Source organism: Stenotrophomonas testudinis, assembly GCF_024499815.1.
GTDB lineage: Bacteria > Pseudomonadota > Gammaproteobacteria > Xanthomonadales > Xanthomonadaceae > Stenotrophomonas.
In genome coordinates this window covers 1-55,426 of the sequence record NZ_JAMOKY010000019.1, presented here as the reverse complement: position 1 = coordinate 55,426, position 55,426 = coordinate 1, and the positions used below count along the sequence as shown (strand labels likewise).

Genomic DNA, 55,426 nt, shown 5'->3' with positions numbered 1-55,426 from the left:
CCGAAGCGCCACGCCAGCCGATGCCCGATGCTGTGCTGTGCGTGGCCCGCGCCCCGTGCCAGGGCCAGCCCCGGCGCCTGCGGATCCGGCGCCGGATTGCGAACTGTGATCTGCAGCTCATTGTCCTTGCAGGCCAGCAGCAGCTCGATGGTGCCGCCCTCGGGCAGGCGCGAAATGCCATGCAGCACCGCGTTTTCCACCAGCGGCTGCAGTACGAGGCGCGGCAGTGGCAGGTCCCATGGCAGGGGTTCCTCGCGCTGCCAGTGCACCTGCAGGCGTTCGCCCAGGCGCAGCGATTCAATCGACAGGTAACGCTCGGCCAGCTCGCACTCGGCCTGCAGGGTGGAATCGCCTTCGCCGGCACCCAGCGCGGCGCGGAACAGATCGGACAGGTCCAGCACCGCGCGTTCGGCCACGGCCGGGTCGCGGTGCAGCAGGCTGGCAATCAGGTTCATGCTGTTGAACAGGAAATGCGGGCGGATGCGCGCCTGCAATGCGTCGGCCTGGGCACGCGCGTTGGCCTGCACCTGCGCGGCCCAGCGGTCACTCACATAGAAGTAGCGCAGCGCCAGCGCGGTGATCAGCGCCGTGGTCGCGGCACTGCCGAGCGTGAAGCGCCAGAAGCTGATGCCGCGGGTGAAGTTGTCACCCAGCACCGCGTAGAGGGCGTGAACGACACCGGCGCACGCCACGGCGATCAGCGCCGACAAGGCGATGGCCAGCAGCGCGCCCAGCGCCTCGGGCAGGGTCGACAGTGCCCGCCGCAGCAGGCACAGGCAGGCGCTGACCGCCAGTGAAAGCCACAACGCGAAACCACTGGCGGAGGCCAGCTCGCCCAGCGTCCAGTGGCGGCTGCCATCCGGTGCCAGGGCCAGCACCACCACCACCAGTTCGGCCAGGCCCAGCATCGCCAGCACGCGCGGCAGGCGGCACAGTTCCGGCATCCACGGCGGGCTGGCGCTGGCTGCCATGGCTCAGGCCACGCCCAGCCGTTCCTGCAGCCAGTCGCCCAGTGCCTGGATCTCTTCGGCACAGACCTGGTGCGCCATCGGGTAACGCTGCCACTGCAGCGACAGGCCCAGCGTGCGCAGCACCTGCGCGCTGTGCTCGGCCACCGCCAGCGGAATCACCGGGTCGCCACTGCCGTGGGCCATGAACACCGGCACGTCCACAGCGCCGTCGACGCGGCGGGCCGCTTCGGCATCGGGCAGGTAGGTCGACAGTGCGATCAGGCCGGCCAGCGGCGCGGTGCGTTCCAGTGCGGCACTGAGGATGACCGCGCCGCCCTGCGAGAAACCGGCCAGGAAGATGTGGTCGGCGGCGACGCCGCGCTCGATCTCGCGCGCGATCAGCGCGTCCAGCTGGGCCACCGATTCACGCACCCCGGCCATGTCGGCACGCGAGCGGAAATCCATGCCGACGATGTCGTACCAGCCGCGCATCGGCACGCCGTTGTTGATCGTGATCGGCCGCACCGGTGCATGCGGGAACACGAAGCGCAGCGCCGGCCAGTGCGGGCGCACCAGCTCGGGCACGATCGGCGCGAAATCATGGCCATCGGCCCCCAGGCCATGCAGCCAGATCACCGACCACTGCGGCGAGGCGCCGGTTTCCTGTTCCACCGTTTGCAGCATGATGCGGCTCCTTCAAGTTCGAGCCGCATTATGCCGCCGCCATGGGCCGATCAGTACAGCGGCGGCTGCTCGGCGGCTTCGCGGCGCAGCTCGGCGGCACGCACAAGCACGGGCGGCGGCGTGTTTTCCTCGGGGATGTCCAGCAGGCCCCAGCGGTGCAGGAAGCCACCGGGCCCACGCGAGGAGGTCAGCGCGACCACCGGAATGGCCAGCACCATGCCGATCACTACCGGTGCCATCCACGCCGCCAACGAGGGCGATACCGCCCAGGCCAGCATGCCCATGAAGGCACCAAACAGACCCAGCCCACCATAGCTCCGGATCAGCGCCATCCAGGAAATGCCGCCGTCGTCGCGCTGCTGTGCGTCCCAGCCCGAATCGCGGCCGGACAGCACTTCGGCCACGCCGCGCGACTGCACGTACATCACCACAGGCGCCATCAGCGCCGCCAGCACGGTTTCCACCAGCATCGACACGAACGCGCGGAAGGCGCCACCGCAGCCACGGCGGTCCACCGGGTCCAGCAGCATGGCCAGGTAGCCCAGCACCTTGGGCAGCAGCAGCACGGCCATGGTCGCGCCGAACAGGCGCACCACCTGCTCCTCGTCCTGCGCACGCCAGTAGAGGCTGGGCGACAGGTGCAGCAGTGCGTTGAAATCGATGCCTTCCTGGAACAGCGGGATGGCGATGCCGATCAGCATCAACATACCCCACATCGGCGCGGTGAAGTAATGGCCGATGCCGATCAGCATGTGCACGCGGCTGATCCAGTGCAGGCCGCGGCTGCCCACCACCTTGCCGTGCTGCAGGTTGCCCTGGCACCAGCGGCGATCGCGCACCAGCATGTCGGTCAGGGTCGGCGGGCCTTCCTCGTAGCTGCCGCCCAGGTAAGGCACCATGTGCGCGGCCCAGCCGCCCCGGCGCATCAGCGCGGCTTCGACGAAATCGTGGCTGAGCACGTGGCCGCCGAACGGCTTGCGGCCGGGCAGTGCCGGCAGGCCGGCCTGGTCGGCGAAGGCGCGGGTACGGATGATCGCGTTGTGGCCCCAATAGTTGCTCTCGGCGCCGTGCCACCAGGCCACGCCGCGGGCGATCACCGGCCCGTACACGCGGCCACCGAACTGCTGCATGCGGGCAAACAGGGTGCGCCCGCCGATCACCGACGGCAGGGTCTGGATCAGGCCGACGTCGGCATTGTGTTCCATGCCGGCGACCAGGCGCACGATGCTGTCACCGGTCATCAGGCTGTCGGCGTCCAGGATCAGCATCTGCGGGTAGGCGCCGCCGAAACGGCGCACCCAGTCGGCGATGTTGCCGGCCTTGCGCGCACCGTTGTCGCTGCGGCGGCGGTAGAACAGGCGCACTCGGCCATCGGGCACGAGGTCGCGCAGCTCGTTGAAGACAAGCTCCTCGGCGCGGGCGATGTCTTCGCGGCGGGTGTCGCTGAGCACGAAGAAATCGAAGCGTTCCAGCTGCCCGGTGGCGGCCACCGATTCGTAGATCGCGCGCAGGCCGGCCAGCAGCCGTCGCGGGTCCTCGTTGTAGGTGGGCATCAGCAGTGCGGTGCGGCTGTGCACGATCGGCAACGGCTTGTCCGGGTCGATGCCCAGGCGGTAGCCGCGGTCGAACACGGCGGTGAGGAAACCGGCCACGGCACTGGCGAAGGACAGCGCGATCCAGGCGAACAGGCCGACGAACAGCACCAGCAGGCAGGCCTCGAGCACGCTGATGCCGTTGGTGGACAGCACCCGCCACATCATCCGCGTGGCCACGGCGGTCATCGCCGCAGTACCACCGAAGAGGTACAGGCGGCGCAGCTTGATCATGCGCGGCGAGGTGCGGTGACGAGGGACCTTGAGCTTGCCTTCGCGCAGGGTCTGCTCGGGCATCTGCAGGGGCGCTTCGGGCGGCAACAGCGCCCAGCCGGCATCCAGCTCGGGGTTGCCCGGGCCAGCGTGGGAGGTGGTTTGAGCTTCCATCGCGTCTACTCCGCCCAGGCAGCGTGGCTGGCCATCCTGGCCAGGCGGCGTGCACCAGGGTTCCCCGCGCGCATTCCCGGCGCCCGCACTTGTCCTGCCTGCGACGGCGTCACGCCGCGCAGTAGATGTCTGTCACTACCGGAACCCACACGATCTCCAACGCGGCGGAATCGAAAATGCGGCCCAGCATAAGAGGGAAAACGTAAGCCGGACGCGAAGGGTCAGCGCGCGCATTCTCCCCATTCAGCAAACTGCAGGGGATGGCCGGCTCAGGCATGCCGCCCTCCCGCACGGGTGGCTGAAACTGGATCGTACAAAATGAGAATTAATCTCAAATACGGGATCCTGCGTTCCGTCAGTCGCCCGCGCAAAAGCGTGCCAACCAAGGTCGGCACCTGTCACCTCAAGATCGCCCGTCAGGTCAGGGGCTCAGGCGCTGCGGCATCGCGGTTCGCCGCCGCGCGCGCGCGGTCGATCGCCAGCGCCAGTTGCTGGCGGGCGAGCAGTTGTTGCGCCTGCACCACTTCGGGTGTCGGCAGAAGCACCGGTCCGGGTGCGTTTTCCGGTGTAACGGGTGTGGTCATGCAACCTCCGAGGACATCCCGCCAACGCGCCAGGCAAAGGCCCAGCGGCAGCGGACTGCGCACCCTATCCTAAAAACAAGGCGGATGGGTGACGGTGCCGGGCCGGGATGCAAGCGTCCAACTGGTTCACCGTCACATTTTTGAGGGACCAAGCTGGTTGGCTGAATGCGCCCCTTTTATCATGAAAACGTTTTCTCACAGGGACGTCTCCCATTCATGAACGCAGTCGACCTTTCGCAGTACAGCCCCAAGTGGCAGTTCCGCTTCAACTTCTTCCAGCAGCACGGCGCGCCCAAGGAGCCGGGCTTCAAGCAGGCCTGGAAGGCGCTCTCCTTCGGTGACCGGCTGAAGATCAACATCAATTTCTTCGCCTTCTTCTTCAACTGGATCTATCTGCTGATCCTGGGCATGTGGCGCAAGGCGCTGGTCGTGGTGGGCATCTACATCGTGCTGATCGCGCTGGCCTTCGTGCTGCCGGACATCGTGGTCCGCGCCCTGTGGTTCGCCACCAGTTTCCTGGTCGCCTCCAGCGCCAATTACAGCTACTTCCAGGAAAAAGTGAAGGGCAGCACCAGCTGGAACCCCTTCGAAGGCATGTTCTAAGCCGCGGCCAACGCCGGGCCCCCGCCCGGCAGGCCGCACTGACGACGCCCGGCTCCGGCCGGGCGTCGTCGTTTGCGACATCAGGCCGCGCGCAGCTTCGCTGCCGCCGGGGCGTCGGCCTGCAGGCGGAAGCGCGATACCGCCACCGCCAGTTGCTCCGCCTGGTCTTCCATCGCCCGTGCGGCCGCCGTGGCTTCTTCCACCAGTGCCGCGTTCTGCTGGGTGGTCTCGTCCATCTGCACCACGGTCTGGTTGACCTGCTCGATGCCCGCCGACTGTTCGCGTGAGGCGGCCGAGATCTCGGCCATGATGTCGTTCACCCGGCCAACCTGGCCGACGATCTCCTGCATCGTGCGGCCGGCACCGTGCACCAGCTGCGCACCGGCGCCGACCTGGGCCACCGAGGCGTCGATCAGGCCCTTGATCTCCTTGGCCGCCCCCGCCGAGCGCTGTGCCAGCGCGCGCACTTCGCTGGCCACCACGGCGAAACCACGCCCCTGCTCGCCGGCACGCGCGGCTTCCACCGCAGCGTTCAGCGCCAGGATATTGGTCTGGAACGCGATGCCATCGATCACCGAGATGATCTCGGCGATGCGCTGCGAGGAGTTCTCGATCTGCTCCATGGTCTGCACCACCTGGCCGACCACCTGCCCGCCTTCGCTGGCCACACCGGCCGCCGATGCCGCCAGGCTGTTGGCCTGCTGCGCATGCTCGGCGTTCTGGCGCACGGTGGAGGTCAGTTCCTCCATCGATGCCGCCGTCTCTTCCAGGTTGGCCGCCTGCTGTTCGGTGCGGCGCGACAGGTCGCTGTTGCCCGAGGCGATCTCGCCGGCCGCCAGGCGGATGCTTGCCGCCGACTGCTGGATCTGACCGACGATCTGGGTCAGCTGCTGCACCGTGCTGTTGGCATCGTCGCGCATCACCGCGAACACGCCGTGGAAATCACCGTGCATGCGTGTGCTGAGGTCACCTGCGGCAATCGCGCGCAGCAGCGTGGAGAGCGCGGCGAGGTTGTGGTCGCTCACCTGCATCATGGTGTTGAGCGTTTCGACCATGCGGCGGAAGTCATGCTCGAAGCGCTCCGCATCGCCGCGCACCGCGAAGTCACCCGCTGCCGCCGCGGCGGCCAGCTGCTGGATCTGTTCGTTGATGGCCCCCAGGTTGGCCTTGGTGGTGGCCATGGCCGCGGTGAAGACGGCCTTCTCGCCCGGCAGGGCCTCCATGTCCACGCTGAGGTCGCCCACTGCGTAGCGCTGCATCACCTCCACCAGGCGCTGGGTGACCGCGTTGCTCGACGCCACCAGCTGGTTGCTGTCGGCCACCATGCGGCCGTACTCGCCCGGGAAGGCACTGGCATCCATGCGGTAGCTGATCTGGCCTTCGTCATGGCGCTGCGCCATGTCCGCCTGCGCCGCCATCACTGCCTGCAGCGTGCCGCGCATGCCCTGCATCGCCTCCAGCAGGCGACCCACTTCATCGTTGCCGCGCGGCGGCAGTGCGGTGTCCAGCTTGCCGGCCGCCACGTCGCTGGCGATGCGCACGGCCTGCGCCAGCGGACGGATGGCCAGGCCACGCAACAGCACGTAGACGCCGGCGCTGAGGGTGAGCGCGGCAATCACGCCGACCAGCAGCGTCAGCCACAGCAGCTGCCGGGCTTCGGCGACGATCACCGCGTGCGGCACGACCACGCCCAGCGCGAAGTGCTGCGGTGCATCGCCGACCTGCATCGGCACGTACAGGCGCACGTTGCCTTCGGCATCGGGCTCGAACGCCTCGAAGGTCCTACCCTCGGCGATCTGCGCCAGCATCTTCTGGGTGGCCGCATCGGTACGCCGCTTGCCGATCTCGGCAGCATTGGCCGCCGCCAGCACTACGCCCTTGGGCGAAAGCAGTTCGACCCGGCCGGCTCCCATCGGGGTCAGCGTGGCCAGGTGCTTCTGCAGTGCCGCCAGCGAGAAATCGACGGTGAACACACCGAGGAAGGTGCCGTTCTCCACGATCGGTGTGCTCAGCGTGCTCATCAGCACCTGCTGGCCGCCGATGGCATAGGAATAGGGCTCGCTGACCTTGGGCAGCTTGTCGCGGCTGGGCCCCATGTACCAGTCACCCGAGCCGTCGGGAAGATCGGTGTAGGCAGTCATCGGCGACTGCTGCGGCTTGCCGTCCTGCCAGGCCCAGTAACTCATGTAGCGGCCGGTGGCATCGTGCGCTTCGCTGTCCACGAAGTCCGCATCCTTGCCGTCGAAGGCATTGGCCTCCCACATGGTGCTCTTGCCCACCCACTCCGGGTGCGCCTGCAGCTGCTCGCCGATGACCGCGGCCAGCGCGGCACGGTCCGGGGCATCGCCGCGGGCACGCTGTGCCAGCACGGTTTCCACCATCGCATCGTTGCTGGCGAAGGCCGTGCCCAGATCGGCAGACACCTTGCGCGCTTCGGCGACGGCTTCACTGCCCATGGTCAGGCGCGAGGCGTTGACCAGGCTGGCACTGGCCTGGCGGTAGATGAGGAAGGCGGTGATGCCGAAGCAGAGCAGCGCGATCGAAGCAGTGCCCAGCATCAGCTTGTGGGCGATGCTGCCCGGGCGACGGGCAGCGGCAGAGCGGGAAGAAGGCATGGACAGGTCCGCAGGCAGTTCAGGACAACCGGCACCACGACGGCACCGCGCAGGTGCGCGATCCCTCGCGCGGCCGCCTGCCAGCTGCGGATCGAAACCCACGGTGGCGAGGCACGCATCGGGTTAGCGGCAGCAGGTGGGCCGGATTGAGGAAAACCACCTGCTCGAACCTGAACGCGCTCAGCCATGGCGTCGGACGAAGAGCAGTCAAGCATGGCTCGACTCTACAGAGGCGGCGCAGTCGAGCATGGCTCGACTCTACAAAAGCGGCAGCATGCGCGGCAGTACCTCGATGCTGCCCACGGCGTACTGCTGCAGCACGCCTTCCGGGCCGAAGCGCGGTTGCCAGCCCAGCGCCTGGCGCAGCCGGCTGCTGTCGTACACGCGGTCGATGCTGAGCGGCAGCGGCCAGCCGCGGCGGTCGAACTCGACCAGCAGCTGCGGTACCCGGCGGGCCAGCACCTGCCGCGGGTTGGCGGCCAGCTCCAGGCAGTCGCTGCGCTGGAATGGACTGGCCGCGCAGGCGATGTAGCGCTGGAACGGCCCGCCCTCATCCACCAGCAGCACCGCGTGGGCACTGGCCACGTCGCGCGCATCGATGCCACGGTGCAGGCGGAACATGGCCATGCGCTCGGGCGACTCGGGGAAGCAGCGCGCCATGCGCAGCACGCGCACCTCGAAGCCTTGCCCCGCCGCCTGCTCGGCCAATGCTTCGGCCTGCAGCTTGGTGCGATGGTAGATGGTGCGTGGCAGCGGTTCGGTCGTTTCGTCGATCCAGCGGCAGCCACCGGCCACCACCGCGTGGCCATACAGCGCCGTGGTGCTTGTCAGCACGAAGCGGCGCGCACCGGCCTGACGGGCCAGCTGCAGCAGCTGCGCGGTCGCGTCCACGTTGATCTGCTCGAACACCGCATCAGGCACCAGGCCGACGTGCGGCGCGTGCAGGGCCGCAGTGTGGATCACCGCATCCACACCCCGCACGGCACGCTCCAGCGCATGGCGGTCGGTGACATCGGCAATGATGCGGGTGGTGTTGAAGGGCATGCGGTCCAACCCCACCACGTCGTGCTCTGCGGCCAGCGCACCGAAGATCGCGCGCCCGATCCGCCCGGAACTTCCGGTCAACAGGATCTTCATTGAATCCATTCGCTCGACAGCGCCCGGGAGCTACCGGGATCCCTCGATTCTAGGCTCGTGCACGGGCGCGGGAAAAGCCTGTTCACCTGCGTGACGCGATAGCGAAGCGTCAAGCGCGTGCATGGCCAGCGTGAAAGCGGCGCCGCGAACATGCACCTGCCATTACCGTGGGCTGTGCAGCATGGGACCGGTCGTCGAAGCTGGCGGCGTCCCTTCCGCACAGGAGACACAGCATGGCCAACGCACCCCACGGCACACAGAATCGCGGCTTCGCCTCGATGGATGAAGAAAAGCAGCGCGCCATCGCCGCCAAGGGCGGCCGCGCGGCCCACGCATCGGGCAACGCGCATGAATTCAATTCCGCCGAAGCACGCGTCGCCGGCCGCAAGGGCGGCGAAGCGATCAGCCGCAACCGCCAGCACATGGCGGCGATCGGCCGCGAGGGCGGGCATGCGCGGCATGCCAATGCGCAGCGCCAGCAGCAGCAACAGATGCAGGACGAACCGCAGGCACCTGCCGCACCGGCGTCGCCCTACCCGCAACAGGGCTGACCCCTCGTCTGGGCCAGTCCATCCGGGCCAATAACGACAAGGCCCCGCCAATGGCGGGGCCTTGCACTGCAGCGATCACTCAGCCGAAGCTGGCATCAGGCCGCCTTCATCGCATGCTTGCGGTCGCGCATCACGCGGTGGCAGTCCTGCACTTCCGGCAGCCACGCGGTCACTTCCTGGCGCACGGCCGGCGGCAGCTCGTTGTCGTTGAGCACGTCCTTGAACGCGGCCAGCAGGCGGTCTTCGGATTCTTCCAGCTCGGCCACGTAGCCGTAGTTGGTATCGCCGAAGGCGGCGCGCACCTTGCCGTAGAACTGCTGCATAGAGCCGACCATGGTGCCGTGCTCAGCCGGCTTGCCGCCGGTGGCCACGACGGCGCTGCTCAGCGAAGACACGATGCGCGCCTTGACGCCGGCGATGCGCACGAACAGCGCGGACAGCTCGGTGTCCTTCACCTTGGTGGCGGCTTCTTCGTAGAACGACTTGCCGTCGCGGGCGATCTCGATCAGGTCGTTGAGGCGATGTTCGATGGTGGACTGGGTGCTCATGGTGGTTCTCCTTGATCGGGTCTGCGGGATGAGGGCAGCGGTGTGTCCGTTGGGTGTGTCCGTTGCCTGCAGGACCAGAATGGAGAAGTGCATGTGCGGCGCGGGTGAGCACTGTTTTATGCAGGAATCACTGTCTCGAACGGCAACTGACTGTTCACGCCCTCTTGCATGTGATTCACGCGGAGAGAACGTTTCCGCACGTGCTCATCAGTCCGGCAGTGCGCCATGCGCTGATGCGAATTTCGACAGCGAAGATGACTCGACGGGCAGATCGTTTGCCAGGCACCATTCCACAATATCGCCCCCCCCACTGTCGCCCGGACAACGCCGACGCCACCCACTCTGGCGAGCCACACGTGGCGCTCAATATCCTTATCCCACTCGGCAAACGTATCGTGCCAGTCACGCTCAGGCAGGAGCGCCTTGAAGTCGGCGTACTCTTCCTCCCGGAACCATGCAAACGCAAGATACGGTGCGTCATCCTCGCGGGGAGGAGGAAGTGGCACGAGGGCAGGACGACGGTGTTTGATGGTTCCATGACCTCAGTGGAGCGTTTCTGCAGCATCCGATAGCAGCACCGGTTCCGGTCAAGCGTCAGACAATGGAAGGGAGCTGTCGATTCCCGCCCCCGTCATTCGTCGGAACAGGAAAGGCAGGCCCGTCGCCTGCAGGAGCACCACCATGCACCCGATCCTCACCGCCTTCGCCACCTCCCCTGACCGCGGCCAGGGCCTGGCCCGTGACATGCGCGTGCGCTGGGCGCTGGAAGAACTGGGCATCGCCTACGAGGTGCAGCTGCTGACGTTCGCCGAGATGAAGGAACCCGAGCACCGTGCGCGGCATCCGTTCGGGCAGATTCCCACCTATGAGGGAGGCGATCTGGTGTTGTTCGAGTCAGGCGCGATCATCCTGCACCTGGCCGAACAGCATCCGGGCCTGCTGCCTGCGGAGAGGGACGGCCGCATGCGCGCGATCATGTGGATGTTCGCGGCTTTGAGCACGGTGGAGCCACCGATCGTCGAGCGTTCGATGGCCTGGGTGCTGGAGAGCGAACAGCCCTGGTACGCGCAGCGGCTGGTGATGCTGGACGAGCGCGTGCGGCGGCGGCTGCAGGAACTGTCGACGCGGCTGGGCGACGGCCCGTGGCTGGACGGCGCGTTCAGCGCCGGCGACCTGCTGATGGTGTCGGTGCTGCTGCGCTTGAAGAGCAGCGGCATCGTCGATGAGTTCCCCGGGTTGGCTGACTACGTGGCGCGCGCGACGGCACGCCCGGCCTACCAGCGCGCGTTTTCCGCGCAGCTGGCGGTGTTCCAGAACGCCTGATTCCCTGCCGATCCGCCCGGCTCAGCGCAGCGGATCGGCTGCCACGCCCTCATGGGTGATCTTCACCGGCAGGATGTGGCCCTGCGCATCGAATTCCATGCGCTCGATGGCGGTCTCGCGGTGGTCGCGGGCGGTGTCACCGTGCGGGCGACGGTGGTAGACGATGTACCAGCGGTCGGTACCCGGCACCTGGATGACCGAGTTGTGGCCGGCACTGGTCGCGATGGCCTCATCCTGCTGCAGCACCGTGCCGACGCGCTTGAATGGGCCGGTGGGGGCATCGGCAATGGCGTAGGCCACCGTGTAATCCGGGCCGCCCCAGCCGCCTTCGGACCACATGAAGTAATAGCGGCCACCGCGCTTGAACATCAGCGGGCCCTCCACATACTCCGGCGCCGGCGTGATTTCCTTGAACAGCGAACCATCGGCCAGCGGCAGCACGCCGGTGAAATCATCTTTCAGGCGCACGATGTTCGCGTGCTTCCAGCCGCCGTAGATCATGTACCAGGCGCCGTCGTCGTCCTTGAACACGAACTGGTCGATGGGCTGCGCGCCATTGTGGAAAGCGCCGACCAGCGGCTTGCCGAGCAGATCCTTGTACGGCCCTTCCGGACGGTCGGCCACGGCCACGCCGATGCCACCCAGCTCGCTATCGGTCTTGATGTCGTTGGCGGCGAAGAAGAAGTAGTACTTGCCCTTGTTTTCCACCACGGACGGCGCCCACATCGCGCGCTTGGCCCACGGCACGTTGCTGGCGTTCAGAACGTCGGCATGCTTGGTCCAGTGCACCAGATCGGACGACGAGAACGCGTCGAAAGTGATCTGCGCATCGTAATCCGCTGATGTCGTCGGAAATATCCAGTAGCGGTTGGCGAATACCGCGGCTTCCGGGTCGGCATACCAACCCTTCAGGATCGGATTGCCCGAGGTGATCGGCGGCGCGGCCTGCGCGCCCGTTGCCAATGCCGCTGCCATGCAGGCGGCCATCATCCACTTGCCCAACGCCATGCCGTGCGCTCCCGTGCTGGATAGATGGGAGCATATTAGATCGATTCATATGCGGAATGCGAAGGCAGCCCCAGCCCATGCGCGGGAGTGGGACGCAGGCCTCAGGCTTTCTTGATGAGGGTGCGCTTGCCGATGCTGCTGGTCTTGCCCGCGGTCGGCTTGGCCAGGCCTGGAATCAGGAAATCGGTGACCTTGTGGCCCATGGACACCTTGTGTGCCAGCCAACGCGGCATGCGGCCACGGCCGGTCCAGGTCAGGCGCTTGTATTCCGGATCGCGGTATTTGGCGGCGACCTTGCCGGTTTTACGGCGGGCGTGTTTACGCGCGGGTGCGGCTGCTTCTGCGGCTTCATCGCCGAAGAGTTCTTCGATGGTGTAACCGGCTTCGGCGGCAGCGCCCTTCAGCAGGCGGCGCACGGCGGCGGCCGGGCGGCGGGTGGTGATCAGGGCTTTGCGCTGTTCGGCCGCAGCCACCAGTGCGCCCAACTCCCGAAGGCTGAGCGATTCGATATCGATAGTCATGCCGGGAAAGGTCTACTGCGGCGGGCTGGGTGTCAAGTTTTCTTTACTGGTGCAGAGTATTTGCAACGAAGCTCCACGCTCTGTAGCCACTCCGGCTCGGGCCCTTCGGGGCGACCTGCAAGGGACAATGCTCCAACCCTTTTTTTAAAAATTTTCATTTTCGGTATTTCAACGGAATGGCACAATTTGCACGAACGTTTCGTTTCAGTGCGTTATCACAGGTGAAGTCTGATGATCTCCGGAATACTTACTCAAGAGCAGCATCTCCACGCACTTCGCCTGCATCGGCGGAAGGCAGTAAAGGTGCTGGTAGGCGTGCTGCTGGGGTGCGCCGTTGTCGGCGTTGCCGCGCTCGCCATGGGCCATCACTTCCCTGGCCTGGTCCTGGTTGGCGGCAGCCTCTGCGGAGTAGTTGGCGTATTCGTCCAGTCCAGGCTGGCGCTTCCACGACAGATCGCCAAGATCCACCGTCAGCAGGCGAGCCTGCACGCGCACTATACCTATAGTTGGGACGACGAATGGCTCAGCGTTGCATCTGAGCATGTGCAGGCTAAACGGCGGTGGTCGGATTACACCAAGATGCGAGAAAGTGATGAACTACTGCTTCTCTACCATTCGGACATCATGTTTGAGGTTTTCCCGAAAGCATGGTTCAACGAACAGACCCAGCTGGATGAATTCCGGCTACTGGCCTCGCGCGCGGCAGGCTGATCATTGCGAAGACTGCAATGGGCGGAGTGTGGTTCAGAGTGCTGTTGCAGCTACTATGGTGACAACAGGACTGCCGAAGTAGACCAGCATGCGCTTGATCTTACTCCCACTTGTTCTTTCCATTCTGACCTTCCAAGTCACCGCTCAAACAGTTGCCCGCCCACCCTCCCCTCCAGTACCGCCAGCGGAGGCTTATCAGTGGATACATATGACGGGGACGGTGGAGTACGCGCTCAATCGTGGACTGACAAGAACGCTTTGGGAGGCAACTTCAAAGGAGGGAGAGTCGCAGGACCAGTTCGTATCACGCATCGGCCGCTATGCTGTCATGGTTCTGGAGTCGAGTCGGGCCACGATCTGTGGTCAATTGGAATACTCCGCCGACAATCATAAGAAGATTCAGCTGAAGACTACTTCTTCGGCAGCCGACTGTGCAGCCACTGGCTCAAAACTGCCCTACGTTTTTGTCAAAGGCTCTGAGCCTGACGCTGAGAAAGTAGAGCCATTTCTAAGCGAACTCACGGGTCCAACTTATGCTGTGACCCGCTCTGGAGTGGAATTCAAGAATGGCAAATCGAGCAGACATGTCATTAGTTATGGCGAGAAATTGATCGATGCTTCGTCGCGGTGAATGCAATCACGTGCTCCTCTGCATTCTTTGTTGCCAACGTTAATACTCCTGTCGCCTGATCGGACGGCAATGATGCCTACAACCTATTGGCTGCAACATCTCCATCCACAGGACCTGCGACCGCCTTCTGGCGGCTGATCGGCGCCAGCGAGGACTCGCACTCAAATCAAAGCGATGCTCGGCGATGGATTGATACTCGGAGCACGACCCCGCGGTCGGTAGCCGACTGTGATGGCAACGATCGTAAACGGTCACCAAGCGGTCACCAGATGATGCTGACTCGACGACGAGGGCTGCGCGGTTGATCCCAAGTGCCTGATTGGATGGTGGGCCCACCAGGATTCGAACCTGGAACCAAGGGATTATGAGTCCCCTGCTCTAACCGTTGAGCTATAGGCCCTGCGCACCGCCACAGTGTAGTGGAGCGCGCCCCCGCCCGGCTACTCAGGCATCACTGCCAGTGCCTTGGCCACCTGCTCCAGGCGCACCTCAGGAATCTCCGCAAAGTGCTGCATCTGCCGCAGGTGCGCCTGGAACAGAGCCACCGTCCGCCGGGCCGATTCAAGCCCTGGCTGATTGCCACCATCAAAGCCTTCAACCAGCGCCGAGCCAGAGAGCGGATGTGCGTGACCTGCCGCGCGTCTGCATCGATGCCGGTGATGTCCGGCCCCGCCTACGTGATGTGTTGAGCATCTGCACGACCAGACTGCGGCCGCGCCAGGAAGAATTCAAACGGCAGATGCGACACAGCGCGAAATCACCCGAACCGCGCCCCCATCGCCCTCACCCGCTCGGCATTCGCCGCCGCCAACTCCCGCAGCCCAACCGAACCCACCCGCGCATCCCGCGCAACGCGCTCCCAGAACTCACTCGCCAGCGGCGCGGCCCAGCGCAGATGTTCCAGCTCGCCGCTCTCACGCGGCGCAACCGCGTCCAACGGCACATCCTGCCGCAGCACACCCAGCCGCGACGGTGCCAACGACATCGGCAACATGTCGTATGCCGGCGCCAGCGGCAGCGCGCCGCGATCGACGAAGTGGAAACCGATGTTGCCCTGGTGCATGTCGGTGTTGCCGATCAAGCGGCCAAACGCATGCAGCCGCGCAATCGCCTGCACGGTTTCGGCAGATAGCCAGCCCAGCGCCTGCAGCAGCGCACCCGCACGCGGCCACTCCGCAGTCGCCTCACCCGCAAACGCGGCCGACAGCGACAGCAGCGAAACAAAGCCCCGGCGCCCCAGCACATCGGCGCTGCGGTCGAAGCGTGTCACTTCCAGGAAGGTATGCGTGGGCGTCTGCAGCAGCTCACTGCTGGCGGCATCCACGCCAGCGGCGCGCAGGGTTTCCAGCGCCAGGTGTTCGCAGACCAGCAGATCGGCCCAGCGCTGCGCGGCCTCACCACCATCGGGCTGGGCGAACTTCACGATCACCGCGCGGCGACCGCCGTCGCCTTCCACGGTGGCGGTGAACTTGGGCTGCTCGCCGCCGGGCGAGGAACCCACGTCTTCGCCGGCCAATGCGGCACGCGCGCGTTGCGGGTACTGCTGCGGCCGGTCACGTGCATCCACGCGGTCAGGTGGGGCATCCAGCGCGGCCAGCGCCGCCTGTACGGCCTCACCGCCCAGCAGCAGATCGCCGGTCTGGGTTCCGCCGCCGTGAACCAGCGCCACCAGCACGTCGTCGCGCTGCCAGCGCGACAGATCCGTAGGCAGGCCCAGTCCGCGCGCGCGCCCATGCGCAAAGCTGCGGCCGAGGAAGCCCTGCGGGCGAAGATCATCGAGGTACCACGGCAGGCCCGGGAAGAAGGCGGCAATGTCGCCGTCCGGTGCGCGCAGCAGGTTGGGCCGCGCGCGGCTGGCATCCACGTGGAAGGTGTCGCCACTGAGCGCGATCAGCCGGCCCAGCTCTTCCAGCGTGGCGTCTTCGCGCAGGCGGTACAGCGGCCATTCGCTGCCTACACGCGAGGGCTGGCGCAGGGCATAGGCGGTGGCGCGGGTCTGTCCCAACCGTACGACCTGATCGCCACTGGCCGCGACCAGGCGGCTGAGGGTCATGCGGTTCACGCCCAGACGCTCGGCCAGCGCCGATGCGGGCTGTGGCTGGCCAGGGGGAAGCTGGGCGATCAGATCCTGGGGCTGCAGGAGCGCGCGGCGGGCCATGGAGGGGCCTTGGAGACGAATAGTGTTACGTATTTATCGCAAAATCTCGCTGCCCGCAAGCTGGCGACGGGGCCAAAGATGCTGTTTTGCAAAGGTTTTCAAGAAGACAGCAGCGGCTCAGAGCAAATATAGTGTTACGTAAAAATTACGAATACATCAGGCAGTCCGTCGGGCATGGCCCGGCGCTACCAAAGAAAAACCCCGCCGAAGCGGGGTTTCTCTCAACACATCAGCCGCAACCAGATATCAGTCGATATCGAGGAAGCTGCGCAGCTGCTCCGAGCGGCTCGGGTGACGCAGCTTGCGCAGGGCCTTCGCTTCGATCTGGCGGATGCGCTCGCGGGTCACGTCGAACTGCTTGCCAACCTCTTCCAGCGTGTGGTCGGTGTTCATGTCGATGCCGAAGCGCATGCGCAGGACCTTGGCTTCCCTCGGGGTGAGGCCGGCCAGCACGTCGCGCACGGTTTCAGACAAGTTGATGTTGGTGGTGTTCTCGATCGGGGACTCCACGTTGGTGTCCTCGATGAAGTCGCCCAGATGGGAATCCTCGTCGTCGCCGATCGGGGTTTCCATCGAGATCGGCTCCTTGGCGATCTTCATCACCTTGCGGATCTTGTCTTCCGGCATGTCCATTTCCTTGGCCAGCTCCTCCGGCGTAGCCTCGCGGCCGTACTGCTGGAGCATCTGGCGGGAAATGCGGTTCAACTTGTTGATCGTCTCGATCATGTGCACCGGGATACGGATGGTGCGTGCCTGGTCGGCGATCGAACGGGTGATCGCCTGGCGGATCCACCAGGTGGCGTAGGTCGAGAACTTGTAACCGCGGCGGTATTCGAACTTGTCGACGGCCTTCATCAGGCCGATGTTGCCTTCCTGGATCAGGTCGAGGAACTGCAGGCCGCGGTTGGTGTACTTCTTGGCGATGGAGATCACCAGGCGCAGGTTGGCCTCGACCATTTCCTTCTTGGCCTTGCGGGCCTTGGCTTCGCCGTAGGCCATGGCGCGGCTGATTTCCTTCAGCTCGTCCAGGTCCAGCAGGGTCAGCTTTTCGATATCGATGGTGGCCTGCTGCTCGGACACGATCTGGTCCTTCACCTCACGCAGCGCCGACGACCACTTCTGCTTGCGCTTCAGTGCGTCTTCCACCCATTCCAGGTTGGTCTGGTTGCCTTCCCAGGAACGGATGAAGTCCTTGCGCGGCATGCGGGCGGTGACGGTGGCCAGGTTCAGCACGCGGCGCTCATGCGACTTGATGTCGGCCATGGTGTCGCGCAGCTGCTTGGTCAGCACGTCGGTCAGCGGCAGCGGCAGCTTCAGGGTGACGAACACCGCCGACATCTCCTCGCGGAGCTTCGGCAGGTTCTTCTTGTCGCCCTTGGCGGCAGCCTTCTTGAAGGCATTGAACGCGTCGGTCAGCGCCTGCATGCGCGCGGCGACTTCCTCCGGGTCCGGACCGGTCGGTGCGGCTTCTTCATCGCCGCCGTCGACATCATCGTCCTCGTCCTCGTCGGCGTCGTCATCGCTGTCGTCGCTGTCATCGGACGCAGCAGCGGCCGGAGCCGGCACTTCGTCGGAGAGGTCGTTGAAGCCGACGATCACTTCGGCAAGGCGCTTCTTGCCTTCCTTGTGGGCGTCGTAGTCGGACAGCAGCGATTCGACCGAGACCGGGAACTGGCCCAGGGCGGCCTGCACCTGCGAAAGGCCTTCCTCGATGCGCTTGGCGATGGCGATTTCGCCTTCGCGGGTCAGCAGCTCGACGGTGCCCATTTCGCGCATGTACATGCGCACCGGGTCGGTGGTGCGGCCACCTTCGGTGTCCAGCGCGCTCAGCGCTGCGGCGGCTTCTTCGGCCGCGGTGTCGTCGACCTCACGGTTGCCCGTGTTGCCGTCGTTGAGAAGCAGGGTTTCCACATCCGGCGCAACTTCATGGACATCAATGCCCATGCCGTTGATCATGCCGATGATGTCTTCGATCTGTTCCGGGTCGACCATGTCGTCCGGCAGATGGTCATTGACTTCGGCGTAGGTCAGGTAGCCCTGTTCCAGGCCCTTGCTGATCAGTTGCTTGATTTCGGATTGGGCAGGACGTTCGTTGGCCATGTAGTGCTCGCGCCACCGGCTAGGGAGAAATAGGGAACGTAGCATTATACCAGCCCGGGGCCCGGCCTGCCGGGCGGTGGTCCCGGGGGCCTAGGGCCTGAGGAGGAAGGTCACGGGACCATCGTTGACCAGGCTGACGACCATATGGGCACCAAACCGGCCCGTTTCCACCCCCGGGGCGTGATTTTCACGGCAGATCTCGACAAATCGGTTGAAGCCGCGTTCAGCCTCGTCCGGCGGGGCGGCGCTGGTGAAGCTGGGGCGCATGCCCGACCGGGTATCGGCGGCCAGGGTGAACTGGCTGACCAGCAGCAGCCCGCCCCCGGTATCACGCAGCGAACGGTTCATTTTCCCCGCCTCATCTGCGAATACACGGTAGCCAAGCAGCCGTTCGGCCATCCGCTTCAGCTGCGCCTCGGTATCGCCCGGCTCCATGCCCACCAGGGCCAGCAGGCCGGCGCCGATCTGCCCGACCGCCTCGCCCTCCACATGCACGGCGGCCTGGGTGACACGCTGGATCAGGACGAGCATTGAAGGGCTCCAGATAACGGGGCCGGCCACGATAGCAGCGCCCTTGGCTAAACTGGGGCCAATGAATCCGCAACGCAAAGCCCGGCTGGTCTATCGCGCCACCACCCTGTTCGCCCGCCTGCCCTGGCCGCTGCTGCGGGGGGTCGCGCACGCCCTGGCCTGGGCCTGGATCCGCCTGAACGCCCGCGAGAGCCGGGTGACCCGGCGCAACCTGGAACTGGCCTACCCGGAAATCACCGGCACCGCGCGCGACCGCCTGCACCGCGAGCTGCTGCGCTCGACCGCGCTGCAGGCCATCGAAACCCTGCGCCTGTGGAGCCAGAAGCCGGCCGACAACCTGCGCCTGCACCTGAAGGAACAGCACGGCGCGGCCCTGTATGACGCAGCCTTGGCCAGCGGCAAGGGCGTGATCGTGGCCGCGCCGCACTTCGGCAACTGGGAGCTGTTGAACCAGTGGCTGGCCTCGCGCGGACAGATCGCCATCGTCTACAAGCCGCCGGAGGACGAGGCCGGCGACGCCTTCCTGCAGCTGGTGCGGGGCGGCCAGAACGTGCAGCAGGTGCGCGCCGAAGGCCCAGCCGTGCGCCAGCTGTTCAAGGTACTCAAGGACGGCGGGGCCACCGGCATCCTGCCCGACCAGCAGCCCAAGGCCGGCGACGGCGTGTTCGTGCCGTTCTTCGGCGTGCAGGCGCTGACCATGACCCTGGTCAACCGCCTGGCCGAGCGCACCGGCGCCACCGTGTTGTATGGCTGGTGCGAGCGCATCGGGCCGGACATGGAATTCGCCCTGCACATCGAGCCGACCGACCCGGCCGTGGCCGACCCGGACCCGCAGGTAGCCGCCACCGCGCTCAATGCCGGCATCGAGCGCATCGCCCGCCGCGACCCCACTCAGTACCAGTGGACCTACAAGCGCTACACGCTGCGCCCGCCGGGCAGCGGCGAAGATGACCCGTACGCCACCGAAGAGCATCCGCACTGAGGACGGCGGAAGCCGGCCTGCGAGCGGCTGCCGCAGTACGTTGAATACGACGCTGGCGCCCCCATAGAGACTGCGATGTCCGCCTCCCCCGGTCCTGCCATGCCTGCTTCTTCCCTGTTCGGCGATCCCGCCGCGATCCGCTGCGAACGCGCGGTGGCCGAGCTGCGTGCCGGTCGCCCGGTCCTGCTGCACGACGGCCAGGGCCAACGCCTGGCGGTGATCGCGCTGGACAGCGCCACGTCCAGCAGCTTCGCTGCCTTCGCCAGCGCCGCGCGCGAGCGCCACTACCTGTTCCTGACCGCCACCCGCGCCCGCGTGCTCGGCGTGGAGGCGGCCGACGGCGCGCGCCTGCCGCTGGCTGGCGTGGCCTTCGATGCGCTCCCCTCGCTGGGCTACCTGCGCGGGCCGGGCCCGATGCCGGACGGCTGGAGCGCCGGTGACGCCTTCGATGCCGGCGCGGTGGAACTGGCCCGCCTGGGCCTGCTGCTGCCGGCGATGGTGGCCGTGCGCCTAGACGCCGATGACCACACCTTCGACGGTGCGGCCGAGGTGGCCCTGTGCGACCTGGCCGAAGGCGCGGCCCATGCTGCCCATGATTACGAACTGGTGGCGCGTTCGCCGGTGCCGCTGCGCGACGTCGGCATGACCACCTTCGCGGTGTTCCGCGGCGGCGTGGCCCAGCGCGACCAGGTGGCGATCATCGTTGGTGAGCCGGACCTGTCGGCCGTGGTGCCGGTGCGCGTGCATTCCTCCTGCCTGACCGGTGATCTGTTCGGTTCGCTCAAGTGCGACTGCGGCGACCAGCTGCGGCGCGGCCTGCGCAAGCTGAAGGAACTGGGCGGCGGCGTGCTGCTGTACCTGGACCAGGAAGGGCGCGGCACCGGCATCGCCGCCAAGATGCGCGCCTACGGCTACCAGCACGACGGCCTGGACACCATCGACGCCGATGCACAGCTCGGCTTCGGTGCCGACGAGCGCCGCTATGGCAGCGCGGTGGCGATGCTGCGCGGCCTGGGTATTTCGCGCGTGGCCCTGCTCAGCAACAACCCGACCAAGGCACAGCGCCTGCGCAACGCCGGCATCGAAGTGCTGGACTGCATTCCGGTCACCGGCGAGATCACCGCCGAGAACGAGCACTACCTGCGCACCAAGGCCGACCGCGCTGGCCACATGCTCGATGTCGACGCGCTGATCCAGGCCGCCCAGTAACGCGGCCGACCTGCTACCGTCTGCGCGGGGCGGCTGCGGCCGCCACCGCCCTGCCCTGCTGCCCGACGGACGCCCGCGTGACCGAACTGCCTTCGCCTGCATCGCCGCACCTGTACCACCTGGACCACTGGCAACCGCTGCCCCGCCGTGCCGCGCGCATGGCCGCGCTGGAAGGCGCGTTCGGCGGCCTGTTCGTCCCCGGCGCGCCACTGGCCGCGGCCTGGTGGTTCTTCGACCTGCCCGGCGGCCTGTGGGGCGCAGCGGTGGGTCTGCTGGTCGGCCTGGTGCTCGGCGCCTGGCTCGGCCATCGGCGCCTGACCCGCACCCGCTGGCGGCTGGACGCACAGGGGCTCGGCCTGCGTCGCGACCTGATGTGGCAGCTGGAAACCCGCATTCCCATTTCCCGCGTGCAGCACCTGGACCTGCGCCGCGGCCCGCTGGAACGCCGCGCGGGCCTGGCCACGCTGATCGTGCACACCGCCGGCACGCGCCTGAGCGCGGTCACCGTCAGTGGCCTGGATGAGGCCGACGCGGAGCGCCTGCGCGACACCCTGGCGCATCAGCTCGACCAGGACGCGGACGCCCTGTGAGTCTGCCGCCGCCCCTTCCGCCGTCGCCGCCCGGCGATGGCCAAGAGAATCGCCTGCACCCCTGGTCGTGGCTGTTCGTGCTGCTGATGCAGCTGCGCCACTACCTGCTGCCGTTGGTGGCGCTGCTGGTGTTCGGCCAGCGCGGCGACCGCGACCCGATGTGGGCGCAGCTGATTCCGCTGTCGGCCATCGCCGCGCTGGTACTGTTGTCGGTGCTGCAGTATCTGAGCTACCGCTACCGCATCGGCAGCGACGCGATCACCGTGCGCAGCGGCCTGCTGTCGCGCAACCGCCGCGAGATTCCCTTCGCCCGCATCCACAACGTGGAAGTGCGGCAGAACCCACTGCACCGCCTGTTCGGCGTGGCCGAGCTGCGCCTGGAATCGGCCGGTGGCGTGCGCCCGGAAGCGGAGATGCGCGTACTGAAACTGGACCAGGCGCTGGCGCTGGAACGGCTGGTGCGCCAGCGCGGACAAGCACCTCAGGCGGTTGCCGGTGATGCGCCGCAGGACATCGCCAGCGTCGACGACGAGCAGGTGCTGCTGCGGCTGTCAGCGTGGGACGTGATGCGCATGGGCCTGCTGTCCAACCGCGGCTGGGCACTGGCCGTGGCCGCCTTCGGCGTGCTGTTCCAGACCGTGCCGCGGCCGGTGATGGACGATGCCATCCAGCGCGGGGGCCGCCAGGCCTTCGGTTACGTCAGCCACCTGCACCCCGGCCTGACCGGCACCCTGCTGCTGGTGGCGGCCACCCTGCTGCTGGGCTGGCTGGGCCTGCGCGTGCTGTCGGTAGTGCTGACGGTGCTTCGCTATCACGGTTTCACCCTGAGCGAGCGCGAACGCCGGCTGACGGTGTCCACCGGCCTGCTCAGCCGCACCCGCAGCAGCGTCGCACGCCGCCGCATCCAGGCCTGGACGTTGCGCGAAGGCACGCTGCAGCGCTGGTTCGGGCTGCGCCAGCTGCGCATCGACAGCGCGGCGGGTGGCCCCTCTCGTGACGATGACCGTGCCCTGCGCGAACTGGCGCCGCTGGCCCCGGCCGCCACCTGCGAAGGGCTGGTCAAGCACCTGCTGCCGCAGCTGCAGTGGCCGCCGTCACAGTGGCATGCGCTGCCGCAACGCGGCTGGTGGCGGCTGAGCCTGGGCAGCCTGGTGCTGGTGCCGCTGCTGGCAGCGGGCGCCTACTGGCGCTGGGGCCCGTGGGGCCTGCTGGTGCTGGGCTGGCTGCCGGTGGCGCTGCTGGTGGCACACCGGCAGATGGCGCGCATGGGCTGGCACCTGGATGGCCAGTTCGTGGCCGTGCGGGGTGGCTGGTGGAAGCGCTGGTGGCGCTGGGCCGAACTGGACAAGGTGCAGGGTCTGCGCCTGCAGCGTTCACCACTGGACAAGCTGCTGGGCACCGCCAGCCTGCAGCTGGATACCGCAGGTGCGCACGGCGACGTGGCGCTGGCGCTGAACTACCTGCCGCAGGCGCAGGCGCAACAGGTGATGGAGCAGCTGGCGGTGGCATTGGCGCGGCGCAAGCTGCGCTGGTGACACGGGGTCGGATTCCTTTCCACGGGAAAGGGCTCTGACTCCTGCCATGCATCCACGCATGGCGTGGATCTACACGACGCCGATCACCGCTGCGACGGACCCCAATACCCCAGGTCCTTGCGGATCTGCAGGTCCCGCACCCAGCTGCCGAACGGCTTGCGGCGCAGCGCGCCCATTTCACCGGACAGGAAATCCTCGGTCGTGGCGATCACCCGCTCGCTGGAGCGGCCATCGCGGAACGGGTGGATGGCATCGGCATAGCGCACGATCTCCGCCTGCAGCGCGGGCTCCGGGTGCAGCGCGCGCTGCAGCATTGCCGGCAGCTGCGTGGCCTCGTCGAAGTCGATCATGTGCGCCTTCGGCACGCGGTTGCGGAAGGTCACCACCGGCTTGTGCTGGACGATGAACTCCGAAACGATCGACGAGGTGTCCGACACCAGCACATCGGCCGCACGCTGCGCGGCCATCACCTGCTCCGGCTCGATGAAGCGCGCGTTGGCACCGGCCAGTGCGCGGTAACGCTCGAACAGTTCCGGCGGGCACTTCGGGTGCAGGGTCAGCAGCCAGTAGCGCTCACCGGCAGCGATGTCAGCGGTGATCGGCTCCAGCAGGTGCGGGGCCGCGCTCAGGCGCTCGGTGAACGTCGAGCCGAACAGAATGACCGGACGCCCGGCGGCCGGTGCACGCAGCGCGGCACTCTCGCCGCCATCGTCGCGGAACAGCGGGTCCAGCTTCGGCCAGCCAGTCTCGGCCACGGCGAAGTGGCCCTGCTGCTCGGCGATCTGCCGGAACGGTGCCGTGGTAGCCGGCCCCTGCGTGCAGTACAGATCGAACATGCCGCGCACCCTGAAGTGGCCGCGGGCGCTGTCGCGCTTCTCCACGTTGAAGCCATGGAACAGCTGCACCTTGGCCCCGGACAGGAAGGTCGGCACCCAGTTGGCGGCGCTGAACACCGCCCGCGGGCGCATCGCCAGGGCCTGCTTCAGGCCGATGTTGGGTACTCCCGGCAGGCTGCTGCCGGCCGCACCGCCCTCGAACCAGGCGGCCACCTCCTGCCCGGACGCGTGCAAGGCCTGCGCCAACGGGGCGAGAATAGGCAGCGCATAGCGCTCCGTCGCAAACAACAGGTACCCGGCCATCATGTCCTCCACGACCGCTCCCATCGAACGGCCTCGCATCTCGGCGTGCATTATCGCGTTCAACGAGGCCGGGCGCATCGGCGACTGCCTGGCCTCGCTGGCCTTCTGCGATGAGATCGTGGTGGTGGACTCGCAGTCCACCGATGCCACGGTGGCCATCGCCGAGGCCGCCGGTGCCCGCGTGCTGCAGCGCCCGTTCAATGGCTTCCGCAGCCAGAAGGCGTTCTGCGTCGAGCACGCCAGCCACGACTGGGTGCTGTGCCTGGACGCCGACGAACGCATCAGCCCCGAGCTGCGCACGGCCATCGAGCAGGCCCGCGACGGCGGCTTCAGCGACCACGCCGGCTACCGTTTCGCCCGCCTCTCGGAGTATTTCGGCAAATTCCTGCGCCACGGCAACGCCTACCCGGACCGGGTGATGCGGCTGTTCGACCGCCGCCAGGGCGGCTGGCGCGGCAAGCGCGAGATCCACGAAGCGGCCAGCGTCGATGGCAGCGTCGGCACCCTGCGCGGCGACCTCATCCACTACCCCTACCGCTCCCTGCAGCAGCAGCTGGCCAAGACCGAGAAGTACGCGCGGATGATGGCCGAGCACGAGTTCGCATGCGGCAAGCGGGCCACCCTGGGCAAGCTGGTGCTGGCGCCGGCCTGGAGGTTCTGGCGCGGCTTCGTGTTCCGCGGCGGGTTCCGCGATGGCTGGCACGGCCTGGTGTATGCCTACGTGCGTGCCAACTACGTGCGGCAGAAGACCATCATGCTGTGGATGCTGGGCAACGGCCAGGCCGTGGCCGACCCGCGCAGCGATTGATCCGGCATCCGTGCCGACCAACGGTCGGCACCCACCGGTATATCCACGCACCCACCGGTAGCGCCGGGCCATGCCCGGCGGCCAGGTGTCAGGCCTTCGCCCGATGGCGGGCGCCTTCCAGCAGTGACAGGCCGGTCAGCAGCCCGACGATGGTCACGTAGAAGCTGGCCGTCATCTGGTGGGCGAACATCGACTGGGTCAAGCCGCACAGCACGTAGGCGATGGCGATCATCACCCCCGCCGCCGCCGGCCCGCGGAAGGTGACGCGGCCGCTGCGCCGGTGCAGGTAGACGAACACCCACAGCGGCACGCCGTACACGGCGATCAGCATCAACACGCCCGGCAGGCCCTGGGTGGCGGCCCATTCGGCCACGTCGTTGTGCGCATGGCCGAGGTGGCAGCGCACTTCGGCAGGATCGTCGCGGCACACCGGCACGCGCTGCATGGCGCTGTCGAAGTGGCCGATTCCGACACCGGTCAGCGGATGATCGAGGAAGGTCTGCCAGGCCACCTGCAGGCGCTCGACGCGCGCACCGGCGGAGGAATCGACGTCGCCCTGTTCCAGCTTCTGCACGTCGCTGTGCAGTTCGGTCAGGCGCACCTGGTGGCGCAGTTCGGGCACAGACAGCAGCAGGGTGGCGCCGATGGCCAGCATGCCGGCCAGCACCGACAGGCGGGCCACGCCGGTCCGCCAGCGCAGGCTCAGCGCCAGCACCACCAGCAGCGCCAGCAGGGCGGCGAACACGCCACGGCTGCCGGTCAGCACGATGGTGCCGCAGCCGGCGGCCATGCCCACGATGACCAGCGACCAGCGCCGCGACGGGCGGCAGAACACCAGCAGCACCATCAGCATGACCACGATGTCGGCCAGCACGATGGCATTGGTGGTCAGCTCGGCGCGCTGCGCGCCCTGCAGCACCTGCACCAGTGACAGCACGAAGCTGCCCAGCAGGCCCGCCAGCGCGCCGCGCCAGAGCCAGCGCAGGTCCGGCCGCAGCGCGCAGACCCACAGTACGATCCACGGGATGACCAGGAACCGCGAACGGTTGTCGACGTCGCGCAGGCCCTGCTCGAACAGCACCACCGAGACCAGGCCCAGCGCCACCGCCGCCAGCATCAGCCAGGTCAGCGCGCGCACCGGCGTACCGCCCATGCCCCGCGCGCGCCACAGCAGCTCCGGCGCCAGCAGGGTGCTGACCAGCAGGGTCAGGGCATACGGCAACAGGTTCACCGGTACGGTCAGTACCAGTGCCGGCATGCAGAACAGGCCGATCTGTGCGATCCAGTGCGCAGCGCCAAGGCGACCGCCGGCAGGCACGGGCAGCGCTTCGGCGCGGGTGAGGCTCGGGTTGTCCGGTGAAGCTGGCACGTCGGGAATGATCGCTGCGGTCATGCGGAAGAAAACGGCGGCCCTGTGGCAGGCCGCCCGCCTGATGTTTTACTGGCTTTGTGCACGCTTGGGCAGTCTGGACAAGCCAACGGCCACGTTATTGCTCGTTTCTCTGCAACCGCCGTTCACGTTTCAGTTCGGCTTCGCTGGGCACGCAGGGACCGTGTACCGCCGATGCCGGCACCAACCACCAACGACGACGGTTGGCGACACCGGCCAGCACCGCTCCGTCGCGGTCCACGCAGCCCAGCATCACGTCCTGCTGAACCAGCAGCCAGCGCCGCTGCGGCGACAGCTGCTGCCATCGCACCCCGGCCTGCAACTGTTGATGCCAGGGCGCGCTGAAGCCGAAAGTCGCCGCCGGTCGCCCGGCCATCAGCAGATTCTGCTCCTTCCAGGCCACCAGACCCAGCTCGGCATCGGCACCCAGGCGCGCATCCACCGAGCGCATCAGGCCGCGGGCCGAACTGGAATCGTTCAACACCGGGTAGCCGACCAGGCTGTACAGCACCCACACCACGGTCAGCATCGCGACCAGCGCCAGGTGACGCCGCGCCGGGCCGAACAGCAGCAGGCCGGCCACGCCCGCGGCGCCCATGGCCAGGGCTGCCCAGGCCATCGCCACCACTGCCCCCGGCTCCAGCCCGCGCTCCAGCACCAGCCGCACTTCGAAGCCGGGGTTGCCGAGCAGGGCCGACGCACCGGCGGCCAGCGTTCCCAGCGACAGCAGCAGGGTGAAGCCACCCAGCACCCACTGCACGTCGCGCCGGCGCAGCAGGCCCGGCATCAGCGGCGCCAGGGCCAGGCAGAACATCGGCAGCGACGGCAGGATGTAGACGTCGCGCTTGCCGTGCGGAAGGGAGAAGAACAGCACGATCAGCAGCCACCAGGCCAGCGGCAGCAGGTAGCGCGGATCACGCCGCCGCAGCCGCCGACGCCAGGCCGGGATCGCCCACGGCAGGGCCAGGAACGCCGGGATCCACATCGACGGCATCGTGCCCAGGAAGTACCACCACGGCTGGTGGTGGTCCCACGACTGCACGTAGCGCTTGGCGGTCTGCCGGAACAGGATGTCGTCGAGGTAGGCCTGGTACTCGCCCGATTTCGTCGCCAGCGCGGTCATCACCATCGGCACCAGCCACAGCGCGACGGCGAGCACGAAGGCCAGCGGCGCCAGCCAGAAGCGCAGGTCACGCGCATGCAGGCGCACCCGCGGCCAGTGCAGCACCGAGGCGATCGCCGCCGGCAGGATCATCAGCAGCGAGAGCACGCCCACGCCCTTGGTAATGACCCCGATGCCGGCGAAGAACCAGCCGGCCCACCACCAGCGCCAGGCCGGCCCCAGCAGCAGGTGGCGCAGCAGCCCGTAGTTGGCCAACGTGACGAACAGCACCACCAGCGGGTCGATCTGCGCCTTCTTGGCCTGGAAGGTGAACTGCAGCGCGAACAGCAGCGCCCAGCCGGCGTACAGCCCGACCCGGCGCGTCCACAGCCGCCGGCCCAGGTCGACCACGCACCACAGGGTGCCCAGCGCGGCGATCAGCGAGGGCAGCAGGAAGGCCACCCGCCAGTTGCCGATCACGCTGTACAGGGTGGCCTGCCACCACATCAGCATGGGCGGCTTGTCCGAATACAGCTCCAGCCCCCGATGCGGGAACAGCCACTGGCCGCTGTCCACCATCTGCTTGGCGACCAGGGCGAAACGCGGCTCGTCCGATGGCCAGGGGTCGCGCAGTCCGAGCCCCGCACCCAGCACCAGCAAGGCCATCACTACGAACAACCACGTCTCGCGTGACGCGCGGGTTTTCAGCATGGGAACTCGGACAGCGACGGGGTCAGGCTGTTTTTAGCAGACGCGCGTAGAAGAAACCGTCAGCATCGTCTTCACCGGGCAGGCGCTGGCGGGCGATGCCCTCGCAATCCAGGCCGAAAGCGTCACCCAGCGGCGCCGCCCGGGCGTCCGGATGCCACTTCAGGAAGGCCCGCACCTGGTCGACGTTCTCGGCGCGCAGGATCGAACAGGTCGCATACAGCAGCACGCCACCCGGGCGCAGCATCGCCCAGCAGGCTTCCAGCAGGCGCGCCTGCACCCCCACCAGCGCCTCGATGTCCTCGGCACGGCGGTGGAACATCACGTCGGGCTGGCGGCGGATGACGCCGGTGGCCGAGCACGGGGCATCCAGCAGGATGGCGTCGAACGGGGTGCCATCCCACCAGGCCGCGGTATCGCTGGCGTCGGCCACCTGGGTCTGCACGTGTTCGCCCACGCCGGTGCGGGCATAGGTGTCCTTGGCCCGGGCCAGGCGCCGCGCATCGATGTCCAGCGCCAGCAGGCGCAGGCTCGGGTCGCGTTCCAGCAGGTGCGCCGACTTGCCACCGGGGGCGGCGCAGGCATCCAGCACCCGTGCGCCGGCCGGCGGCGCCAGGGCATCGGCCGCACACTGCGCCGACAGGTCCTGCACCGACAACGCGCCGTCGGCAAAGCCCGGCAGCTGGTTGACCGGGCTGGGCTCGGCCAGGCGCAGCGCATCGGCGCTGAGTGGGCTGGGCTCGGCGGCGATGCCGGCTTCGGCCAGCGCGGCCAGCGCCTTGTCGCGGCCGCCGAGCTGGCGGTTGGCGCGCAGCCACAGCGGTGCCGGCTGCAGGCTGGCGCTGAAGATCGCCTCGGCCTGCTGCGGCCAGTCGCGCTCGACCGCCTCGGCCAGCCAGGCCGGGAACGCGTCGCGCGCAGGTTGTTCCGGGAAGCCCTCGCGCTGCGCACGGCGCAGGATGGCGTTGACCAGGCCGGCCTGGCGCTCGCGGCCCAGCGCGCGCGCCGCATCGACGGTGGCCGACAGCGCCGCATGCGCGGGCAGCTCCAGCACGTCCAGCTGGGCGAAACCAACCATCAGAAGGGTGCGCAGGTCGGCATCGCGCGCCGACAGCGGCTTCTGCATCCACGCCTGCAGCGCAGCGTCATAGGTGCTGCGACGGCGAAGCACGGCGAAGCACAGGGCTTCCAGCAGCGCGCGGTCGCGGGTGTCGGCCAGCTTGGGCAGGGCCCATGCAAGTTCGGCCTTCAGCGAACGGCCACGGGTGAACACCTGGGCCAGCACGCGTGCGGCCAGCATGCGGGTGGCGGCGCCCGGCGCGGCCTTGGCAATGGAAAAATCGTTCTGCTTCGACACCGGGTTACGCTCCCACGCGCAGGTCGCGACGCGCATTGAGGTAATCGGCGGCGGTGATCGCCTTGCCGCCCTCGCGCTGCAGCACGCGCAGGCGCAGGGCGCCCTGCCCGCAGGCAATGTCGATGCCTTCGCGGCCGGCAGCCAGCACCGTGCCCGGGGACTTGCCATGCGCCAGGTCCAGCGCCACCGCGCCATGGATGCGCACGCGCTCGCCGGCCAGCTGCGCTTCGGCGATCGGCCACGGGTTGAACGCACGCACGGTGCGCGCCAGTGCCTGCGCGTCCAGCGCCCAGTCCAGCTTCGCTTCGGCCTTGTCCAGCTTGTGCGCGTAGGTCACGCCCTGTTCCGGCTGCGGCCGCGCGATCGGCTTGATGCCCGCGCGCAGCAGGCCCAGGCCGTCGGACAGCACCTGCGCGCCCAGGGCGGCCAGCGCGTCATGCAGGTCGCCGCCGGTGGCGGTGTCGGCAATGGCCAGCTCCTGGTGCAGCAGCACCGGACCGGTATCCAGGCCCGCTTCCATCTGCATCAGACACACGCCGGTGGTGGCATCGCCGGCCTGGATCGCGCGCTGGATCGGCGCGGCGCCGCGCCAGCGCGGCAGCAGCGAGGCGTGCACGTTCCAGCAGCCGTGGGTCGGAATGGTCAGCACCGCCCTGGGCAGGATCAGGCCGTAGGCCACCACCACCATCAGGTCCGGCTGCAGGTCGCGCAGCTGCTGCTGGGCGGCCGGGTCCTTCAGGGTTTCCGGCTGGTAGACCGGGATGCCACGGGCCACCGCTTCGAGCTTGACCGGCGACGGTGCCAGGCCACGGCCACGGCCGGCCGGGCGGTCCGGCTGGGTGTAGACGGCCACGACCTCGTGATGGCGCGCGGCCGCGCGCAGCGACGACACCGCGAATTCCGGCGTACCGGCAAAGACAATCCTCATGGCTACCCCACTTGCAGGATGGATACGTGCAGAAAGAACAACGGCGCCGTCGGCCGGCGCCGTGCAGCCCGCGCGGGACGCGCAGGCAGGGGCCACCGCGAAGGGCGGCCCGCGATGGCGGTCAGGCCACGTGCTTGCGCTGCTTGGCCAGCTTCTTGCGGACCATTTCGCGCTTCAGCGGCGACAGATAGTCGATGAACAGCTTGCCGTCCAGGTGGTCCATCTCGTGCTGCACGCACACCGCCAGCAGGCCGTCGGTGGTGAGCTCCTGCGGCTGCCCCTGGCGGTCGAGGAACTTCACCGTGATGGAGTCGGCGCGGGTCACGTCAGCGAAGATGCCGGGCACCGAGAGGCAGCCTTCCTGGTACACCTGGCCCCCGTCCTTGGCGACGATCTCCGGGTTGATGAACACCCGCGGCTCGTTCTTCTCTTCGCTCACGTCGATGACCATGAAGCGCTTGTGCACGTCCACCTGGCTGGCGGCCAGGCCGATGCCGGGAGCGTCGTACATGGTCTGGAACATGTCGTCGAGCAGGGTCTGGAAGGCCGGGGTGGTCACCTCGGCGGCGTCGATCAACGCAGCCCTGGTACGCAGGCGCGGATCGGGGAACTCAAGAATGGGGAGCAGGGCCATGGCTGTTTCCGGGTTGGGGCCGGGGATACGCCGGCATACGTCGCAGATTCTATCTGCAACGCTTGCCTTGCGCCCCGGTTTCTGGACTATAGTGCGCGAACCTGTTGGGGAATCAGGGCTTCGCACCTATGTTGCTTCGTTTTCGTACGGTCGTCGCTGCGGCGATGCTGACCGTGGCTGCCTATGCTACCGCCGTTGAAGTGAACGGCGGGCACCCGGACACCTATGTGGTCCGCAAAGGGGACACGCTGTGGGACATTGCAGGCCGGTTCCTGCAGAAGCCTTGGCTGTGGCCCGAGATCTGGCAGGCCAACCCGCAGATCGCCAACCCGCATCTTATCTACCCGGGTGACGTGCTCAGCCTGGCCTACCTGGACCGTGTGACTGCCCAGCCCGGCCCGCGCACGGAAGCCCCGGTGACCGGCGTGCCGCTCTCGGAGGTCGAACCCTTCCTGAAGCAGCTGAGCGTGGTCGACAGCATCGACCAGCTGCCCTACGTGGTCGGCCTGGAAGGGAACCGCCTGCGCGCCACCAGCGGCCAGGCCGCCTATGTCCGCCTGGCCGATGCCCAGGTCGGCCAGCGCTGGGCCGTGGTCCGCCCGACCGTGCGCTACGGCCAGCCCAAGCCGACCGAGGACCTGACCGCCAACGGCGACGTCACCCCGGGCAGCGGCAACCTGTGGAAGGCCTACAACGCGCCCAACCATCGCCGCGGCGTGCTGGGCTATGAGCTGGCCCAGGTCGGCCTCGGCACCATCACCCAGGTGGCCGGCGGCAAGACCGAAGCCTCCACGCTGATGCTGGACGCCAACGGCGACGGCCGTGAAGTGCGTGCCGGTGACCGCTTGGTGCCGGTGGAGGCCCAGCCGTACGACCTGCAGTTCTTCCCGCATGTGCCCGCCGCCAGCCTGGAAGGCCTGGATGTGCGCGTGCTGGCCGTTGCCGACATGTTCAATGCCGGCGGCCCGCGCGACGTCATCGCCATCTCCGCCGGCCGCAGCCAGGGCGTGGACAACGGCACGGTGTTCTCGCTGTGGCGCCAGGGCAGCCATGTCGCCCACCGCATGAAGTACCCGAACTCCTCGCGCATGGACGATTCGCCGTCCACCGGTGCGGGCCGGGTCAGCCTGCCGGACGAATATGCCGCCCACGCGATGGTGTTCCGCACCTTTGACAACGTCAGCTACGCGCTGGTGATGCAGGGCGTGAAGCCGGTGAACGTGGGTTACAGCGTCCAGCACCCGGACGCGAAGTAGAGTCGACCGTTGGTCGACTGCGCTTCGATCCGTCCGCGGTAGTCGACCAACGCTCGACCCTACCCACCGGCAGCGGACTCCCCTGACAGCAGAACGCGAAGGCGCCCTAGGGCGCCTTCGTCGCCCGTGGCCGATAGTCGGGCGATGCCTCGCCCCGCCTCTGCCCCCGATGCCCTCGCCCGCCTGGTCCTGGCCGGCGGACCGCTGGCGCCCCGCCGTGCCCTGCTGCTGGCCAGCGGCGATGCCTCCGCCGCGCTCGCCATGGGCGTGGCCGGCTGGCGCGCGCACGGCTGTTCCGCTGAACAATGCGCCGCCCTGCAACAGCCCGATCCTGCGGCACTGGCCGCCACCCTGCGCTGGCTGCAGCACCCCGACCAGCAGCTGCTGGGCTGCACCGATCCGGCCTTTCCGCCGTTGCTGCAGGACATCCCGCAGCCGCCGCTGGCAGTGTTCGTGGCCGGCGACGCCAGCCTGGCCTGGCACCCGGCGGTGGCGGTGGTCGGCAGCCGCTCGCCGACCCCCACCGGGCGCGCACTGGCGGCGCGCTTCGCCGCCTGCTACGTCGAGGCCGGCCTGGCGGTGACCAGCGGGCTGGCCGCCGGCATCGATGCCGCCGCCCATGCCGCAGCACTGGATGCGGGCGGGCGCACGGTGGCGGTCATCGGCACCGGCCCGGACCAGGCCTACCCGCCCGGCAATGCCCGCCTGCAGGCCCGCATCGCCGCCGAAGGCGTCGTGCTGAGCGAGTACCCGCCGGGCACCCCGGCGCGGGCGGGGCAGTTCCCGGCGCGCAACCGGCTGGTGGCCGGGCTGGCCCTGGCCACCGTGGTCATCGAGGCGGCCCAGCGCTCCGGCGCCCTGATCACCGCCCGCCTGGCCGCCGAGGCCGGGCGCGAGGTCGGCGCGGTGCCCGGTTCGGTGCTGAACCCGCGCGCGGCCGGCTGCCATCGGCTCATCCGCGAGGGCGTGGCCCTTGTCGAACGCCCCGAAGATGTGCTGGAACTGCTGGCCCCTGCCCTGCGCCAGCAACTGCCCGGCTTGCAAAGCCGCCTGGCCACCCCCACTGAACAGGCATCGCCGGCAGACCTGCCGGACCGGTGGGCGAACGACCCTGACTACCAGAGCTTGTGGCGGGCACTGGACCACAACCCAAGCGGTATGGATTCATTGATCACGCGTTGTGGATTGACGGCGCCTGAGGTGTCCTCCATGCTGCTGGCCATGGAACTGGCGGGAATCGTGGTGTGCGTACACGGCTGCTACTGTCGAACTCCCTAGTTTCTTCACCTCCACAGCGTCGCGCGACGCAGGCCGAGGGGCAATGAAAGAGAGCATTCTTGACGTACTGTTGTACCTGTTTGAACACTATTTCAGCGAAGATGCGGACCTGATCCGTGACCGCGACTCGCTGCAGAATGGCCTGATCCAGGCCGGTTTCAGCCCTACCGAGATCAACAAGGCCTTCGACTGGCTCGATGCGCTGGCTGCCCAGCGGCCGAGCGTGGCGCAGGCCCGGGTCGACGGCCCCGTGCGCATTTTCCACGGCCCCGAGCTGGACAAGCTGGACGTGGAATGCCGCGGTTTCCTGCTGTATCTGGAACAGCACGGCATCCTCGATGCCGACCAGCGCGAGCTGGTGCTGGACCGCGCCATGGCCCTGGACCAGGACGAACTGGACCTGGACGACCTGAAGTGGGTCGTGCTGATGGTGCTGTTCAACCAGCCCGGCGCCGAGGCGGCGTATGCCTGGATGGAAACGCAGATGTTCATGGACGAGCCAGAACCCCTGCACTGACCGTACACTTGGGGACCAAGCGCATTCAGGAGCGTCCCCGTGAGTGAGTGGTTTCACGCCCAAGGCAACCGCCAGCAAGGCTCGTTGCCGGCGGAGCAGTTGATCGAGCTTTTCCGCAGCAACGAAATCACCCTGGACACCCTGGTCTGGCGCGACGGGCTGCCGCAATGGCAGCCCCTGCGCAGCGTGGTCGACGAACTGGGCCTGATCGTGCCGGCCGTCGATGCACCGGCCAGCGCGCCGCCACCGCCGGCGGCCCCGCAACCGCCCGTCCTGCCGCCGGAAGCGCCTTACCACGCCAGCACCAGCACCGCCTTGCCGCCGCCCAGGAAGGGCCTGTCCGGCTGCGCGCTGACCGCCATCATCGGCGGCGTCGCCCTGCTGGTCCTGGTGCCGATCCTGGCCATCCTGGCCGCGATCGCCCTGCCCGCCTACAACGACTACGTGATCAAGTCCAAGGTCGCCGGTGCGATTACCGCCCTGCAGCCGCTGAAGGAACAGGTCCAGCGCTTCGCCGACGACCAGGGCCGCTGCCCGGGCGCCAACGACGCCGGCTTCCCCGAAGCGGGCAGCTTCGCCAGCCAGGGGCTGTCTGCCGTGCACATCGGCCGCTTCAACAATAGCCATTGTGGTATCGAAGCCACCTTGGCCCTCCCCGGCAAGACGATCGACGGTGACCTGCTGTGGCAGGAATACGACCGCGACAGCGGCCGCTGGGAATGCACCGGCGAAAGCGACAACAAATACCTGCCCGTGCAGTGCCGCGGCTGAGCCGCCGACCGCGCAGGCAGCCTGAAATCCAAGGATGACCCAACAGGGGAACGCAATGACTGAGTGGTATTTCGCCGAAGGACAGCAACGCCAGGGACCGTTCCCGGTCACCGAGATCCGCCAGCGCTTCCAGCGCGGGCAGCTGACTCTGGACACGCTGGTGTGGCGCGAGGGCATGGGCCAGTGGGCCGCCCTTCGCCAGGTCGTGGACGAACTGGGCCTGCAGACCCTGGCCGAGGCCAGCGACAGCAGTGCCACGGGCGGCTTCGACCTGCGCGGCGACTATGCCGCCATCGACAACGGCACCGCCCCCCTGCCGGGCACCGGCGCACTCAGCAGCTCGCCCTACAGCGCCCCGGGCGCGGCCAGCGGCGACTACAGCCAGGCCGTGCAGGGCGGCGAGGTGGTCTACGCGGGCTTCTGGAAGCGCTTCGCGGCCTACCTGATCGACTATTTCATCCTGCTGATCCCCAGCTGGATCATCGGCATGGTCCTCGGCGTGGGCATCGGCCTCGGAATGGGCGCGGCGGGTGGTGGCGATACAGCCACGGGCGTGGCCGCGCAGCTGGTCAGCGGCCTGGCCGGCCTGGCCATCTCGATGGTGTACTACGCCTGGTTCCACGCCTCGGCCGGCGGCGCCACGCCGGGCAAGATGGCCGTCGGCATCAAGGTCGTGCGCGGCAGCGGTGAGCGCCTGACCCTGGGCCGCAGCATCGGGCGCTACTTCGCCACGATCCTGAGCAGCATCATCCTGTGCATCGGCTACCTGATGGCGGCGTTCACCGACCGCAAGCAGGCCCTGCACGACATGGTCTGCGACACCGTCGTGGTCGACCGCTGGGCCTTCACCGACCAGCCGCACCTGCAGCGGCGCGAGCTGGGCACGGTCACCGTCGTGATGCTGGTCATCGGCGGCCTGATGGTCCTGGGTGGCGTGATCATCTCCATCGTCGCGGTGGGCGTGATCGCCAACATGGCCAGCTGAGGCTGGCCGACGGCGCCGGCAGGAGGCCGTCATCACGCCCCGCCCCTTGACAGGGGCCGTCCGGGCGTGATTCCTCTAATAAGGAAACCTGAACGCCCGGCACACTACCGGGCGTTCAGTTTATGGATTTGCCCGTGGCCGCTTCACTAATGCGGCCGTTTGCTCCACCCTAGCGGCCCCTTCCCCCGGTTCGCCCACAGACCTTTCCCGACATGCCCAAGCACCTGCTCATCGTCGAATCGCCGGCCAAGGCCAAGACGATCAACAAATACCTCGGCAAGGACTACACCGTCCTGGCCTCGTATGGGCATGTGCGCGACCTGATCCCGAAGGAAGGCGCGGTCGACCCGGACAACGGGTTCGCCATGCATTACGACGTCATCGACAAGAACGAGAAGCACGTCGATGCCATCGCCAAGGCCGCCAAGGGCGCCGACGACATCCTGCTGGCGACCGACCCGGATCGCGAGGGTGAAGCGATCAGCTGGCACATCGCCGAGATCCTCAAGGAACGTGGGCTGGTCAAGGACAAGCCGATGCAGCGCGTGGTCTTCACCGAGATCACCCCTCGCGCCATCAAGGAAGCCATCAACCAGCCGCGCGCCATCGCCAGCGACCTGGTGGACGCCCAGCAGGCGCGACGCGCGCTGGACTACCTGGTCGGTTTCAACCTGTCGCCGGTGCTGTGGCGCAAGGTGCAGCGAGGCCTGTCCGCCGGCCGCGTGCAGAGCCCGGCGCTGCGCATGATCGTTGAGCGCGAGGAGGAGATCGAAGCCTTCATCGCCCGCGAATACTGGTCCATCGCTGCCGAGTGCGCGCACCCCAGCCAGCATTTCAACGCCAAGCTGATCAAGCTGGACGGCCAGAAGTTCGAGCAGTTCACCGTCACCGACGGCGACACCGCCGAGGCCGCCCGCCTGCGCATCCAGCAGGCCGCGCAGGGCTCGCTGCACGTCACCGACGTGGCCAGCAAGGAGCGCAAGCGCCGCCCTGCGCCGCCGTTCACCACCTCGACCCTGCAGCAGGAAGCCTCGCGCAAGCTCGGCTTCACCACCCGCAAGACCATGCAGGTGGCGCAGAAGCTGTATGAAGGCGTGAACATCGGCGACGAAGGTACCGTCGGCCTGATCTCGTACATGCGAACCGACTCGGTGAACCTGTCGCAGGACGCGCTGGCGGAGATCCGCGACGTGATCGCCCGTGACTACGGCATCGCCTCCCTGCCGGACCAGCCCAACACCTACCAGACCAAGTCCAAGAACGCCCAGGAAGCGCACGAAGCCGTGCGCCCGACCTCGGCCCTGCGGACCCCGGCCCAGGTGGCGCGCTTCCTGACCGACGACGAGCGCCGCTTGTACGAGCTGATCTGGAAGCGTGCCGTCGCCTGCCAGATGATCCCGGCCACCCTCAACACCGTCAGCGTCGACCTGTCGGCTGGCAGCGAACACGTGTTCCGCGCCAGCGGCACCACCGTGGTGGTGCCCGGCTTCCTGGCCGTCTACGAGGAAGGCAAGGACAACAAAAGCGCCGAGGACGACGACGAAGGCCGCAAGCTGCCGGCGATGAAGCCGGGCGACCGCATCCCGCTGGAACGCATCCAGGCCGACCAGCATTTCACCCAGCCGCCGCCGCGCTTTACCGAAGCGGCGCTGGTGAAGGCGCTGGAAGAGTACGGCATCGGCCGTCCCTCGACCTACGCCTCGATCATCCAGACCTTGCTGTTCCGCAAGTACGTGGAAATGGAAGGCCGCAGCTTCCGCCCGTCCGACGTCGGCCGTGCGGTGTCCAAGTTCCTGTCCAGCCACTTCACCCAGTACGTGGATTACGACTTCACCGCCAAGCTGGAAGACGAGCTCGATGCCGTCTCGCGCGGCGAGGAAGAGTGGATCCCGCTGATGGCCCGCTTCTGGGAACCGTTCAAGGAGCTGGTGGAAGACAAGAAGGAATCGGTCGACCGCGCCGAGGCCAGCGGTGCCCGCGAACTGGGTACCGACCCCAAGACCGGCAAGCCGGTCAGCGTGCGCCTGGGCCGTTTCGGGCCGTATGCCGCCATCGGCAGCACCGCCGAGGACGCCGAGGAGAAGCCGAAGTTCGCTTCGCTGCGCCCCGGCCAGTCGATGCACACCATCTCGCTGGAAGACGCGCTGGAACTGTTCCTGATGCCGCGCGCGCTGGGCCAGGACAAGGATGAGGACGTCAGCGTCGGCATCGGTCGTTTCGGCCCGTTCGCCAAGCGCGGCAGCACCTACGCCTCGCTGAAGAAGGAAGACGACCCGTACACCATCGACCTGGCCCGCGCCGTGTTCCTGATTGAAGAGAAGGAAGAGATCGCGCGCAACCGGATCATCAAGGAGTTCGAGGGCAGCGACATCCAAGTGCTCAACGGCCGTTTCGGCCCGTACATCAGCGACGGCAAGATGAACGGCAAGATCCCCAAGGATCGCGAGCCGGCATCGCTGACCCTGGCCGAAGTGCAGCAGCTGATGGAAGAAACCGGTAAGCCGGTGCGCAAGGGCTTTGGCGCCAAGAAGGCCGCCGCGAAGAAGGCCCCGGCCAAGAAGGCGGCGGTGAAGAAGGAAGCCGCGCCGAAGAAGGCCGCTGCGAAGAAGGCGCCGGCCAAGAAGGCGGCCGCAAAGAAGGCCCCCGCGAAGAAGGCGGCGAAGAAAACAGTGAAGAAGGCCGCCAAGTAGATCCACGCCATGCGTGGATGATCTGCCGGGATGTGCTTACCGACTGTCCGCACCGACAACCGGTGCCCACCACCCGTTCTGCACGCCGCGGGGGGATAATGAAGCCCCACGTCGGGCCGGCCTTCCCCATGAAAGAACTCACCCTCGATACTGCTGTGGCCACGCTGCGCGCGGGGGGCGTGATCGGCTACCCGACCGAAGCTGTCTGGGGCCTGGGCTGCGACCCTGCCCATGAGGCGGCGGTGCACATGGTCCTGCGCCTGAAGCAGCGCCCGGTGGAGAAGGGCATGATCCTGGTCGCTGCCGATCTGCCGCAGCTGGAAGGCTGGGTGCGCCTTGAGGCCCTGCCCGACGCACGTCAACGCGCGGTGCTGGCCAGCTGGCCCGGCGCCAACACCTGGATCCTGCCGGCCGGCCCCCGTGCGCGGCCGTGGGTGACCGGTGAACACAGCGGCATCGCCGTGCGCATCAGCGCCCACCCGCTGGTGGCGGCGCTGTGCCGCGCCTGGGGCGGTCCACTGGTGTCCACCAGCGCCAACCTGGCCGGTGAACCGCCGGCGCGCAGCCGCGAAGAACTGGACCCGCGCCTGCTGCGGCTGCTCGACGGCATCCTCGATGGCCAGACCGGCGGTCTGGCCCAGCCGACGCCCATCCGCGACGCACTCAGCGGCAGCATCCTGCGCTCCTGATGCGCCGATTGCAGTGCCGCGGCAATTCGCGCAGGCTGCAGCCATGAACCTGCTGCGCCCTGCCCTCTGCCTGGCTCTGTCGATGCCCATGGTGGCTTTCGCTGCCGATGACGTGCGGGTCTACCGCTGCGTTGGCAGCAACGGCGCCGTTGCGCTGCAGGACAAGCCCTGCAGCAGCGGCCGCCAGGAAGTGCGCGACCTGCAGCGCCCGCGCGACCCGCCGCCGCGTGCGGTCAGCACCGATACCCCGCCGCCGACGCCCGCAGCGAGGCCGGACATGGGCGTGCGCGAGGTCCGCCACGTCTACATCCAGCCACCGCAGCCGATGTACGAGTGCGTGCGCGACGACGGCAGCCGCTATACCAGCGACAACAACGAGGGGAATCCGCGCTGGGTGCCGGTATGGACCACGGTCTGGTACGGACCGGGGCACCATGGCGGACCGCGCCCGCTGCCGCCGGGACCGGGCCCGGGAGGCGGCGCCATCGGCATCGGGCCACCGCCGGGGGCTGCAGGAATTCCGGTGCATCGGCCGCCGCTCGGCTACGGGGTCAACGTGCCCGGCGGCAACGTGCTGGTGCGCGACGCCTGCAGCCTGCTGCCGCCGCGCGAAGTCTGCTCGCGCCTGCGCGACCGCCGCTGGGAGCTGGACCGCCGCTACAACAGCGCGCTGCAGAGCGAACGCACCGCGATCAGCAACGAACAGCGCGGCATCGACGCGCGCCTGTCGCAGGACTGCAGCGGCGGCTGAGCGCTTCGCTTTGATGGATGCCCACCTTGGTGGGCACTCTGCTCCTGCCCTGGTAGATGCCCACCTTGGTGGGCGCCGTTCTTGGCCAGCGCCAACCAAGATTGGCAACTACCCAGGCACCGGCCACCGCACGTGACAACCAAGGTTGGCATCTGCCAGGTGGTGGCCGCTGCTGTAGGCTGCTGGCATGAAGAAACTGATCTGGCTGGCGCTGTGCCTGCTGCCCGGCGCTGCCGCGGCCGAAGAGATGGTCATCTACCGCTGCACCGGCAGCAGCGATGTTCCCACCGTGCAGCGCATGCCCTGTTCGGCCGGCATGAAGCAGGAGATCGTGAAGCTGCCCGGCTCCGCGCCGTCGACGTCGGCTGCAGCCCCCGCGGCCGCTCCCACGCCAGCGCCGGTCGCTGCCAACCCCGCGCCTGCAGCGCCTGCCTCGGAAGCGCCCGTCGCTCCCACACCGCCGCGCGCGGGCCAGGAGCGCATCATCAGCGAGGCCTACATGGTCGAGCGCGAAGGCGGCGATGCCATCCTCGACAGCGCCCTGCTGCCCCGCCCCGGCGATGCTTCGGTCGACGAGAACGCGCCGCCCAAGCCGCCGCTGCCGCCGATCTTCCAGTGTCAGGATTCACAGGGCGGGCAATACCTGCACGAGTACGAAGCCGCGCCGGGCCGCTGCGAGCTGATGAGCGTCAGCGGCCTGGGCGGTGCCACGCCGGTCAATGCGGCCAGCTGCGAAGTGGTCAGCGACCGTTGCAGCGAAGTGGCCGAGGCGCAGCGCTGTGGCAGCTGGCAACAGCGCTTCCGCAATGCCCGCGGTCGCGAGCGCTTTGCCTCGGAGGAAAACCGCGACGCCGCCCGCGCCGAACGCGAGCGCCTGCAGGCGGTGCTGGCTGCGAGTGATTGCCGGGTGCCGGAGTAGGCGTTGCCGCCCGGCGTTGATGGGGTCAGAGCCCTTTCCTGCAGAAAGGGATCCGACCCCGGGTCAGGCTCAGAACCCGTAGCGCAGGAAGCCGCCGTCAACCGCGATGCACTCACCGGTGACGTAGCTCGACGCCGGCAGGCACAGGAAGCCCACCGCTGCGGCCACTTCTTCCGGCTCGCCGATGCGGCGCATCGGCGTGCGTGCGATCACTTCTTCGTAGTAGTCGGCATCGGACAACGGCCCGGACGTGCGCCGGGTGCGGATGTACCACGGCGCCACCGCGTTCACCCGGATGCCATCCTCGGCCCACTCCACCGCCAGGTTGCGGGTCATCTGGTGCATCGCCGCCTTGGTCATGCCGTACACCACGCCGCTGCGCACATGGGTCAGGCCCGAAACGCTGCCGACGTTGACGATGGACGAGGCGGCGTGCCGGGCCAGCAGCGGATGCGCGTAGCGCGACAGCTCGAAGGCCGAGAACAGGTTGGTCTCGAAGATCTGGCGCCACTCGTCCTCGGAGTACTCGGTCGCCGCTTTGGTGACGTTGCCGCCGGCGTTGTTGACCAGGATGTGGAGGCCATCGCTGTGGTCCTCCACCCAGTCCAGGATCTGCCGGCGGTCTTCGTCATCGGAGACATCGGCGGCCAGCGCATGCACCTGCATCTGCGGATGCACGTCCAGCAGTTCGTCGCGCGCGGTCTCCAGCATGTCGATATCGCGGCCGACGATCATCAGGTCGGCGCCGAAACCTGCCAGTTCGTGTGCGATCGCCAGGCCGATGCCGGCGCTGGCACCGGTGATCAGGGCCGTCTGCCCGTCCAGGCGCCACCGTTGCTGGGTCATGAGTTCTCCGGGGCCGCGCCCGCTGTATTTCGATGCCGCAAGGATACGCGTCACAGCAGGGCGTTGCCGACAGTGCGACACTGGCGCATCACCCGCCCCGGAGCACCACGATGCGTCTGCTGATTCCCGTCTGCCTGTCGGTCGCGCTGCTGGCCGGTTGCCAGAAGCCGGCCACGCCCAACCCCGAGAAGCCGCCGGAGCCGCAGGCGCTGGCCAAGGCCATCAACCAGCCGCTGGACCGCGCCAAGGACGTGCAGAAGACCGTGGACGCTGGTGCCGAGCGAGAGCGCAAGGCCGAGGCTGAAGCAACGCAGTAGCGGATGAGAGGTAGCGCCGGGCCATGCCCGGCGAGCGCGAAGCGCGGCCTCCAGAATCCGCCTGGCATGGCCCGGCGCTACCAATAAAATAACGCCCGGCCGAAGCCGGGCGTTTTCAGTGGCTGCAACCGCGTGTCAGAACCCGCAGAAGCAGTACGCCAGTGCCTTCACCGGTGCACCGTTGCCCTTCTCGCGCGCGGCGTTCTCGACGAAGCGCAGCTGGGTGTCCACTTCCGGCATCGTGCGCGCCAGCATCATCCGCGCCACGCCCGAATCGGCCAGCATCCAGGCACCGGCATGGCTGCCGGCGAACCCACTGATGAACTGCGCGAACGGGGTGGCGGGCTTCTCGATGTAGCGCACGCGGTACTTCTCGTCATTGCCCAGCTTGGCACGGCTGGCGGCGTCGGCCACGGCGTCCTTCATGCCGCCGAAGGCGTCGACCAGGCCGCGTTCCTTGGCCTGCGCACCACTCCAGACGCGGCCACGGGCCACTTCGTCGACGGCTTCGACCGGCTTCTTGCGGGCCTCGGCCACGCGACCGGTGAAGTCGGCATAGCCCTTGTTGATCACCGACTGGATGACCTGGCCCACGGCCGGGTCCATCGGGCGGGTGACGTCGAAGGCACCGGCGAAGCGGGTCGTGCCCACGCCATCGGTGTGCACGCCGAACTTGTCCAGCGCGCGGCTGAAATTGGGGATCATGCCGAAGATGCCGATCGAACCGGTGATGGTCGACGGATCGGCATAGATGCGATCGGCGTTCATGCTGATCCAGTAACCACCGGATGCGGCCAGGTCGCCCATCGACACCACCACCGGCTTGCCGGCGGCCTGCAGGGCCACCACTTCGCGGCGGATCTGCTCGGAGGCGAACACTTCACCGCCCGGCGAATCCACGCGCAGCACCACGGCCTTGACCTGGTCGTCGTCGCGCGCGGCGCGCAGCAGGGCCGAGGTCGACTCGCCACCGATGCGGCCGGCCGGCAGGTCGCCGCCGCTTATCTCGCCGGAGGCCACCACCACGGCCACCTGCGGACGTGTGTCCACCGGGTTGCGGCGGGCGTCGAGCTGACCCATGTACGAGGCGAAATCGATGTTGCGGAAGCCGCCGTCAGCATCTTCGTCGGCCACGCCGCGCTCGATCATCAGATCCTCGAATTCCTCGCGGGTCTTCAGCGCGGTCACCAGCTTCTGCTGCAGGGCAAACTTGGCCAGGTCGCCGCCGGCCGCGGCCACGCCTTCGGGCAGGGTATCGATGCCCGCGGCGAGCTGTGCCGGATCGAGGCGGCGCGCCTTGGCGATGTCACCCAGGTAGCGCTGCCATACGTCGTTCATCCAGAACAGGTCGGCTTCCTTGGACGCCGGCGAGGCCGCATCCAGCACGTACGGTTCGGCGGCGGACTTGTACTCGCCCACCTTGAACAGGTGCACGTCCACGCCCAGCTTGTCCTGCAGGCCGGTGCGGAAGTACTGGCGGTAGCGGCCCAGGCCCTCGAGCACCACCGACCCCATCGGATCCAGGTAGACCTCGTCGGCCTGCGCGGCCAGCAGGTACTGCGACTGGCCCATGCTCTGGCTGAAGGCCACGATCTGCTTGCCCGAGGCGCGCAGGTCCTGCAGCGCACCGGCCACTTCACGCAGCGAGGCGAAGCCGGACGGCTGCAGCTTGTCCAGTTCCAGCACCACGCGTTCGATCTTCTTGTCGGCCTTGGCCGATTCGATCACGCGCAGCAGGTCGCGCAGCTGCACTTCCTCGGCACCGTTGTCGCCGACCGCCTTGGCCAGCGCGCGGCTGACCGGATCAGCGCTGTACTGCTCGACCAGACGGCCTTCCGGGGCGATGACCAGCGTGGTGCGGTCCTGCAGCGATTTGCTGGCGCCGGCACTCATGCCCGCAGCGACGATGAACATCACCACCACGAACAGCAGCAGGCCGAAGAACACCAGGTTGAGGATCAGCCTGCGGGTGAAATTCATCACGTCCCACAGCCCAATGAAGAAACCGGCGATGGGATTGCGATGCGCCGGGGGCAGCGGGGGCACGGGTTGGTTCATGGAGCGCTCCGGATGGCTTCTTGCCGTGGTAACAGCATAGCCGGTGCCGTGTGAGGCGGCATCGGACACAAGTCAGGGGTTCGCCCGTCACGGTCTGGCGTGACGGGCACGACGATCATTCCAGGGCCGATTGACCGATGCGCAGGCTGCTGCGACGCAGGCGCCAGCCCATCAGGATGGCGGCGGCGGTCAGGCCAACGATCAGGCCGATCCACATGCCCTGCGGGCCCATGCCCAGGCCCAGGCCGAGCCCTGCGCCGAGCGGCATGCCCAGACCCCAGTACGCGAACATGGCGATGAACATCGGCACGCGCGTGTCCTTCAGCCCGCGCAGCGCGCCGGCCGACAGCACCTGGATGCCATCGGGGAACTGGAACGTGGCCGCGTACAACAGCAGGGTCGAGGCGAGGCCGGCCACGGCCAGGTCGTTGGTGTAGACGCCGACGATGGCGTCGTGGCCGAACAGCAGCACGGCCGCCGACAGCGTCTGCGTGCCCATGATGATCGCGTAGCCGGCCCACGCCGCGCGGCGCACGCCGAAGCCATCGCCGCGGCCGACCGCATGGCCCACGCGCACGGTGGTGGCCTCGGCCACGCCCATTGGGATCATGAAGCACAGCTGCGCCACGTTGATCGCGATCTGGTGCGCGGCCGCTTCGTTGGCACCGAGGCGGCCGATCAGCAGCGCGGTGACGATGAACAGGCCGCCCTCCATCAGCACGGTGATGCCGATCGGCAGGCCGGTGCGCAGCAGATCCCAGATCGCGGCCGGGCGCGGGCCCTCGAAGTGCGAGAACAGCTGCAGGTGGGCGAAGCGCTTGGTGAACCACAGGTACGTGGCGAAGGCGATGGCCTGCAGCCACATCATCACCGCCGAGGCGATGCCCAGGCCTTCGGCACCCATTTCCGGGAAGCCGAGCTTGCCGTTGGCCAGCACGTAGCCCATCGGCGCCAGCACCAGCAGGCCACCGAAGCCGAGCAGCATGGTCGGCAGCGTCCAGTGCATGCCCTCGCTGAGGTAGCGCATGCAGAAGTACAGGGTCAGCGCCGGGCCACCCCAGCGCACCGCGTGCAGGAAGGCCGTGGCCCCCGGCACGATGTCCGGGGCGATGCCGAAGGCCGGCAGCAGCGGCGGCACGACGGTGAGGAAGGTGAACATGATCAGGCCCAGGCCCAGCGCCAGCCACAGCGCCTGGCGGAACAGCGGGCCGATCTCGCGCTCGCGGCCGGCGCCGTGCAGCTGCGACACCGAGGCGGTGAGCGAGATCAGGGTGCCGATCGGGATCAGCATCGGCAGCCACAGCAGGGCCGTACCGATGGTCACCGCAGCCAGGGTGGCAGTGGCATGGTGGCCGGCAATGACGTTGTCGACGAAGGAGATCAGACCGGTGGATACATGGCCCAGCACCAACGGCAGGGCGAGCAGACCGGTCGCGCCCACTTCCTTGCGGAAGCGCGGCGTGGAGGTTGCGGTAGACATGGAAGTACAGGACGCCAACTACGGTTGCGCGCGAAGGGCACAGGCACCGGGTTGCGGCCGGCTATGTTACGGCCAAACGAAGCCGCTTGCTGGATAGAGTCGACCGTTGGTCGACTGCTCTTCATGTGGATACAGGCAACACGCGCGTGTTGCGCGATGGTCGACCAACGGTCGACTCTACTGGCCGGCCTGGTGCTTCAGCCAGGCGTCGCGTTCGGCGGCCGGCACGGCGAGGAAGGCGCTGCGCACGGCATCACGTTCCTGCGGCGGGGTGCGCTGGGCCACCAGCGTCAATTGCGTCAACTGCGCGGGGCTGAGCTGGCGCAGCGCGGCCAGTGCGGCCTCGCGCTGCTCCGGCGGCACCAGGCCGAACAGGCCGTGCAGCTTGGGGAACTGCATGCCCAGCTGCGGCCCCAGCCGCCAGCCATCGCGGAAGGACTGGTCCTGGGCCTGGAACTGCTCGCGCAGGCGCTGCTGCTGTTCGGCCGGCAGCGCGGCAAAGCGGGCGGCGGCCTGTCGGATGCGCTCGCGCTCGCCCTCCGGCAGCGCCTTCAACGACGCATAGTCGGCACGACGCTGACGCTGCTGCTCCGGGCTGAGCTGGGCAAAGGCGGCGGGCGAACTCGTATCGGCCACCGGCGCTGGCGTTGCGCCCGGCGCTGCCGGCGGCAGCGGTACTTCCAGCGAGGGCGGCGCGGCGGCCAGCGACAACGGCAGGGCCAGCAGCGCGCTGGCAAGCAGGAATTTATTCATCGGCAGCAGCGGTTTCCAGCGCGGCACCGACCGGCTCGGGGCGGATCGGCTTGGGTTCGGATTCATCCACCGGCAGCGGGCCGCCTGCGGCGCTCCACGCATACAGGTCGGCGTCGGCGGCCAGCGGATAGTCGCGGTCGCCCAGCATGGCGGCGTCCTCGGCCGCGTGGCCATCGGCGGCAGCGGTCGGCTGCACCTCGCTGGCCGGCAGGGATTCAACGGTGACCGGGCCGGACTCGGCGACCACGCCTTCCGGCAGCGGCGCATCGCTGGCCGTCGCGTGGTGCTGCCAGTAGCGCCAGCCCAGGGCGGCCGCCAGCAGTACCGCCACCGTCACCAGCAGGATGGCCGGGCCGCGCCAGCGCGGCGCACCGCTGCTGGGGCGGCGGCGCTTGGGCGCGCTGCGCTCGTCGCGCTCCGGCGTGCGCCAGCTGGCAGCAGGGGGTTGGTTGCTCGCGGCCGGTGCCGAGGGCTGCTGCAGCTGCTGCAGGCGCTTGGCCGGCAGATCGCGGATGCGCAGCTGCACCTGCTCGGCCAGGCCGCGCCACGCCGCGGCGTCGGGCTGGCCGTGGGCGTCGCGCGGGCAGGCGGCGGCCAGCAGCTGCTGGTAGCCGTCTTCATCGATATCCAGCACACGGGTGGCAATGCCTTCATCCAGGCTGCCACCGACGCGCAGCAGCAGGGCCAGGCGCGGCAGCGGCGGCATGTCGCCCAAGGCAGCCAGCGACGGCGGCCACTGCCCGGCGGCCGGCTCGCGCAGCGCCTGGCGCTGGCCCAGCAGGGTCCAGAAACGGGTCGGCCACTGCGCCATCGGCAGGTCGCTGGCCACGGCGGAAAAAGCGCGCATCACCGCGACCAAGTTCTGCTCGGCGCGGGCGGGATCACCGCACTGCAGCTCGGCAACCACCAGCGCGCGGCGTTCGACGCCACGCAGGAACGCCGACAGCGCGCCGGCCGCGGTCGAGGAAACAGGGGCGGGCACAGCCGTCATCGGTTACTCCAAAGGTCTGCGGGCATGATAGCGGCAGCCCATCGGCGGCCGGCAGGACTTGCGCCCACGGGCACTTCGTGCTGCAGGTTGTGCACAGCATCAATGCGGTCCCCGGCCAAATCGTTGTGAAGCCGCGGATTCACCTTGTTTCAGCAATGTTTCACAGTCAAACCATTGATTGTATTGACGTTTTTAGTATGGCTATTTTTTGACCAACCCGAGTGTAAAGCCGTCGCCATCAGCCTCACACGCCCCCGTCGACCGGTAACGCACAACGTTATCCACAGAAAATGTGGATAAGACTGAATCTCTAATAGCCACCGATATTTAGGTGACATTTATGATTGCGCGGCAGGCGCGGGCGACGCGATCGCCTCTGCCATCGGCCCCCGCCCCGCCCGTTACACTGCCCCGATGCTCGCCCCCATCCCGACCCTGCAGGTCGCCCTGCCCGTCCCGCTGCCGCGCCTGTTCGACTACCTGCCCCCGGAGGGTCCGGGCCCGGCCGTGCCGGTCGGCTGCCGCCTGAAGGTCCCGTTCGGCAACCGCGAGCTGGTGGGGATGGTGGCCGGCCACGGCCAGGTGGACGACGGCCAGGGCCTGCGCCAGGCGCTGGCCTGGTGCGATCCGCAGCCGCTGTTGCAGGGCGAGCTGTGGCAGAGCCTGCAGTGGCTGGCCCGCTACACCCATTCACCGTTGGGCGAAGTGGTGAACACCGCCCTGCCCGGCCCGCTGCGGCACGGCGAGGCCCTGCCCGACACCCATCACTGGGGCTGGCAGCTGACCGCCGCCGGCCAGGCCCAGCGCGAAAAGCTGCGCGCCGGCACCCGCCCGCGGCAACTGGCCGAACTGCTGGGCGAGGCCGTGGTCGACGAAGACGTGCTGGGCGCGCGCATGGAGGACTGGCGCACTGCCGCACGCAGCCTGGCCAAGCGCGAGCTGGCCGAGCGCGTGGCCCTGAGCGTGGCACCGCAGCATGCGCAGCCCCTGCCCGGCCCCACCCTCAACCCGGAACAGGCCGAGGCCGTGGCCGCGATCACCGCGGCCGACGGCTTCCATGCCTTCCTGCTGGACGGGGTGACCGGCAGCGGCAAGACCGAGGTCTACCTGCAGGCGATCATCCACTGCCTGGCGCAGGGGAAACAGGCGCTGGTGCTGGTGCCGGAGATCGGCCTGACCCCGCAGACCCTGGCGCGCTTCCGTGGCCGCCTCGGCATCGCGGTGCATGCGCTGCATTCGGGCTTGAACGACAACGAACGCGCGCGCGTCTGGGCCGCGGCCTCGCGCGGCGAAGCGCGGGTGATTGTCGGCACCCGTTCGGCGGTGTTCACCCCGCTGCCGCAGGCCGGCCTGCTGATCGTCGACGAGGAACACGACGGCAGCTACAAGCAGCAGGACGGCATCCGTTACCACGCCCGCGATTTCGCTCTGGTGCGGGCCAAGGCGCTGGGCATCCCGGTGCTGCTGGGCAGCGCCACGCCCTCGCTGGAAACCCTGCACAACGCCTATGCCGGCCGCTACACCCACCTGCGCCTGAAGCAGCGCGCCGGTGATGCACGGCCACCACGCGTGCGCATCCTCGATGTGCGCAAGCGGCCGCTGCACGATGGCCTCTCCGCCGATGTGCTGGCCGGTATAGGCGAACATCTGCAGCGTGGCCAGCAGGTGCTGGTGTTCAAGAACCGCCGTGGCTACGCGCCGGTGCTGCTCTGCCACGACTGCGGCTGGACCGCGCCCTGCCAGCGCTGCGATGCGCCGATGACGGTGCATGGCGGCGGCCGTCGCCTGCAGTGCCATCACTGCGGTGCGCGGCAGCCGGCGCCTCTGGCCTGCCCGGCCTGCGGCAGCCTCGCGTTGCAGCCGCAGGGCATCGGCACCGAGCGCCTGGAAGAGCACCTGGTCAGCGCCTTCGCCGATTACCCGGTGGTGCGCATCGACCGCGGCACCACCTCGCGCCGCGATGCGCTGGAACAGCAGCTGGCGAAGCTGGGCGACCAGCCCGGCATCCTGGTCGGCACGCAGATCCTGGCCAAGGGCCACGACCTGCCCAAGCTGACCCTGGTGGTGGTGGTGGGCATCGACGAAGGCCTGTTCTCGGCCGACTTCCGCGCCAGCGAGAAGCTGGCCCAGCAGCTGATACAGGTGGCCGGCCGCGCCGGCCGCGCGCGCGATCCCGGCGAGGTCTGGCTGCAGACCCACCACCCGGGGCACCCGTTGCTGGAAACCCTGGTGAGCGGCGGCTACCACCCGTTCGCGCAGGCCGAATTGAACCAGCGCCAGGCCGCCGGCTTCCCGCCGTTCGCGCACCTGGCGCTGATGCGTGCCGAAGCGCAGCAGCTTGAACATGCCAACACCTTCCTGCTGGCGGCGCGGCAGCTGCTGGGCGAGCAGACCGTGGTGGAGGCCTATGGGCCGATGCCGGCGCCGATGCCGCGTCGCGCCGGTTACCAGCGCACGCAGCTGCTGCTGTCTGCGCTGCAGCGGCCGCCGCTGCATGGCGTGCTGGCCCAGCTGGTGCCGCAGCTGTACGCGCTGCCGGAGGCGCGCAAGGTGCGCTGGTCGCTGGATGTGGATCCGACGGATCTGTATTGAGGGGTCAGAGCCCACCCTTGGGGTGGGATCCGACCCCGACAGCCAAGGGGTCGGATCCCTATCGCAGAGAGGGCTCCGACCCCGGTCGCCACCGCTTACGTCAGCGGTGACATCACGCCGCGCTGGTACGCCGGGCGCTCGCGCAGGCGCGCATACCAGTCGGCCACGTTCGGCAGGTCGGGACGCTGGATCGGCAGTTCGAACCAGGCATAGATCAACGAGCCCAGCGGAATGTCGCCCATGGCGAACTTCTCGCCCGACAGCCACGGCTGCCTGCCCAGGGTCTCATCGGCCATCTTCAGGTAATCACCGGCGCGCACGATGGCGGCGTTGATGCGCGCTTCATCGCGGTCGGCCGGCGCGGTGCGCATGATGCCCCAGATCAGTTCGGAGTACAGCGCGGCCATCCGCGAGGTGCTCCAGTCCATCCACTTCTCGGCCTGCGCGCGTTCCATCGCGTCTTCGGCGTACAGCGTGCCCAGCGAATAGCGCGCGCTCAGGTAGCGCACGATGGTGTTCGATTCCCACAGCGGCAGGCCGTGGTCTTCGATCACCGGCACCAGGCTGTTGGGATTCATCGCCACGTATTCGGCCGACTGCGTGCCGCCATGGCTGCCGCCCACTTCGATGGATTCGTACGGCAGCCCGATTTCTTCGGCACACCACAGCACCTTGCGGACGTTGCTGGAATTGCGGCGGCCCCAGATCTTCAACATTGCGGATTTCCCTGCCTGCAGCGCTGCGCCACGGTGGCGCGGAAACGCTACGATACGCCCATCCACAGGGAGAGACGACGTGACTGCATGGGATGCTTTGAACTACGTTCTGCTGGCAGCAGGGCTGGTGATGCTGGTGCTGGGCTACCGCCGTTCCAGCCGCAACCAGCTGCTGTGCGCCGGGCTGTTGCTGCTGGCCTTCAACGGCGTCGAAGATTTCGCCGCCGGGTTTGCCGACGGCCATGCGGGTTCCGATGCGCGGGTGATCTGAGTCGCGGCGTCGATGTGCCGGCCAGCGGCCGGCACTACCGGTTCTTCTTCGGCAGCGCGCGCACGTAGGACGATTTGCCGTCCTTCTTCAGCTCGAACAGGCCGATGGCCGCCAGCAGGTCGCTGAGCTTGCCGTAGCCATAGTTGCGCGGGTCGAACGAGGCCTGGTTGCCGATCTGGCTGCCGACCGGGCCCAGGTGTGACCAGCCATCCTCGCCCTCAGCCGCCGACACCGCACGCCGCAGCATTTTCACAAGGCGCGTGTCATTGCGCAGTTCCGCACTGTTCTTGCGCGGGCGCACTTCATCACTGGCCACCTGCTCGCCAGCGACCTGCCCGCTGGGCGCCTGCCCGGCCTCGGCCTCGACATCGGGCACGCTGGCGTGGGTCTGGCCCAGAGCTTCCAGGTAGGTGAACTTGGAGCAGGCGTTGACGAACGGCTCGGGCGTCTTCTTCTCGCCAAAGCCATACACTTTCACGCCGTCGGTCAGCAGGCGCATCACCATCGGGGTGAAGTCGGCATCGCTGGAGACGATGGCGAAACCATCGAGGTTGCGCGCGTACAGCAGGTCCATGGCATCGATGACCATGGCCATGTCCGAGGCATTCTTGCCCTTGCTGTAGGCGAACTGCTGGATCGGGCGGATGGCGTACTCGTGCAGCACCGATTCCCAGCCCTTCAGGCGCGGGCTTTTCCAGTTGCCGTAGGCACGGCGCACGTTGGCCACGCCGTAGCGGGCGACCTCGGCCAGGACTTCGTCGATCTTCGAGGCCGGTGCATTGTCGGCGTCGATCAGCAGGGCGATGCGCTTTTCCGGTTCGGACATGGTTTCCTCGGTGGGCTGCAGGCTGAGTGGAGTATCACCCATGGCCACTGGCAGCCATGTGACGTGCGATGATGCAGGGCGACATCCATCCCCCTCTGGAGTACGTCGATGAGCCGCGAACCAGTCCCCCACCTGGTCATCATCGGCGGCGGTTTTGCGGGCCTCTGGGCCACCCGGGCCCTGGCCCGCGAGAAGATCAGGATCACCCTGCTCGACCGCCGCAACCACCACCTGTTCCAACCCCTGCTGTACCAGGTCGCCACCGCCGGCCTGTCCGCCCCCGATATCGCCGCGCCGCTGCGCCACATCCTCGGCCACCAGCGCAACGTGGAAGTGCGCCTGGGCGAGGTCGTCGCCATCGACAAGGCCACCCGCGAGGTGCAGCTGGCCGATGGCAGCAGCCTGGGCTACGACAGCCTGCTGCTGGCCACCGGCGCCACCCACGCCTACTTCGGCAATGACCAGTGGGCGGCCGATGCGCCGGGCCTGAAGACCCTGGACGATGCCATCGCCCTGCGCCGCAAGCTGCTGCTGGCGTTCGAGCGCGCCGAAGCCGAACCGGACCCGGCGAAGAAGGCCGCATGGCTGAGCTTCGCGGTGGTCGGCGGCGGCCCCACCGGCGTCGAACTGGCCGGCACCCTGGCCGAGATCGCCCGCCACACCCTGCGCAACGAGTTCCGCCACATCGACCCGGCCAGCGCCAAGGTGCGCCTGGTCGAGGCCGGCCCACGTGTGCTGTCCTCGTTCCCGGAAGTGCTTTCGCTGAAGGCGCGCCGGCAGCTGGAAAAGCTGGGCGTGGAAGTACTGACCGGCACCCCAGTGAGCGACATCGACAGCCTCGGCTTCAAGCTGGGCGAACAGTTCGTGCCCGCACGCACCGTGGTCTGGGCCGCCGGCGTGGCCGCCTCGCCGCTGGCGCGCACGCTGGACGTGCCTCTGGACCGTGCCGGCCGCGTGCAGGTGCAGCCCGACCTGACCCTGCCCGGACATCCCGAACTGTTCGTCGCCGGCGACCTGGCCGCGGTGAACCAGGCCAACGGCAAGCCGGTGCCCGGCGTGGCGCCCGCTGCCAAGCAGATGGGCAAGTACGTGGCCGATGTCATCCGCGCACGCCTGCATGGCAAGCCGACACCGGGGCCGTTCAAATACGCCGACTACGGCAACCTGGCCACCATCGGCCGCATGGCCGCCATCGTGCACCTGGGCAAGCTGCAGTTGTCGGGCGTGCTGGCCTGGTGGTTCTGGCTGGCCGCACACGTGTTCTTCCTGATCGGTTTCCGCAACCGCGTGGTGGTGCTGCTGAACTGGGCGGTGGCGTACTGGAGCTACCAGCGCAGCGCGCGCATCATTTTTGGTGATGACCAGGAAGATCGCCGGCCGAAGTAATTCCACGCCGTGCGTCGATGAAGTTGTAGAGCCGAGCCCATGCTCGGCTTCTGCACCCCGATGCAGCCGAGCATGGGCTCGGCTCTACACAATCGTGCCTCGCACTCACTCTCACTTGCTGCAGAAGTCTTCCTTCCTCGCGGTGTCGGCAATCTGCGCGGCATTCCAATGCAGGGTGATCCAGATCGTGAGTGCCGTGCTGCTCAACTGCCAGCGCAGCATGCCGTGCCGCGGCTGCCGCATCAGGTGGCGGCGGGCAACCCTGTAGGCCTCCTGCTCGACCACGGGCACGTTCGCTTTCCTCGCACCCTCGTCAAAGAGCTGCGCGACGACGCCCCAGGGGTTCATCCGCTGGAATCCCGCGCGCGGTTCACCGCTGCATGCCGCCACGCCACTGGGCGCACGGTCTGCCGGCTGCGGCCAACCATCCACCCAGGCCAGCCCGGAGCAGGTAGAGCAGGCCGGGCAGCAGTGCGATGCAGGCCACCAGCACAATGATTGAAATCCACGCTTTACCGGCAGCACCCATGGCGCTCACTCCCCAGCTGCATCCACGCATGGCGTGGATCTACTGCATCAGGCCCATTTCGTCGGCACCCATCTGCATGTACATGAAGGCCGCGGCTTCGTCGGACATCGGCTGGCCCTGCGGAAAACTGTCGAGCCAGGCGGTGATGCGTGCATGGCGACTCTTCAACGCATCGCCCATTGCCTGCTTCTCCGCTGCGGTCGCACGCTCCTGCATCTCGTCGCGCAGCACGTCATCGCTGATGCCCCACGTTTCAGCGAGCGGAATCAGATCAACCAGATCGGGCGGCACCCGGTCGCGGCGCAGGTGGATGGGCTCGGGTGTGGTCGGACCACGTTGCGCGGCCAGCTCTGCGGCGGTGCCGATCTGCCCGTGCTGCAGCGGCGGCGGGGTCTGGGCGCAGGCCGGCAAGGCCATGCCGGTGGTGAACAGCAGCATCCAGCAGGTCTTCATCGGACGGTCCCTGTATCGATGGGTGTGGCGATCATGGCATGGGCGGCGCCGGCCTGCAGCCAGGCCAGCTTGCGTTCGCGCGGCTGCTGCTTGAGCTGCCATTCGGCGCGGGAGGCGGCCGAGCGGTCCGGGTATTCGCGCACGGCCAGGATGCGCAGCGGCGGCCGGGCCCGGGTGTAGCGGGCGCCCTTGCCGGCTTGGTGGGCGGCGAAACGGGCCGCAACGTCGGTACTGATGCCGGCGTAATAGCTGCCGTCCCGGCATTCGAGCAGGTACAGGAACCAGGGGGCGGACGGACGGGCCATGGGGGGATTATGGCGTGCTGCACTGCAGCGGATATACTGGCGCCCGAATGCAGGAGAGAGGCGCCGCGCTGGCGCCCGCCGAAGGCGTAGGCTCCCATGATCGCTCAGGCCGGTGGGCTGGAATCCCACCAACCATGCATTCGACACGCCGAGCTGGAGAGAGGTCACCGGGCACGCCCGGCATGACCCGCCGAAGGGGCACGCGGTTCATCCCGCTGAACTCTCAGGCAAAAGGACAGCGGGAGCGGCACCGGTCATCGTCATCCCGTCATTGCGCAGGCAGTGGCGGTATACGCGCATGGCCGGCCCCACCGCGCCCGGAGCCTGTCCCATGCTGCTGTCCATCATCTATCTCGTTGCCATTTCCGCCGAAGCCATGACCGGCGCGCTGTCCGCCGGCCGCCGCCGCATGGACCTGTTCGGCGTGGTCATGATCGCCTGCGTCACCGCCCTCGGCGGCGGTTCGCTGCGTGACATCCTGCTCGGCCACTATCCGCTCGGCTGGGTGAAGCACCCCGAGTACCTGGGCTTCACCGTGTGCGCGGCGCTGATCGCCACCTGGGTGGCGCGCTGGATGCACCATTTCCGCCGCACCTTCCTGGTGCTCGATGGCCTGGGCCTGATCGCCTTCACCCTGATCGGCTGCTCGATCGCACGCGAGGCCGGCCATGCCATGCCCATCGTGCTGATCGCCGGCATGCTCACCGGTGCCTTCGGCGGCGTGCTGCGCGACATCCTCTGCAACGAGGTGCCGCTGATCTTCCAGAAGGAGCTGTACGCGATCATCTCGCTGCTGACCGGCGCGGTGTATCTGTTGCTGCTGCGCTGGGGCGTGGCCGATGCCACGGCGATCCTGTGCTGCCTGGGCGGTGGCTTCGCGCTGCGCCTGCTGGCGATCCATTACCGCTGGGAAATGCCCAAGTTCGTGTACCACGACGAAGTGCATTGATCGCTCTTTGTAGAGTCGGGGGGGGGGGGGGGGGGGGGGGGGGGGGGGGGGGGGGGGGGGGGGGGGGGGGGGGGGGGGGGGG

At 68.1% G+C, this 55,426-nt stretch carries 53 protein-coding genes, 1 tRNA gene and 2 riboswitches (1 of these 56 cut by a window edge); of the genes, 25 read left to right on the top strand and 29 right to left on the bottom strand.

Going from position 1 to position 55,426, the window contains the following annotated elements; translation table 11 throughout:
• The 4 genes from NQ204_RS12160 to NQ204_RS12145 all read right to left on the bottom strand — a co-directional run.
• Positions 1-944, bottom strand: partial view of a sensor histidine kinase gene (locus NQ204_RS12160; protein WP_116864053.1) — the 5' portion only. It extends 73 nt beyond the left edge of the window; 944 of the gene's 1,017 nt are visible here — the first part of the coding sequence; the start codon lies at positions 942-944; its stop codon lies beyond the left edge, outside the window.
• A 30-nt stretch (positions 945-974) separates the two neighbouring features.
• A complete protein-coding gene (locus NQ204_RS12155; protein ID WP_108758933.1) occupies positions 975-1,634 on the bottom strand; it encodes an alpha/beta hydrolase in 660 nt (219 codons plus the stop codon).
• Positions 1,635-1,684: 50 nt separating this feature from the next.
• On the bottom strand, positions 1,685-3,613 hold the full coding sequence (mdoH, locus tag NQ204_RS12150) for a glucans biosynthesis glucosyltransferase MdoH (RefSeq protein WP_116864032.1): 1,929 nt from the start codon (positions 3,611-3,613) through the stop codon (positions 1,685-1,687).
• 416 nt (positions 3,614-4,029) lie between these two features.
• Positions 4,030-4,197: a hypothetical protein gene (locus NQ204_RS12145; RefSeq protein ID WP_165835714.1), complete on the bottom strand. Its 168-nt coding sequence runs from the start codon at positions 4,195-4,197 to the stop codon at positions 4,030-4,032.
• A gap of 216 nt (positions 4,198-4,413) precedes the next feature.
• Here NQ204_RS12145 and NQ204_RS12140 point away from each other — a divergent pair, with 216 nt between their 5' ends.
• Positions 4,414-4,800 (top strand): DUF2628 domain-containing protein, encoded by a 387-nt coding sequence (locus tag NQ204_RS12140; RefSeq protein ID WP_116864033.1) that lies wholly within the window; start codon positions 4,414-4,416, stop codon positions 4,798-4,800.
• 80 nt (positions 4,801-4,880) lie between these two features.
• On the opposite strand, the gene NQ204_RS12135 is transcribed toward NQ204_RS12140, so the two are convergent.
• Complete coding sequence (locus NQ204_RS12135) at positions 4,881-7,415, bottom strand: methyl-accepting chemotaxis protein (RefSeq protein WP_256643978.1); 2,535 nt, start codon at positions 7,413-7,415, stop codon at positions 4,881-4,883.
• A 258-nt stretch (positions 7,416-7,673) separates the two neighbouring features.
• Positions 7,674-8,552 carry an NAD-dependent epimerase/dehydratase family protein gene (locus NQ204_RS12130; protein WP_256643977.1) on the bottom strand — a complete coding sequence of 293 codons (879 nt, stop codon included), beginning with the start codon at positions 8,550-8,552 and terminating at the stop codon, positions 7,674-7,676.
• A 233-nt stretch (positions 8,553-8,785) separates the two neighbouring features.
• On the opposite strand from NQ204_RS12130, the gene NQ204_RS12125 reads away from it, so the two are divergent.
• A complete protein-coding gene (locus NQ204_RS12125; RefSeq protein ID WP_116864036.1) occupies positions 8,786-9,103 on the top strand; it encodes a KGG domain-containing protein in 318 nt (105 codons plus the stop codon).
• A 95-nt stretch (positions 9,104-9,198) separates the two neighbouring features.
• On the opposite strand, the gene NQ204_RS12120 is transcribed toward NQ204_RS12125, so the two are convergent.
• A complete protein-coding gene (locus NQ204_RS12120; RefSeq protein ID WP_108770107.1) occupies positions 9,199-9,651 on the bottom strand; it encodes a PA2169 family four-helix-bundle protein in 453 nt (150 codons plus the stop codon).
• A 681-nt stretch (positions 9,652-10,332) separates the two neighbouring features.
• On the opposite strand from NQ204_RS12120, the gene NQ204_RS12115 reads away from it, so the two are divergent.
• On the top strand, positions 10,333-10,974 hold the full coding sequence (locus tag NQ204_RS12115; RefSeq protein WP_256643976.1) for a glutathione S-transferase family protein: 642 nt from the start codon (positions 10,333-10,335) through the stop codon (positions 10,972-10,974).
• Between the two features lie 21 nt (positions 10,975-10,995).
• Here the strand turns inward: NQ204_RS12115 and NQ204_RS12110 are convergent, their stop codons facing one another.
• Entirely contained in the window at positions 10,996-11,982 is a 987-nt protein-coding gene (locus NQ204_RS12110) for a glycoside hydrolase family 43 protein (protein ID WP_256643975.1), read from the bottom strand.
• A gap of 101 nt (positions 11,983-12,083) precedes the next feature.
• Positions 12,084-12,503 carry an H-NS histone family protein gene (locus NQ204_RS12105; protein WP_256643974.1) on the bottom strand — a complete coding sequence of 140 codons (420 nt, stop codon included), beginning with the start codon at positions 12,501-12,503 and terminating at the stop codon, positions 12,084-12,086.
• 231 nt (positions 12,504-12,734) lie between these two features.
• On the opposite strand from NQ204_RS12105, the gene NQ204_RS12100 reads away from it, so the two are divergent.
• Positions 12,735-13,214, top strand: a complete 480-nt coding sequence (locus NQ204_RS12100) for a YcxB family protein (RefSeq protein ID WP_256643973.1) — start codon at positions 12,735-12,737, stop codon at positions 13,212-13,214.
• An 88-nt stretch (positions 13,215-13,302) separates the two neighbouring features.
• Positions 13,303-13,845 (top strand): hypothetical protein, encoded by a 543-nt coding sequence (locus NQ204_RS12095; protein ID WP_256643972.1) that lies wholly within the window; start codon positions 13,303-13,305, stop codon positions 13,843-13,845.
• Positions 13,846-14,169: 324 nt separating this feature from the next.
• Here the strand turns inward: NQ204_RS12095 and NQ204_RS12090 are convergent.
• A tRNA-Ile gene (locus tag NQ204_RS12090) sits at positions 14,170-14,245 on the bottom strand.
• Between the two features lie 106 nt (positions 14,246-14,351).
• Here NQ204_RS12090 and NQ204_RS12085 point away from each other — a divergent pair.
• The gene (locus tag NQ204_RS12085; protein WP_256643971.1) at positions 14,352-14,534 is read left to right on the top strand and encodes a hypothetical protein; all 183 of its coding nucleotides are present in this window, start codon (positions 14,352-14,354) and stop codon (positions 14,532-14,534) included.
• Between the two features lie 68 nt (positions 14,535-14,602).
• On the opposite strand, the gene yjjJ is transcribed toward NQ204_RS12085, so the two are convergent.
• From yjjJ to dtd, 3 genes are all read right to left on the bottom strand, one after another.
• Entirely contained in the window at positions 14,603-16,003 is a 1,401-nt protein-coding gene (gene yjjJ, locus NQ204_RS12080; RefSeq protein ID WP_256643970.1) for a type II toxin-antitoxin system HipA family toxin YjjJ, read from the bottom strand.
• A 246-nt stretch (positions 16,004-16,249) separates the two neighbouring features.
• A complete protein-coding gene (rpoD, locus tag NQ204_RS12075; protein ID WP_108770117.1) occupies positions 16,250-18,103 on the bottom strand; it encodes an RNA polymerase sigma factor RpoD in 1,854 nt (617 codons plus the stop codon).
• A gap of 90 nt (positions 18,104-18,193) precedes the next feature.
• Positions 18,194-18,634, bottom strand: coding sequence for a D-aminoacyl-tRNA deacylase (gene dtd / locus NQ204_RS12070; protein WP_256643969.1), 441 nt, complete (start codon positions 18,632-18,634; stop codon positions 18,194-18,196).
• A 61-nt stretch (positions 18,635-18,695) separates the two neighbouring features.
• Between dtd and NQ204_RS12065 the strand changes: the two genes are divergently transcribed.
• From NQ204_RS12065 to NQ204_RS12050, 4 genes are all read left to right on the top strand, one after another.
• Positions 18,696-19,616 (top strand): lauroyl acyltransferase, encoded by a 921-nt coding sequence (locus NQ204_RS12065; RefSeq protein ID WP_256643968.1) that lies wholly within the window; start codon positions 18,696-18,698, stop codon positions 19,614-19,616.
• A 75-nt stretch (positions 19,617-19,691) separates the two neighbouring features.
• On the top strand, positions 19,692-20,825 hold the full coding sequence (gene ribA / locus NQ204_RS12060; RefSeq protein ID WP_256643967.1) for a GTP cyclohydrolase II RibA: 1,134 nt from the start codon (positions 19,692-19,694) through the stop codon (positions 20,823-20,825).
• 158 nt (positions 20,826-20,983) lie between these two features.
• Positions 20,984-21,415: a PH domain-containing protein gene (locus tag NQ204_RS12055; RefSeq protein ID WP_256643987.1), complete on the top strand. Its 432-nt coding sequence runs from the start codon at positions 20,984-20,986 to the stop codon at positions 21,413-21,415.
• Complete coding sequence (locus tag NQ204_RS12050; protein ID WP_256643966.1) at positions 21,412-22,950, top strand: PH domain-containing protein; 1,539 nt, start codon at positions 21,412-21,414, stop codon at positions 22,948-22,950. Before NQ204_RS12055 ends, NQ204_RS12050 begins: the two co-directional genes overlap by 4 nt.
• An 83-nt stretch (positions 22,951-23,033) precedes the next feature.
• Here the strand turns inward: NQ204_RS12050 and NQ204_RS12045 are convergent, their stop codons facing one another.
• On the bottom strand, positions 23,034-24,092 hold the full coding sequence (locus tag NQ204_RS12045) for a CDP-glycerol glycerophosphotransferase family protein (protein ID WP_256643986.1): 1,059 nt from the start codon (positions 24,090-24,092) through the stop codon (positions 23,034-23,036).
• On the opposite strand from NQ204_RS12045, the gene NQ204_RS12040 reads away from it, so the two are divergent.
• A complete protein-coding gene (locus NQ204_RS12040; protein ID WP_256643965.1) occupies positions 24,091-24,897 on the top strand; it encodes a glycosyltransferase family 2 protein in 807 nt (268 codons plus the stop codon). The genes NQ204_RS12045 and NQ204_RS12040 overlap by 2 nt on opposite strands.
• Before the next feature lie 88 nt (positions 24,898-24,985).
• Here NQ204_RS12040 and NQ204_RS12035 read toward each other — a convergent pair whose 3' ends face one another.
• The 5 genes from NQ204_RS12035 to def all read right to left on the bottom strand — a co-directional run bounded on the left by NQ204_RS12035 (position 24,986) and on the right by def (position 31,016).
• A complete protein-coding gene (locus tag NQ204_RS12035) occupies positions 24,986-26,155 on the bottom strand; it encodes an O-antigen ligase family protein (RefSeq protein ID WP_256643985.1) in 1,170 nt (389 codons plus the stop codon).
• A gap of 229 nt (positions 26,156-26,384) precedes the next feature.
• The gene (locus NQ204_RS12030) at positions 26,385-28,100 is read right to left on the bottom strand and encodes an ArnT family glycosyltransferase (RefSeq protein WP_116864052.1); all 1,716 of its coding nucleotides are present in this window, start codon (positions 28,098-28,100) and stop codon (positions 26,385-26,387) included.
• Positions 28,101-28,122: 22 nt separating this feature from the next.
• Positions 28,123-29,454 carry a 16S rRNA (cytosine(967)-C(5))-methyltransferase RsmB gene (rsmB, locus tag NQ204_RS12025; RefSeq protein ID WP_256643984.1) on the bottom strand — a complete coding sequence of 444 codons (1,332 nt, stop codon included), beginning with the start codon at positions 29,452-29,454 and terminating at the stop codon, positions 28,123-28,125.
• Positions 29,455-29,458: 4 nt separating this feature from the next.
• Complete coding sequence (fmt, locus tag NQ204_RS12020; protein WP_256643964.1) at positions 29,459-30,382, bottom strand: methionyl-tRNA formyltransferase; 924 nt, start codon at positions 30,380-30,382, stop codon at positions 29,459-29,461.
• A gap of 121 nt (positions 30,383-30,503) precedes the next feature.
• Positions 30,504-31,016 carry a peptide deformylase gene (gene def / locus NQ204_RS12015; protein WP_256643963.1) on the bottom strand — a complete coding sequence of 171 codons (513 nt, stop codon included), beginning with the start codon at positions 31,014-31,016 and terminating at the stop codon, positions 30,504-30,506.
• 128 nt (positions 31,017-31,144) lie between these two features.
• Between def and NQ204_RS12010 the strand changes: the two genes are divergently transcribed.
• The 9 genes from NQ204_RS12010 (at position 31,145) to NQ204_RS11970 (ending at position 40,872) form a co-directional block, all read left to right on the top strand.
• Positions 31,145-32,272 (top strand): LysM peptidoglycan-binding domain-containing protein, encoded by a 1,128-nt coding sequence (locus NQ204_RS12010; RefSeq protein ID WP_116865420.1) that lies wholly within the window; start codon positions 31,145-31,147, stop codon positions 32,270-32,272.
• A 144-nt stretch (positions 32,273-32,416) separates the two neighbouring features.
• Positions 32,417-33,550 carry a DNA-processing protein DprA gene (gene dprA / locus NQ204_RS12005; protein WP_256643962.1) on the top strand — a complete coding sequence of 378 codons (1,134 nt, stop codon included), beginning with the start codon at positions 32,417-32,419 and terminating at the stop codon, positions 33,548-33,550.
• 43 nt (positions 33,551-33,593) lie between these two features.
• Entirely contained in the window at positions 33,594-34,067 is a 474-nt protein-coding gene (locus tag NQ204_RS12000) for a DUF494 family protein (protein WP_108770130.1), read from the top strand.
• A gap of 39 nt (positions 34,068-34,106) precedes the next feature.
• Positions 34,107-34,838 (top strand): pilin, encoded by a 732-nt coding sequence (locus NQ204_RS11995; protein WP_256643961.1) that lies wholly within the window; start codon positions 34,107-34,109, stop codon positions 34,836-34,838.
• A 55-nt stretch (positions 34,839-34,893) separates the two neighbouring features.
• On the top strand, positions 34,894-35,823 hold the full coding sequence (locus NQ204_RS11990) for an RDD family protein (RefSeq protein ID WP_256643960.1): 930 nt from the start codon (positions 34,894-34,896) through the stop codon (positions 35,821-35,823).
• Between the two features lie 212 nt (positions 35,824-36,035).
• Positions 36,036-38,513 carry a DNA topoisomerase I gene (locus tag NQ204_RS11985; RefSeq protein WP_256643959.1) on the top strand — a complete coding sequence of 826 codons (2,478 nt, stop codon included), beginning with the start codon at positions 36,036-36,038 and terminating at the stop codon, positions 38,511-38,513.
• A gap of 98 nt (positions 38,514-38,611) precedes the next feature.
• Positions 38,612-39,202 carry an L-threonylcarbamoyladenylate synthase type 1 TsaC gene (tsaC, locus tag NQ204_RS11980; protein ID WP_116864947.1) on the top strand — a complete coding sequence of 197 codons (591 nt, stop codon included), beginning with the start codon at positions 38,612-38,614 and terminating at the stop codon, positions 39,200-39,202.
• A 43-nt stretch (positions 39,203-39,245) separates the two neighbouring features.
• Positions 39,246-39,953, top strand: coding sequence for a DUF4124 domain-containing protein (locus NQ204_RS11975; protein ID WP_256643958.1), 708 nt, complete (start codon positions 39,246-39,248; stop codon positions 39,951-39,953).
• A gap of 187 nt (positions 39,954-40,140) precedes the next feature.
• The gene (locus NQ204_RS11970; RefSeq protein ID WP_116864945.1) at positions 40,141-40,872 is read left to right on the top strand and encodes a hypothetical protein; all 732 of its coding nucleotides are present in this window, start codon (positions 40,141-40,143) and stop codon (positions 40,870-40,872) included.
• Positions 40,873-40,941: 69 nt separating this feature from the next.
• Here the strand turns inward: NQ204_RS11970 and NQ204_RS11965 are convergent, their stop codons facing one another.
• Positions 40,942-41,718: an SDR family oxidoreductase gene (locus tag NQ204_RS11965; RefSeq protein WP_256643957.1), complete on the bottom strand. Its 777-nt coding sequence runs from the start codon at positions 41,716-41,718 to the stop codon at positions 40,942-40,944.
• 110 nt (positions 41,719-41,828) lie between these two features.
• Between NQ204_RS11965 and NQ204_RS11960 the strand changes: the two genes are divergently transcribed.
• Positions 41,829-42,035, top strand: a complete 207-nt coding sequence (locus tag NQ204_RS11960; RefSeq protein ID WP_256643956.1) for a hypothetical protein — start codon at positions 41,829-41,831, stop codon at positions 42,033-42,035.
• Positions 42,036-42,170: 135 nt separating this feature from the next.
• Here NQ204_RS11960 and sppA read toward each other — a convergent pair whose 3' ends face one another.
• From sppA to NQ204_RS11940, 4 genes are all read right to left on the bottom strand, one after another.
• Positions 42,171-44,093 carry a signal peptide peptidase SppA gene (gene sppA, locus NQ204_RS11955; RefSeq protein WP_256643955.1) on the bottom strand — a complete coding sequence of 641 codons (1,923 nt, stop codon included), beginning with the start codon at positions 44,091-44,093 and terminating at the stop codon, positions 42,171-42,173.
• A gap of 115 nt (positions 44,094-44,208) precedes the next feature.
• The gene (locus NQ204_RS11950) at positions 44,209-45,573 is read right to left on the bottom strand and encodes an MATE family efflux transporter (protein ID WP_108770140.1); all 1,365 of its coding nucleotides are present in this window, start codon (positions 45,571-45,573) and stop codon (positions 44,209-44,211) included.
• Between the two features lie 177 nt (positions 45,574-45,750).
• The gene (locus NQ204_RS11945; RefSeq protein ID WP_116864951.1) at positions 45,751-46,326 is read right to left on the bottom strand and encodes a DUF3106 domain-containing protein; all 576 of its coding nucleotides are present in this window, start codon (positions 46,324-46,326) and stop codon (positions 45,751-45,753) included.
• Positions 46,319-47,317 carry a hypothetical protein gene (locus NQ204_RS11940; protein WP_256643954.1) on the bottom strand — a complete coding sequence of 333 codons (999 nt, stop codon included), beginning with the start codon at positions 47,315-47,317 and terminating at the stop codon, positions 46,319-46,321. The genes NQ204_RS11945 and NQ204_RS11940 overlap by 8 nt, the downstream gene beginning before the upstream one ends.
• Before the next feature lie 414 nt (positions 47,318-47,731).
• Between NQ204_RS11940 and NQ204_RS11935 the strand changes: the two genes are divergently transcribed.
• The gene (locus NQ204_RS11935; protein ID WP_256643953.1) at positions 47,732-49,909 is read left to right on the top strand and encodes a primosomal protein N'; all 2,178 of its coding nucleotides are present in this window, start codon (positions 47,732-47,734) and stop codon (positions 49,907-49,909) included.
• A 95-nt stretch (positions 49,910-50,004) separates the two neighbouring features.
• Here the strand turns inward: NQ204_RS11935 and NQ204_RS11930 are convergent, their stop codons facing one another.
• A complete protein-coding gene (locus NQ204_RS11930; RefSeq protein ID WP_116865324.1) occupies positions 50,005-50,625 on the bottom strand; it encodes a glutathione S-transferase family protein in 621 nt (206 codons plus the stop codon).
• A gap of 79 nt (positions 50,626-50,704) precedes the next feature.
• On the opposite strand from NQ204_RS11930, the gene NQ204_RS11925 reads away from it, so the two are divergent.
• Positions 50,705-50,896 carry a hypothetical protein gene (locus NQ204_RS11925; RefSeq protein ID WP_133249454.1) on the top strand — a complete coding sequence of 64 codons (192 nt, stop codon included), beginning with the start codon at positions 50,705-50,707 and terminating at the stop codon, positions 50,894-50,896.
• 34 nt (positions 50,897-50,930) lie between these two features.
• Here the strand turns inward: NQ204_RS11925 and NQ204_RS11920 are convergent, their stop codons facing one another.
• Entirely contained in the window at positions 50,931-51,722 is a 792-nt protein-coding gene (locus tag NQ204_RS11920) for an NYN domain-containing protein (protein ID WP_116865326.1), read from the bottom strand.
• A 108-nt stretch (positions 51,723-51,830) separates the two neighbouring features.
• Here NQ204_RS11920 and NQ204_RS11915 point away from each other — a divergent pair, with 108 nt between their 5' ends.
• Positions 51,831-53,108, top strand: a complete 1,278-nt coding sequence (locus NQ204_RS11915; protein WP_116865325.1) for an NAD(P)/FAD-dependent oxidoreductase — start codon at positions 51,831-51,833, stop codon at positions 53,106-53,108.
• Between the two features lie 111 nt (positions 53,109-53,219).
• Here NQ204_RS11915 and NQ204_RS11910 read toward each other — a convergent pair whose 3' ends face one another.
• The 3 genes from NQ204_RS11910 to NQ204_RS11900 form a co-directional block, all read right to left on the bottom strand.
• Complete coding sequence (locus tag NQ204_RS11910; protein ID WP_243402722.1) at positions 53,220-53,456, bottom strand: hypothetical protein; 237 nt, start codon at positions 53,454-53,456, stop codon at positions 53,220-53,222.
• A 220-nt stretch (positions 53,457-53,676) separates the two neighbouring features.
• A complete protein-coding gene (locus tag NQ204_RS11905) occupies positions 53,677-54,090 on the bottom strand; it encodes a hypothetical protein (RefSeq protein ID WP_116864128.1) in 414 nt (137 codons plus the stop codon).
• Positions 54,087-54,395 carry a GIY-YIG nuclease family protein gene (locus tag NQ204_RS11900; RefSeq protein ID WP_256643952.1) on the bottom strand — a complete coding sequence of 103 codons (309 nt, stop codon included), beginning with the start codon at positions 54,393-54,395 and terminating at the stop codon, positions 54,087-54,089. Before NQ204_RS11900 ends, NQ204_RS11905 begins: the two co-directional genes overlap by 4 nt.
• Before the next feature lie 40 nt (positions 54,396-54,435).
• Positions 54,436-54,525, top strand: a riboswitch (glycine riboswitch).
• A gap of 13 nt (positions 54,526-54,538) precedes the next feature.
• Positions 54,539-54,644: riboswitch (glycine riboswitch) on the top strand.
• An 82-nt stretch (positions 54,645-54,726) separates the two neighbouring features.
• Here NQ204_RS11900 and NQ204_RS11895 point away from each other — a divergent pair.
• Positions 54,727-55,344, top strand: a complete 618-nt coding sequence (locus tag NQ204_RS11895; protein WP_079223669.1) for a trimeric intracellular cation channel family protein — start codon at positions 54,727-54,729, stop codon at positions 55,342-55,344.
• Positions 55,345-55,426 lie beyond the last annotated feature (82 nt).

Coding starts and splice junctions, on each gene's coding strand:
- NQ204_RS12010 (WP_116865420.1), top strand. CDS start 31,145: ATGTTGCTTCGTTTTCGTACGGTCGTCGCTGCGGCGATGCTGACCGTG.
- NQ204_RS11970 (WP_116864945.1), top strand. CDS start 40,141: ATGAAGAAACTGATCTGGCTGGCGCTGTGCCTGCTGCCCGGCGCTGCC.
- NQ204_RS11935 (WP_256643953.1), top strand. CDS start 47,732: ATGCTCGCCCCCATCCCGACCCTGCAGGTCGCCCTGCCCGTCCCGCTG.
- def (WP_256643963.1), bottom strand. CDS start 31,016: ATGGCCCTGCTCCCCATTCTTGAGTTCCCCGATCCGCGCCTGCGTACC.
- NQ204_RS11975 (WP_256643958.1), top strand. CDS start 39,246: ATGAACCTGCTGCGCCCTGCCCTCTGCCTGGCTCTGTCGATGCCCATG.
- NQ204_RS12125 (WP_116864036.1), top strand. CDS start 8,786: ATGGCCAACGCACCCCACGGCACACAGAATCGCGGCTTCGCCTCGATG.
- dprA (WP_256643962.1), top strand. CDS start 32,417: ATGCCTCGCCCCGCCTCTGCCCCCGATGCCCTCGCCCGCCTGGTCCTG.
- NQ204_RS11990 (WP_256643960.1), top strand. CDS start 34,894: ATGACTGAGTGGTATTTCGCCGAAGGACAGCAACGCCAGGGACCGTTC.
- NQ204_RS11960 (WP_256643956.1), top strand. CDS start 41,829: ATGCGTCTGCTGATTCCCGTCTGCCTGTCGGTCGCGCTGCTGGCCGGT.
- NQ204_RS12155 (WP_108758933.1), bottom strand. CDS start 1,634: ATGCTGCAAACGGTGGAACAGGAAACCGGCGCCTCGCCGCAGTGGTCG.
- NQ204_RS12135 (WP_256643978.1), bottom strand. CDS start 7,415: ATGCCTTCTTCCCGCTCTGCCGCTGCCCGTCGCCCGGGCAGCATCGCC.
- NQ204_RS12120 (WP_108770107.1), bottom strand. CDS start 9,651: ATGAGCACCCAGTCCACCATCGAACATCGCCTCAACGACCTGATCGAG.
- NQ204_RS12045 (WP_256643986.1), bottom strand. CDS start 24,092: ATGATGGCCGGGTACCTGTTGTTTGCGACGGAGCGCTATGCGCTGCCT.
- mdoH (WP_116864032.1), bottom strand. CDS start 3,613: ATGGAAGCTCAAACCACCTCCCACGCTGGCCCGGGCAACCCCGAGCTG.
- NQ204_RS11910 (WP_243402722.1), bottom strand. CDS start 53,456: ATGAACCCCTGGGGCGTCGTCGCGCAGCTCTTTGACGAGGGTGCGAGG.
- sppA (WP_256643955.1), bottom strand. CDS start 44,093: ATGAACCAACCCGTGCCCCCGCTGCCCCCGGCGCATCGCAATCCCATC.
- NQ204_RS12000 (WP_108770130.1), top strand. CDS start 33,594: ATGAAAGAGAGCATTCTTGACGTACTGTTGTACCTGTTTGAACACTAT.
- NQ204_RS11940 (WP_256643954.1), bottom strand. CDS start 47,317: ATGACGGCTGTGCCCGCCCCTGTTTCCTCGACCGCGGCCGGCGCGCTG.
- NQ204_RS12035 (WP_256643985.1), bottom strand. CDS start 26,155: ATGCCGGCACTGGTACTGACCGTACCGGTGAACCTGTTGCCGTATGCC.
- NQ204_RS11945 (WP_116864951.1), bottom strand. CDS start 46,326: ATGAATAAATTCCTGCTTGCCAGCGCGCTGCTGGCCCTGCCGTTGTCG.
- NQ204_RS12130 (WP_256643977.1), bottom strand. CDS start 8,552: ATGAAGATCCTGTTGACCGGAAGTTCCGGGCGGATCGGGCGCGCGATC.
- NQ204_RS12145 (WP_165835714.1), bottom strand. CDS start 4,197: ATGACCACACCCGTTACACCGGAAAACGCACCCGGACCGGTGCTTCTG.
- tsaC (WP_116864947.1), top strand. CDS start 38,612: ATGAAGCCCCACGTCGGGCCGGCCTTCCCCATGAAAGAACTCACCCTC.
- NQ204_RS11905 (WP_116864128.1), bottom strand. CDS start 54,090: ATGAAGACCTGCTGGATGCTGCTGTTCACCACCGGCATGGCCTTGCCG.
- fmt (WP_256643964.1), bottom strand. CDS start 30,382: ATGAGGATTGTCTTTGCCGGTACGCCGGAATTCGCGGTGTCGTCGCTG.
- NQ204_RS12030 (WP_116864052.1), bottom strand. CDS start 28,100: ATGCTGAAAACCCGCGCGTCACGCGAGACGTGGTTGTTCGTAGTGATG.
- NQ204_RS11950 (WP_108770140.1), bottom strand. CDS start 45,573: ATGTCTACCGCAACCTCCACGCCGCGCTTCCGCAAGGAAGTGGGCGCG.
- NQ204_RS12095 (WP_256643972.1), top strand. CDS start 13,303: ATGCGCTTGATCTTACTCCCACTTGTTCTTTCCATTCTGACCTTCCAA.
- NQ204_RS11965 (WP_256643957.1), bottom strand. CDS start 41,718: ATGACCCAGCAACGGTGGCGCCTGGACGGGCAGACGGCCCTGATCACC.
- NQ204_RS12110 (WP_256643975.1), bottom strand. CDS start 11,982: ATGGCGTTGGGCAAGTGGATGATGGCCGCCTGCATGGCAGCGGCATTG.
- NQ204_RS12065 (WP_256643968.1), top strand. CDS start 18,696: ATGAATCCGCAACGCAAAGCCCGGCTGGTCTATCGCGCCACCACCCTG.
- NQ204_RS11900 (WP_256643952.1), bottom strand. CDS start 54,395: ATGGCCCGTCCGTCCGCCCCCTGGTTCCTGTACCTGCTCGAATGCCGG.
- NQ204_RS12040 (WP_256643965.1), top strand. CDS start 24,091: ATGTCCTCCACGACCGCTCCCATCGAACGGCCTCGCATCTCGGCGTGC.
- dtd (WP_256643969.1), bottom strand. CDS start 18,634: ATGCTCGTCCTGATCCAGCGTGTCACCCAGGCCGCCGTGCATGTGGAG.
- NQ204_RS12140 (WP_116864033.1), top strand. CDS start 4,414: ATGAACGCAGTCGACCTTTCGCAGTACAGCCCCAAGTGGCAGTTCCGC.
- NQ204_RS12115 (WP_256643976.1), top strand. CDS start 10,333: ATGCACCCGATCCTCACCGCCTTCGCCACCTCCCCTGACCGCGGCCAG.
- yjjJ (WP_256643970.1), bottom strand. CDS start 16,003: ATGGCCCGCCGCGCGCTCCTGCAGCCCCAGGATCTGATCGCCCAGCTT.
- NQ204_RS11985 (WP_256643959.1), top strand. CDS start 36,036: ATGCCCAAGCACCTGCTCATCGTCGAATCGCCGGCCAAGGCCAAGACG.
- NQ204_RS11930 (WP_116865324.1), bottom strand. CDS start 50,625: ATGTTGAAGATCTGGGGCCGCCGCAATTCCAGCAACGTCCGCAAGGTG.
- NQ204_RS11920 (WP_116865326.1), bottom strand. CDS start 51,722: ATGTCCGAACCGGAAAAGCGCATCGCCCTGCTGATCGACGCCGACAAT.
- NQ204_RS11915 (WP_116865325.1), top strand. CDS start 51,831: ATGAGCCGCGAACCAGTCCCCCACCTGGTCATCATCGGCGGCGGTTTT.
- NQ204_RS12100 (WP_256643973.1), top strand. CDS start 12,735: ATGATCTCCGGAATACTTACTCAAGAGCAGCATCTCCACGCACTTCGC.
- NQ204_RS12055 (WP_256643987.1), top strand. CDS start 20,984: ATGGCCGCGCTGGAAGGCGCGTTCGGCGGCCTGTTCGTCCCCGGCGCG.
- NQ204_RS12105 (WP_256643974.1), bottom strand. CDS start 12,503: ATGACTATCGATATCGAATCGCTCAGCCTTCGGGAGTTGGGCGCACTG.
- NQ204_RS11895 (WP_079223669.1), top strand. CDS start 54,727: ATGCTGCTGTCCATCATCTATCTCGTTGCCATTTCCGCCGAAGCCATG.
- ribA (WP_256643967.1), top strand. CDS start 19,692: ATGTCCGCCTCCCCCGGTCCTGCCATGCCTGCTTCTTCCCTGTTCGGC.
- rpoD (WP_108770117.1), bottom strand. CDS start 18,103: ATGGCCAACGAACGTCCTGCCCAATCCGAAATCAAGCAACTGATCAGC.